This window comes from Pseudomonas grimontii (assembly GCF_007858185.1).
Lineage (GTDB): Bacteria > Pseudomonadota > Gammaproteobacteria > Pseudomonadales > Pseudomonadaceae > Aquipseudomonas > Aquipseudomonas grimontii.
Window position 1 is genome coordinate 1 of record NZ_VFES01000035.1, and the last position, 49,560, is coordinate 49,560.

Sequence of the window (49,560 nt, forward strand, 5' to 3'; positions counted from 1 at the left end):
AACGAGGTCGGCAGCCTCGCGTTTGAATTCAGGGGAAAAGGTACGGCGTTGTTTGGTCATCTGACACCTCGTTCTGGCGAGCATTCTCGCCTAAATGGGTGTCCGGTTTCATTAGACCACTACATATACTTCTAAAACTGGTTCCCGTTAGCCGATCAAGAATTGGGATTCACTAATGAGTTACCTGGAAGAAGAAATAGATGATGCTTTCAGGAGCTTAGAAATAAGCTCTAGAAAACTTCAGACATACGAAACCACAGCATTAATAAATAACCTGACAAAAAAGTTCTTCACGTTCGAGAGCAGCTTCCTTGACCCCGTCGAACTAAACGAGAAAAATTCAGAGCACAACCCCAATTTCTGGAAGGAAATACAGTACCGCATTAACCAAAAAGACCTGATTTTGTTGGTACTTGATTCAACATACTCGGGCTGGGAAATCGACAATGCGCAGGATATAGCCTCTATCTTAGGTGAAACGACCGGATATCCGTTCTGGGTGACGGATAGCAAACTCACGTTTCTGGTACACATGGATGATCATGACTGCGTTATTTGGGCTTGAAGATGGTTTGCCACAACTGGCCTTCTATCACCGTCATAGCCAACCCCAATTCGCCCACCCGCCCACCCCCACCTAAACTCTCCCCATGTTATTTCAACGGACAGAGGGTTCACCATCATGGGCAAACGTCATCCCAATCTCCCCGCCTGGCAATGGCGTAACTACCCGCAAAACCATCAGCACCCGACCAACCTGGCGTTGCACCTGATTGCCGTGCCGCTGTTTATCATCGGGTTTCTGTTGATTGTGTCCGGAGTGTTCAGCCTGAGCCTGGCCAGTTTCGCCATTGGCGTAGTCGGCATCCTCGCCGGCCTGGCGTTGCAGCGTCATGGCCATAGCCTGGAAGCCGAGGCCGGTGAGCCGTTCAGTGATCGTAAAGACGCAGTACAGCGCCTGGTGGTCGAGCAGTTCCTGACATTCCCGCGCTTTGTGTTGAGCGGTGGCTGGTGGCGTGCCTGGCGGCTGCGCCACCGTCACTGACGATCAGGCGAAGACCACCACGGTCTGGCGGCTGAGGGCGATCAATGCGCCGGTTGGGCTCCACAGCGCGGCGGCGGCGTGACCGTAGCCGTCGCGCGCATGTTCAATGCTGACGTGGTACTGGCACCAGTCCAGGGTCGTCAGATTCTGCAACGGCTGGATAAATTCGATGGTCCAGGTCAGGGTGCTGCCCGGTGCGGGCTTTTTCAGGTGCGGCAGCAGCGCAGGTGGCCAGGCGTCGACCAGGGCGAGGATGTGCGCTTCGGTCAGCGGTTCCTCCTTCACATCCCCGCGCAAGCGAACCCAACCGCCCATCTCGCGGGATTTATTCCCGGTAAACGGCAAACCGCCAACGCTCCAGCGCATCGCCAAGTGGCGCATGAATTCAGGCGTGACGCCTTTGATATAGGGCAGTTCCTGGCATTCATCCCAGTGCTTGAACGTCGGCGGCGGTTCGCTCGCCACATCGATTTCCGACTCTCGGGATGCGCCAAAACTTGCCTGGACCAGCGTCGCCACTTCGCCGTTCTGCACGACGCGACCGAGCAACTGGCTGACCGCCTTGCCTTCACGCAACACTTCGACTTGATAACTGGCGGGTACATCGGGCGCGACCGGGCCAACGAAGGTGATCGCCAGCGAACGCAATGGGCGGTCCGTCGGCACCTCGGCGCGCAAGGCTTCGTATTGCAACGCAGCGACCAGGCCACCAAAGGACGCTCGGCCCTGAGCCCACTCGGCGGGAATGGTGATCTCCAGCGGGTTGCTACGGGCAGCGTCGAGTAAATCACTAAAGCGCATGGCGACCTCACATCAAAAAAAACGGATGTGCGATCTTAACCAGCGCGCAGCCAAGGTACAGCGCTTATTCCGGCCAAAAGCCGGACCGATTTAGAAACAATCCGCGCTGAGTTTGTCCAGCACGCGATCCGCCTGCCCTTCGGCGTTGGCCATGGTGCGATGCCATATCGCAACACAGGGCTGCAGATCGGCTTGATGTTCGGCCTGGGCCAACCATTGCCAGCAGTCATGCCAATCACCCAATGCCGCTTGGGCCTTTTTCAGGCGCGACATGGCCTTGGCGGGCAACTTATCCAACTGGGGGTAAGCCTCGGCGGCGTAGCGCACACGCTTGATCAGCAAGCGCAGACGGTGGCGGTCGTGGCTGGGATCCTTCAACGCCTGATCAAGTTTTTGCCATTGCTTGGCCAAGCGTTTCTCGATGCGCGTTCGCAAGCCGTGGAGCAATTTCTGGTGTTCAGAGGCACGGATAAAACGCGGGAATGCGTCAAGAATCAGCAGCAAATGCACGACTTCCGGGCTCTGCGCTACCTGGCGATAGGCTTCGGGTTGCAGGCGTAGACGCCGGTCAGCGGCCTCGTGATAACCATGCTGATGCAAATACGCCGCCAGCACCTCTCGGTCACGCAGCGGCGTCGTTAACTGGCCGACCGTGCTGGCGGCCAATTCGAGCTGTTCGACACCTGGCAGTCCGCGCAACGGGCGCAACAGGCTGCGCAGACGGCGCACAGTGGTGCGCAGGTCATGCAGGGCTTCATCGTCGGTGACGGCGGCAAGGCGAGCCTGGCAGCTCAGTAACCCTACTTCCAGGCCAATGACCTGAGCGACTAACTGATCGACCAAAGCTGACATTCCGCCCTCACTTTTCGATGAAAAATCCTACTCGACGCGAGGGATCAACGCCCGGCGCGCGACTCACGAATATAGAACCGTGCCTTCTCGGCTTTGTTGGAGCAGCCTTCAAACGCTTCAAACTGCTGCTGGGTCTTGGCGCCCGTCAATAAAGACAAAGCCTTGGAGTAGCTGACGGTGCCGGCAAAGCCTTCGGCCTTGGCCAGGTCGAGCTCTTTCCAGGCGGCATCCAATTGCGAGCCACAGCTGTCGCGGTATGCGGTTTTCCCGGCGCAACCCGCCAGGGCCAACATGATCACAGGCACACACATCCAGGCTTTCATCGATGACACCTCAAAATAAAGAAAAACAGTCGTACGGTGTAGACGTTGCCTACAAGAAAAAGTGCCTCTCCTTAGCCTGAAATCGGTAGTACCTATTGCCAGAGCATACCCGAGCCTGGGCGCTATTCTTGAAAAATATTACCAGGCACAACGAAGATTGAAGCCGCCCCTAAAATAGGTGCATTGTGGGCACCCGTTTATGAAGGACATCGACCATGAAGAAACGTGTTGCCTTGGTGTTGGGATCCGGCGGGGCCCGGGGCTACGCGCATATTGGGGTGATTGAGGAAATCGAACGGCGCGGTTACGACATCGCCTGTATCGCCGGTTGCTCCATGGGTGCCGTGGTGGGTGGGATCTACGCCGCGGGCAAACTGGACGAGTATCGAAACTGGATTGAAAGCCTCGACTACCTCGACGTGCTGCGCCTGGTGGACGTGAGTTTCCGCCTTGGGGCGATTCGCGGCGAAAAGGTCTTCGGGCAAATCCGCAAGATCGTCGGCGAGATCAATATCGAAGAGCTGCGCATCCCCTACACCGCCGTCGCCACCGACCTGACCAACCAACAGGAAATCTGGTTCCAGGAAGGCTGCCTGCACCAGGCCATGCGCGCCTCGGCGGCGATTCCCAGCCTGTTCACCCCGGTGATGCAAGGCAACCGCATGCTGGTGGACGGCGGCCTGCTCAACCCGCTGCCCATCGTGCCGGTGGTGTCGAGCCACTGTGACCTGATCATCGCGGTCAACCTCAACGCCACCAACCAGAAACACTACCATTTGCCAGTGATCCAGCGCCCGCCGGCGTTCAAGAGCCGCTTCAACAGCCTGGCGAAATCACTGGGTTCGCACCTGCCGTTTCGCCGCAAGCAGGCCGAGCAGCTAATGAAACTTGAGCAGGAAGCCTTGCAGGCCCAGGCGGCCGAGATCAATCCGTGGCTGGAGTCGGCCGAACCCGAATCCCAGCAGCCCGCCGCCGCCCCGGAAAAGCCTGGGGCACCGAAGTCGGCCACCGGCTCATTCATCATCGATAACGTCGGCCCGGCGTCATTGCTGGACCTGATCAACCAGAGCTTCGAGGTAATGCAGACCTCGCTGGCGCAGTACAAGATCGCGGGCTACCCGCCGGATGTGCTGATCAACGTGCCGAAGCGGGTGTGCCGGTTTTTCGAGTTCTATAAGGCGCCAGAGTTGATCGCGCTGGGCCGGGAAATAGCCAGCGACACACTGGATCGCTATGAGAGTGAGCAGCGCTGACAGCTGTCAGGCACTCAACAACCGATAACCCACCCCCGCCTCGGTCATGATAAAGCGTGGCTGGGTCGGATCATCCGCCAGCTTCTGGCGCAGATGCCCCACCACAATCCGCAGGTAGTGACTGTCTTCGGTGTGAGTCGGCCCCCAGATGTCCTTGAGCAGTTGCTGCTGGGTGATCACCCGTCCCGGATGCCGCGCCAGTTGTGCCAGCACCGCGTATTCCTTGCGGGTCAGCGCCACTTCGGCGCCGTCCAGCAGCACGCGGCGGTAGGCCAGGTCCACGGTCAACGAGCCAAACTGCAACGCCGCTTCCTGGGCTTCGCCCACCGGCGCCTGGCGCAACAAGGCACGCACGCGGGCCAGGAACTCCTGGATGCCGAAGGGCTTGGTGACATAATCATTGGCGCCACCGTCGAGGGCTTCGACCTTCTGCCCTTCGCTGGCCCGCACCGACAGCACCAGCACCGGCACCGTCGACCACTCACGAAACTCGCGCAATACCTGCTGGCCGTCCATGTCCGGCAGGCCGAGGTCGAGCACCAGCAAGTCGGGCTTGCTCAACGCCGCCTGGGCCAGGCCTTCGTTGCCGGTACCGGCCTCGATCACTTTGTAGCCCTGGGAGGCCAGGCTGATGCGCAGGAATTTGCGGATTTGCGGTTCGTCATCAATGACTAAAATCGTCGCGGTCTGGCTCATGGCGTCCAATCAACATCCGTAGAGAAAACAGGGTAGCTCACGCCTCGCCTTCCAGGCCAGGCTGTGTCGGCAATGGCAGGAACAAGGTGATACAGGTACCGCGCCCATCAATGCCATCGGTCACGCTGATATGCCCACCGTGGGCGCCAACCATGCCCTGGCAGATCGCCAGGCCCAGGCCGGTGCCCTGCCCGCCTCGATCACCGCGTGCGGCGGTGTAGAACATATCGAAGATCTTCGCCCGCTCATCCTCAGGAATGCCCGGCCCCTCATCCGCCACGGCGAAAAACAATTGGTTATCCGACACGCCGGCGCTCAGTTGCAATCGACCGTGGGGCGGTGAAAAGCGCGCGGCATTTTCCAGGACATTGACCAGAGCCTGTTCGATCAACGCGGCATGCACATAGAGCAACGGCAACTCCGTCGGCACGTCGGTGCTCACCTGCAGCGGCGACAGCACCGCGCGCAGACGCCCGAGCGCACTGCCGACGATGTCGCCAGGCGACACCCAGTCCCGCGCGAGCTTCAGCGCGCCATGGCCCAGTCGAGTCATGTCCAGCAGGTTCTGAATATAGCGATCCAGACGCTCGGCTTCATCGCGAGTGCCTTCGAGCAACTCGCGGCGATCCTCCAGAGGAATGGCTTCGCCGAGCGCCAGCAGGCTGTCGATACTGCCGCGCATGGAGGTCAACGGTGTGCGCAAATCGTGAGACACCGACGCAAGCAAGGCGCTGCGCAGTTGCTCGGTTTCGCCATACAAACGCGCGGACTCCAGCTCCTGGGCCAGCTGCGCGCGCGCCAGGGCCTGGGCCAGAGGCTGGCTCAAGGCGGTCAGCAGGCGACGCCGTTGGCCGCTCAATTCCAGGCCGGGTTTGGCACTGACGCCGAGCAACCCCAGCGGGCCTTCTTCACCCGACAACGGCCACCACCACCAGCGCCCAAACGGCAAGGTGCCGGTGCCCATGCCTGCCGGCTGGTCATGCTGCCAGGCCCAATCGGCCGCAGCTCGCTCGGCTTCGGTGAAGGTCAGCGGGCCGCCAGTCTCGACCTTCCAGCCGCCCTGGCCGTCGCGATTGACCAGGCACAGATCCAGGTCGCTCCAGCCTTCCAAGTGGTGGGCGGCGGCACTGATCACCGCCTGGCGGTCGGTGGCGGCGGTGAGTTTGCGCGACAGGTCGAGCAGCTCGCTGGTTTCTTCCTGGGTGTCGCGCAACGCCTGCAACTGGCGCCGCTGGCGCGCGGCAAGGTTGCCGGTCAGTGCCGCCATCAGCAGGAAGAACAACAGGGTCAGCACGTCTTCTTCACGCTGGATGGCAAAGGAAAATTTCGGCGGAATGAACAGAAAGTCATACGTCAGGAACGACAACGCCGCACACACCAGGGACGGACCCAAGCTGCTGCGCACCGCCACCAGCAACACGGCGGCGAGAAACACCAGCGAGATATTCGGCAACGGCAATACGCTGGACACGGCCCAGGCTACGCCGGCGGCGATGATGGTCGCCACCACGGCCAAGGCGTAATCGAACCACACCAACCCACGCACATCCGGCAAGCGTGGTGCCGTGGGAACGTCGTCACTGTCGAGGACATTGATTTCCAAGCCACGCGCATTACGCAACAAACGCGCCGCCAAGCCGCCACCGAACAAGCGACGCCGCCAGCCCATTCGCGACTGCCCTACCAACAGCAGGCTGGCGCGGCGTTCGGCGGCGTGCTGGATTAACGTCTTGGCCACCTCCCCCGCCCGCAGCAGCACCACTTCCCCACCCAGACGCTCGGCCAGTTGCTGGGCATTTTGCAGGCGCAGGCGTGCTTGCTCATCCCGCGCGCCGCCGTTATCGATATGCACCAGGCTCCACGGCAAGTGCCGGCGCTGGGCGACGCGACTGGCATGGCGCACCAGGCGCTCGGCTTGCGCGTCGCCACCCACGCCCACCAACAATCGACCGCGCACCGCCGGAGCCGCCTGGCCGAGCTGGCGATAGCCCTGGGCCAAATCGTCGTCAACATGGGCGGCGGCGGTCTGCATCGCCAGCTCGCGCAGGGCCATCAGGTTGGTCTGGGTAAAGAACGCATCGATGGCTGCGCGGGCCTGCTCCGGCACATACACCTTACCGTCGCGCAGGCGTTCGAGCAGTTCACGGGACGGCAGGTCGATCAGCAGCAGTTCGTCGGCTTCTTGCAGCACCCAATCCGGCAGGGTTTCGCGGACCTGCACCCCGGTGATGCCGCGGACCTGGTCATTCAGACTTTCCAGGTGCTGGACGTTGACCGTGGTAAACACGTTGATGCCGGCGGCGAGCAGTTCCTGGATGTCTTGCCAGCGCTTTTCGTGGCGGCTGCCGGGGGCGTTGCTGTGGGCCAGTTCGTCCACCAGCACCAGCTTGGGCTTGGCGGCGAGCAAGCCGTCGAGGTCCATTTCTTCGAGCATCACGCCACGGTATTCGCTGCGCAACAGCGGTTGTTGCGGCAAACCGCTGAGCAAGGCTTCGGTCTCGGCGCGGCCGTGGGTTTCGACCACCCCGGCGATCAGTTTGACGCCCTGGCGCAGTTGGGTGTGGGCAGCCTGGAGCATGGCGTAGGTCTTGCCCACACCCGGCGCGGCGCCGAGGAAAACTTTGAGCCGGCCACGGCCGTCCCGGGGTAGATCGGCTAACAGGGCATCGGCGCGGCCGGAGTCGCTCATGCAGGGGTTTCCTTCAATTGTTCAGACCCAGAGAAAATCCAATGTGGGAGGGGTCTTGCCCCCGATAGCGGTGGTTCAGTCGATACCTGTGTTGACTGACACTCTGCTATCGGGGGCAAGCCCCCTCCCACAGGGTTCAGAGTTTTTCCAGGGCCATGTTCAGCGCCAGCACATTCACCACAGGCGGCCCCACCAGCGGGCTTTCGATATGTTCATCCATCAACCGTTGCAGGGTCGACACCGGCACATTTCGCGCAGCAGCCACCCGTGCCAGTTGATAGGCAATCGCCTGGGGTGGCAAGTGTGGATCAAGACCGCTGCCGGAGGTAGTCAACGACGCCAAAGGCACCGGCCCCTGGCTGGGCACCAATTGCTTGTTCGCATCATCGAACACGCGGGTGGCCAAGGTCGGGTTGCTTGGAGCAAGGTTACTGGCGCTGCTGGAAACCGTCGCAAAGGCACCCGCCGAAGGGCGCGGATGGAACCAGCTGTCACCGGTAAAATCCTGGGCGATCAGACTGGAGCCACGCACCTTGCCGCTGGCATCGCGCACCAGGCTGCCGTTGGCCTGATCCGGGAAGGCGACTTGGGCGACACCGGTTACCACCAGTGGGTAGGCGACGCCGGTGATCAGAGTCATGAGCACCAGCAGGCTCAAGGCCGGGCGGATTATGTTGGACATTTCAAACTCCTCAATTCGGTCTTTGCAACCTGTGGGCACGGGGATGGTGCCCACAGGCATCGGGTCAAACCAGATGCAGCGCTGTCAGCAGCATGTCGATCGCCTTGATGCCCGCGAACGGCACCAGCAGCCCGCCCAGGCCATAGATCAACAGGTTGCGCCGCAGCAACGCCGCCGCACTCGCGGCCTGTACGCGTACACCGCGCAGCGCCAGGGGGATCAGCACGACGATGATCAGCGCGTTGAACACAATGGCCGAGAGAATCGCGCTCTGCGGGCTCTGCAAATGCATCACGTTGAGCACGCCCAACTGCGGGTAGATCGAGGCGAACAGCGCCGGCAGGATCGCGAAGTACTTGGCCACGTCGTTGGCGATGGAAAAGGTGGTCAACGCGCCGCGAGTCACCAGCAACTCCTTGCCGATCTGCACCACGTCCAGCAGCTTGGTGGGGTCGCTGTCGAGGTCGACCATGTTGGCGGCCTCGCGGGCGGCCTGGGTGCCGTCGTTCATCGCCATGCCGACGTCCGCCTGAGCCAGTGCCGGGGCGTCGTTGGCACCGTCGCCGCACATCGCCACCAAGCGGCCGTCGTTTTGCTCATGACGGATGCGCGCGAGTTTTTTCTCCGGGGTCGCTTCGGCCAGCACGTCATCCACACCGGCTTCGGCAGCAATCGCAGCGGCTGTCAGCGGGTTGTCACCGGTGACCATCACGGTGCGAATGCCCAGTTTGCGCAACTCGGCGAAACGTTCGCGGATACCGGGCTTGACCACGTCCTTCAAGTGGATTGCACCGAGCAATTTGCCGTCGGCACACACCAGTAATGGCGTGCCGCCGCTCTGGGCGATCTTGTCGATTTCCCGTGACAATGCCGGTTGCAGGTCGCCGCGTGGCTGGCCGATAAACGCCAGCAGCGAATCCACCGCGCCTTTGCGGAACACGCGGCCCTGGTAGTCGACACCGGACAAACGGGTTTCGGCACTGAATGGTACGGCGGTCAGCTCATCCAGGGATGGCTCGGCCTGCGGGTGCAGAGCCCGCAGGTATTCGACGATGGATTTGCCTTCTGCCGTGTCGTCCGCCAGGGACGCCAGCAGCGCGCCTTCGGCCAGGTCCTTGCCGCTGACACCCGGTGCCGCCACTACCGCCGAGCAGCGACGGTTACCAAAGGTGATGGTGCCGGTTTTGTCCAGCAGCAACACGTGCACGTCACCGGCCGCTTCCACGGCACGGCCGGATTTGGCGATCACATTGAGGCGCACTAGGCGGTCCATGCCGGCAATACCGATGGCCGACAACAAGCCGCCGATGGTAGTAGGAATCAGCGTCACCAGCAGTGCGACCAAAAACACCAGCGGCAAGCTGCCATTGGCGAAGTGGGCGAATGGTTGCAAGGTCACGACCACCAGCAGGAAGATCAGGGTCAGGCCGATCAGCAGAATATCCAGCGCGACTTCGTTGGGGGTTTTCTGACGCTTGGCGCCTTCGACCAGGGCAATCATGCGGTCCAGGGTGGACTCGCCGGGGTTGGCGGTGATGCGGATCATCAGCCAGTCCGACACCAGCCGCGTGTTGCCGGTGACGGCCGAGCGGTCGCCGCCGGACTCGCGGATCACCGGTGCGGATTCACCGGTGATCGCCGCTTCGTTGACCGCTGCGATGCCTTCGATGACCTCGCCGTCACCAGGGATCATTTCCCCGGCGGCGACACGTACCACATCACCTTTGCGCAGACTGGTGGCCGGCACGACCTTGAAGCTGCCATCGGCTTCCTTACGGCGCGCGCTCAGGCCTTCGCTGCCGGCCTTGAGGCTATCGGCGCGGGCCTTACCGCGCCCTTCGGCCAAGGCTTCGGCAAAGTTGGCGAACAGTACGGTGAACCACAGCCACATGGCGATTTGCACAGCCACATACGTCGGCACGGCGGTGTCGGGCACAAAACACAACACGGTGGTGAGGATGGCGGTCAGCTCGACCACCAGCATCACCGGCGAACGTTGCAGCTGGCGCGGGTCCAGCTTGACGAACGCCTGAACCAGCGCCGGGCGCCACAAGGCGGAGATGGCGGTTTTGGCGGGTTCCTGGGTTTTGACCGGGGCCGCGTTTTTTGCAGGCATATTCATTTTCATATCCCCTTTTTAGAAACCCATGCTCAAGTGTTCAGCGATAGGCCCCAGCGCCAGCGTCGGCAGGAAAGTCAGGCCGCCCACCAGCAAAATGGTCACGGTCAACAGGGTCACGAACAGCGGACCATGGGTCGGGAAGCTGTTCTGACCAATCGGTGCGGTCTTCTTCATCGCCAGGCTGCCGGCCAGGGCCAGTATCGGGAGGATGTAGCCGAAACGGCCGATCAACATGCCCAGGCCGAGCATCAGGTTATGGAACGGTGTGTTGGCACTGAGGCCCGCAAACGCCGAGCCGTTGTTGGCACCCGCCGAGGTGTAGGCATAGAGCAACTGGCTAAACCCGTGGGGGCCTGGGTTGCTGATGGCGCTGGCCGGCCCCGGCAGGCTGGCGGCGATGGCGCTGAGAACGAGCACGCCGACAGGCATCACCAACAGGGTCACGACCAGCAATTGCACTTCCTTGGCCTGTAGCTTCTTGCCCAAGTACTCCGGAGTGCGGCCGATCATCAGGCCGGCAAGGAACACCGCGATCAACACGTTGAGCAACATGCCGTACATACCGGCGCCGACACCGCCGAAGATCACTTCGCCCACCATCATGTTGACCAGCGCCACCATGCCACTAAGAGGGCTGAGGCTGTCTTGCATGCCGTTGACCGAACCGTTGGACGCCGCCGTAGTCGTGACCGACCACAACACCGTGCCGGTGGTACCGAAGCGCGCCTCCTTACCTTCCAGCGGTGCGGTTTGCTCCACGGCGGGGTTGTTCAGGGTCGGGTTGGGCTGGTATTCGGACCACAGCGAAGTCGCGCCGCCGATCAGGAACAGCGCCAGCATGCACCCCAGGATGGCGCGGCTCTGACGCAGGTCTTTCACGTAGTGGCCAAAGGTGAATACCAATGCCGCCGGGATCAGGATGATCGATGCCACTTCAAACAGGTTGGCCCAGGCCGTCGGGTCTTCGAACGGATGCGCCGAGTTGACCCCGAAGAAGCCCCCGCCGTTGGTGCCCAACTGCTTGATCGCAATCTGGCTGGCCGCCGGGCCCAGGGGGATGACTTGGTCCACACCCTGCATCGTCACGGCATCGACGTAGTGCGCGAAGGTTTGTGGCACGCCCTGCCACACCAGGAACAACGCCAGCACCAGGCACAACGGCAACAGGCCGTAGAGGGTGGCGCGGGTCATGTCGACCCAGAAGTTACCCAGCGTCTTGGTGGATTTGCGACCGATCCCACGGCACAGCGCGACCAGGACGGCCAAGCCGGTAGCCGCACTGACGAAGTTCTGCACCGTCAGGCCGGCCATCTGGCTGAGGTAGCTCAGGGACGCCTCACCGCTGTAGGACTGCCAGTTGGTGTTGGTCATGAAGCTGACCGCCGTATTGAAGGCCAACGTCCATTCCTGCCCCGGCAATTTCTGCGGGTTCAGTGGGAGATAGTCCTGGAACAGCAGGATCGCGAACAACAGCAAAAAACCCGCGAGGTTGAACGCGAGCAAGGCCAGCATGTATTTCTGCCAGCTTTGCTCCTGCTCCTGATCCACCCCGGCGACGCGATAACACACGCGCTCGACCGGGCCCAGCACCGGGCTGAGCCAGGTACGCTGGCCTTCCATTACCTTGTAATAGAACCGCCCCAGGAACGGCGCCGGTACCAGTACCACGGCAAAGAAGGCAATGATCAGCCAATAGTCATAACTGTGCATGGCCAGCTCCTAGTTCCGATCCGCGCGTAACAGCGCAACCAGCAGATAAATGAACAGCGCCACGGCCAATAGCAGTGACACCCCGTCCAGAACGCTCATGGAAGTCTCTCCGTTTAGCGGCGAGTGCCGCGTGTGGGGCAATTGTCGGCAGGAGTGGCGTAAAGGAACGAGAGCGACGGGGTGGGCGGGGCGTAAAGATGGCGTAAAGAGTGGGTTTATGCGGGGTTTACACTGCGGGTTTCCAGCGTCTGGGCGGGCGCTATCGGGAGCAAGCCCCCTCCCACACTTGACCGAGTTGTCATGCCGAGCGCCAGTCAACCTGTGGGAGGGGGCTTGCTCCCGATAGCGTCGGCACCGTCACCGCCGCACCTATCTGGTGCGACGCCGGCAAATTTCAAACGCCAAACCGTCCCCCACACGACAGTTGCGCCGCTTTACGACAATGATTCTCAGGCTGGCATGGCCGCTGCAACACCTTGAATCATTCCAAACCGTTCAGGGAGCGCAGCACGATGAACACACAACTCAAACCCACCTTGGGCACCCTGCATTTATGGGGCATTGCCGTCGGGCTGGTGATTTCCGGGGAATACTTCGGCTGGAGCTACGGCTGGGGCGTGGCCGGGACCTTGGGCTTCCTGGTGACCTCGTTGATGGTCGCCGCGATGTACACCTGCTTTATCTTCAGTTTCACCGAGCTGACTACCGCCATTCCTCACGCAGGCGGGCCGTTTGCGTACAGTCGTCGCGCCTTTGGTGAGAAAGGCGGCTTGATCGCGGGCCTCGCCACACTGATTGAGTTTGTCTTCGCTCCGCCTGCCATCGCCTTGGCTATCGGCGCCTATCTGAATGTGCAGTTCCCGGCCCTGGACCCCAAACACGCGGCCGTCGGTGCCTACATCGTCTTCATGGGCCTGAACATTCTTGGCGTGAAACTCGCCGCCACCTTCGAATTGGTGGTGTGCGTGCTCGCCGTCGCTGAATTGCTGGTGTTCATGGGGGTGGTCGCGCCCGCGTTCAGCTTCAGCAACTTTGCCTTGAATGGCTGGGCCGGTTCCGACACCTTCGGCGCCCCGGCGATTGCCGGGATGTTCGCGGCGATTCCGTTTGCCATCTGGTTCTTCCTGGCCATCGAAGGCGCGGCCATGGCGGCCGAAGAAGCGAAAGATCCGAAACGCACCATTCCAAAGGCCTACATCAGCGGCATCCTGACCCTGGTGATCCTGGCCATGGGCGTGATGTTCTTCGCCGGTGGCGTCGGCGACTGGCGCACCCTGTCGAACATCAACGATCCGCTGCCGCAGGCGATGAAAACCGTGGTGGGCGACAGCTCCGGCTGGCTGCACATGCTGGTATGGATCGGCCTGTTCGGCCTGGTGGCGAGCTTCCACGGCATTATCCTGGGCTATTCGCGCCAGTTCTTCGCCCTGGCCCGCGCTGGTTACCTGCCATCTTTCCTCGCCAAATTGTCGCGCTTTCAGACACCACACCGGGCAATCATCGCTGGCGGCGTGGTCGGCATCGCCGCCATTTACAGCGACGGCCTGATCAACCTCGGTGGGATGACCCTGACCGCGGCGATGATCACCATGGCGGTGTTCGGCGCCATCGTGATGTACATCATGAGCATGCTCAGCCTGTTCAAACTGCGTAAGACCGAACCGCTGCTGGAACGTACCTTCCGCGCGCCGGGTTATCCGATCGTGCCCGGCATTGCGTTGGTGCTGGCTGTGGTGTGCCTGGTGGCCATGGCGTGGTTCAACACGCTGATCGGGCTGATCTTCCTCGGCTTTATGGCAGTAGGTTTCATCTACTTCCAAATGACCGCGCAGGACCGTGCCGATGCACCGGCAGATGCAATGTTGACCGGGCTCTAAGGTTTCGAGGCAGAACGGGCCTACACTGAACTACTCAGAAAGCCCGTAACTCAAAGTAGTTATTACCGTGGGAAAATTCTCCCACGGCAATCTGCCTCAAGGAGAGCGTTATGCCGTGGTATGCGTGGTTGATTATGGTAGTTGCGATCGGGTCGATCGTCGGAGGGCTGATGATGCTGCGTGACAGCGCCAACAAGGTGGAGCTCACCGACGAACAACTCAAACGCGTGGCCGAGCGCAACGCCCAGGCGGACTCCAAGGACGCGCAGGACCGCTAGGACCGTTTACTCCCAATCCGCCTTGGCAATCTGCAAACCGTGCTGCCCCTTATAGGCAGCACGCTGCGGCTGGCTCCAGCCGTTCAGCAACTCATCTTCCAACCGGTAAATCTCCACTCCCAGCGGACGGCACACCGTCAGCGGGTCCTGTGCATCCGGCCCCCACATCGGCAGCGACAAATCCCCGCCCGGGCACGTCGACAGCGCGCAGAGCAAATCAATCTCGGCAAAGAACTCCAGGTAATCGCCCTTCTGCGCCGGGCAGGCTTTCATGAAGTACATGCCGTCATGATTGAGCCCGGTGCACTGGAAAATATTCAGCACGTCATGCACGTCGAATTCCGTCAGACCGTGGGGTAAAACCGCGCGGGTCAGGTTCGAGTGGCAATGGTGGTGGAAGTCCTCGCCCGTGAGCATGCGGTTCACATAAGGATCGCAGCGCGTGCCGAGCAGATCGTGCAGGCGGCCACCGTGCTCATCAATGCCGTAACTGGCCAGGCTGTCATCAGTGATGGTCACAAGAGGGCGCAGAAACGGCAGGTTCGACCACAGCCGATCATGGGTGCTCACATGGGCGCCCTGCAGTTGGCGCGTGCGCGCCGCCCACAGGCGTTCACGGGGATCGTTGGCGTTCCACACGTTAAAGTCCCCCACCTGCGGGCCCACCGGCGTGGTGACACGAAACACATGCCCGGCGGGCACCTTCCACGCCCTGCCCGTACGAATCGGCACTTCAAACTGCTCGATCAGCGTGCGTTGATCCGTGTTGTTGCGAATCCGTTCATAGAACGCTGTGTCGACCTGCAGCGCCGAGCCTTTGCTGACCTGATAAGCGGCCGGATAGTCTTTGTACATGATGCAGATCCTCGATTAGGGATGATTAAACAGGGCCAACGACAGGCGTTCCGAATCATCCAGGTACAGGCTCATCGCCTCCCCTGCCGCCGGTTTGTCCTGCTTGACCAGCAATTGATAAAGCTCACGATCACGCTCCAACCAGGGCGACTGGAACCGTTGTTCATCGGGCGCGGCACAGAACACCAGACGCAGTTGGGCGATGACCTGGGCGAAAAACTCATCGAACAAAGGGCTGCGCATCAACCCGACAATGTGCTGATGAAACAGCAAACTGTGGGTGGCCACGGCGCGCCAATCCTCGCGCTCACGGGCCAGGGTGGTGGCGTCGATAGCGTTTTGCATGCGTTCGGATTGATCGTGCGTCAAGGCGCTGCTTTGGGCGATGGCCTGCAGCTCCAGAGTGCGGCGGACTACAAACAGGTCACAGACTTCCTCCCGCTCCAACCGCCGGACCATAACGCCCTTGTTGCGCACATAACGGGTCAACCCCTCCTGCCCCAGACGGTGCAACGCTTCGCGAATCGTATTACGCGACGCACTGTAGGCCCTGACCAGATCCACCTCGACCAATGCCATGCCCGGCAATAACCGCCCGCCAATAATGTCGGCACGCAGTTCCAGGGCAATCTGATCGGCTAAAGACAAACTGAGCGTCATGACCACCTCACGATTGTTGAACAATCCTCCGTCTAGACGTAATCACATTTCATGCCAACGCCCTAAACGCCGACGAAAGTGTAAAAAAGCTCAAGTTGGTTAAAATGCCAGCCTGCAACCGAGGCTGCCCTATGCGTTATTCACAAAACCACAAAGCCCAGACCCACCAACGCATCATCAAGGAAGCGTCTGCACGCTTTCGCCGCGACGGCATCGACGCCACCGGCCTGCAGCCACTGATGAAAGCACTGAACCTGACCCACGGCGGCTTTTACGCGCATTTTAAATCCAAGGGCGAATTGGTCGAGACAGCCCTACAGGCGGCGGCTGCAGACCTGAATGCCCATTGCGACATGCTGTTCAGCCAGGAGCAGCCGCTGGGCGCGTTTATCGACAGTTACCTGTCGGAATGGCACCTGACCTCCCCGGACCAGGGCTGCCCGTTGCCAACGATGTGTTCAGAACTGGGGCTGAGAGGCCAACCCAGTGCGACAACGGACCAAGTGCTCGACGCAAGGCTCAAGCAAATAGAAACGGCATTGGGAGAGGGGCGTTGCGATGCAGACAGCCTGGTGATGATGTCGACACTGGTGGGCGCCCTGGTGCTGGCCAGGAGTGTTGAAGACCCTCAATCGGCGAGACGGATCATGGACGTCGTGCGCGAAAGCCTGAAAACGCAAAACCCGGAGGATAAAAAGGCCGATCAATGACCGGCCTCTCGGGTGGATCAGTTGATGGCCAGCCTATCGCGATTCTTCTCCAGCAACGCCTTGCCGATACCCTTCACTTCCAACAACTCATCCACCGCCGTGAACGGACCATTGCTTTCGCGATAAGCGACGATCGCCTTGGCTTTAGCGGCACCGATACCGAACAAGTCACGACGCAGGGTTTCGGCGTCGGCGGCGTTCAGGTTGACCTTGGCGGATTGCTCGGCCTGGGTCATCTGGGCGGTGATAGGGGTTGGGGCTTCAGGTTTGATGGAGGGAGCTGCGGTGGTGGTGACGGAGAGGGTGGTGAGGAAGGCGAAGATTAGGGAGGTGAGGTAGGTGTTTTGCATTGTGACGCTCCATGACATCGTTGAGAGAAAAGCAGCTTTTCCGAAGCTGCTTTTCAAACTTAGGTGATGTTGGGAGTTCGTCAAAAATGCTTGAGTAACAGAGTGTTAAATCATGGCTCCAGACGACGCTGCTGGTAGATCCAGTCGACGATTTCGCCGTCTGGGGTGTAGCCACTGACGGTGTCGCGCAGAAGTTGGCGAACGCGGGTGTAGTCGTCTTGGTCCACGGCGGCCAGCAGTTCTTTCAGCTTGGCCTTGAGAGGCTCCCAAGCGAGGTGATCTTCATTGGCACTCATGATCATCGGGTGTTGGGTGCCGACGACGTTGTCACCAATCAGTAGCTCCTCGTAAAGTTTTTCACCGGGGCGCAGGCCAGAGAACTCTATTGCGATGTCACCCTGCGGGTTACTGTCCGAACGAAGGCTCAAACCCGAGAGATGAATCATCTTTTCCGCGAGCTCGACAATCTTCACTGGCTCGCCCATGTCCAGGACGAAAACGTCCCCCCCAAGGCCCATTGAGCCAGCCTGGATGACCAACTGAGCCGCTTCCGGGATCGTCATGAAATAGCGAGTGATCTTAGGGTGTGTAACCGTCAGCGGACCGCCAGATTTGATCTGTTTGTGAAACAGAGGAATTACTGACCCGGAGGATCCCAGCACATTACCGAAGCGGACCATAGTGAAGCGTGTTTTGTTAACGTGCGAAACATTGGACCTGTCGCCAAACAGGACCGGTGCTACTTCACGACTGAGTGCCTGCAGAGTCAACTCTGCCAGGCGCTTAGTACTCCCCATAACATTGGTCGGCCGTACCGCCTTGTCGGTGGAGATCAGCACAAAGTTTGCAACACCGGATTGAAGCGCTGCCTGGGCAGTATTCAACGTGCCTAAGACATTATTCAGGACACCTTCGGCAATGTTGTGTTCGACCATGGGCACATGTTTGTAGGCCGCGGCGTGATAGAGCGTATTGACTTTCCAAGTTTTCATTACATCCAACAGCTTTCCGGGGTCACGTACCGATCCCAGGATTGGCAGCAGCTTTATTGGTAAAGACTCACGAGTAACACGTTGCTCCAGTTCCGAGAGAATACTGTAAAGGTTGAATTCACTGTGATCGAACAGGATCAGCGAGGTTGGACGCAGCAATAATATCTGCCGGCACAACTCGGACCCGATGGAGCCTCCCGCCCCCGTGACAAGAACGCTTTGGCCCTTGATACAGTGCTCCAGCAACTCATCCTGAGCCGGAACCGCGTCACGTCCAAGCAAGTCTGCAATATCGACCTCTTGAATATCGTCCACCTTGACTCGCCCGCTGGCCAAGTCCATGAACCCAGGGACGCTGCGCACATGAAGCGGAAAACCCTCCAGGAAGCTGAGGATTTCGCGCCGACGCCCACGATTGGAGGAGGGGATTGCCAGAAGTATCTCTTGGGCCCCCGTGGCCTCGATCATCCGTTGGATATTTCTGGGCTTATAGACCTGCAGTCCTGAAATAACACGATCAGTAATACTCGAATCGTCATCGATAAACGCAACCGGGCGCATGACACGGCCCATGCGCAGCGCGGCGACCAATTGATTACCTGCGGAGCCTGCTCCATAGATGGCAACACGCAGCAAACCATCTTCCCGGTTGGCAAATGGCATGTGCTGAGATGCTGAAAACCAGTCTCCCAGAAAAAATTGACGCATGGCCAAGCGCAAGCCGCCGACCATGATCATGCTGAGCCACCAGTAGTTAAAGATAATTGAACGCGGCACTACATGCTGATGATTGCTGTACCAATACACCAGGACTCCCAAAACCAGAGACGAGAGGCTGGCTGCCTTAATGATGGCTATCAATGCGTCGTTACCAAAATAACGCATTACTGCACGGTACATGCCGAAGCGGATGAACAAAGGAATGGCAACCACAGGCGCTGCCAGGAATAGCCAGAAGTGATAGATCAACGGATTGATCATGTCTTCTGTTCCCAATCTCACGATGAAAGCCAGCCAAAGCGCAGCCCAAAGAACTACGACGTCAGCAGCTACCTGAATCAGTCGTTTCTTTCGTCTAGGCAACCCCAGCAGCATTGCCCGAAACTTGTCCATCACCCCTTCGTCCACTCAAACCGCTCCTGATGTCATCATGCCAACTATCATTCTAAGTCCCTAAGTCGATCCTGGCTCAAAAATCTTCCTGGGTCGCCTTGATTTCCCTTTCAGGTTTCCCCGCACCCAGCTTGATGGCCAGCAGCACGAGTGGCGCATATGCGAGCGCTACACAAGAAAAACCGTCCAGCTGAAACAGCACGATTGACAACGCAATGGGCAGCAGCCAAAACACATTGATAGCTACTACCGCCAGTGTCACGGGAAGATGTTTGCCAAAGTGGCGGGATGCATACTGATAGGCGTGGGTTCTATGCGCCACATAGAACTTCTCGCCCAGCGAAACTCGCCGAATCAGCGTGAAGGTCGCATCGACCACAAATACACCCAACAATACCAGCCATGCCCATAACAGATTGGAGGACGCCCAACCTGCCTGAACGGAGAGAACCCCCAGCGTCATGCCAAGAAAGCCACTACCTGCGTCTCCCATGAAAATCCGGGCCGGCGGGAAATTCCAAAATAAAAACCCTGAAACAGCCATTGACAATACTAGCGGCAACCAAATCAGTTGCTCAAACCCCATTACCCAATACAGCAGAATTGCGCCAAGACAGGCGCAAATCGCTTCGACGCTCGCAATTCCATCAACACCGTCCATGAAATTGTATAAGTTGAGCATCCATACCAAATATACGGCGCCCACTACATAACCGACCCACTCACTGCCAACGGGCATGCCAAAGATATGAAGCGGTGGTAAACCACCGAGCCAGAACAATGCCCAGGCAGCGGCGGAAAAATGTCCGGCTAGGCGGCAGCGTACGGAAACCGGATGGTGGTCATCAAAAAAACCAACAATGGCCACCAGGATACCTGCCCCCCCTATTCCCATGAGGTCCGCAGTCGATATCAACTGCGCATAGGCCAAACTAGGCAAAGCCAAGAGGAAGGCAAGCACAATGGCAACACCGCCAGCCCTGGGAGTCGGAATGATGTGTGAGCTTCTGGCACCAGGCACATCAATGAGAGATCGCGAGACAGCATAGCGGCGCATTATCCCTGTAAACATGAATGAGATCACTGCAACGACGAGAGTAAGACACCAGAACATCATCTGTTTCCATATAAAAATAGAGAAGTACTACCATCGCTTGTTATCGAGCCAACTCACCAATAGTAGAAAGACACTCCAATATCACCTCCAGTTCCCCCTAATGTCCTATAGAAAGTATTGCGGTGGTGAAATAAAAAACCACCATAGAGATATTTACCCACTGCACCATCCAGAAGTTCGTGTTTCATCAGGCGTTTCGAGAAAAAATGAGCATTAAACGCAAATTTTTCATCGCATTGACCCAGTGGCGGCCATATGCATGTACTTGCGTTACTCTCAGATTTAGATGAAACGTAGGGGGGATTCGCATTATCCAACAGTTGATCCGCTTTGCAGGGGCTCAGCAAACTACGTAACCCCAAGAATACGCCCATGCCGAGCAGACCATTCAGGAAACGGACTGGTCAGCGATCTCCTGCACGCTTTTTAACAGATCAAACGCCTTGTGCCTCAAGCATGACTTCGGCCAATACCTGGCAGGTCTTGTCGATCTCCTGGGGTGTGAGCGCCGGATGCACCATGAACATCAAGCTCGTATCTCCCAACTGTCTTGCAATCGGTAGACGCTCCGAAGGGCGCCATGGCGTACCATCGAAAGCCTTTTCCAGATAGACCTCCGAACAGGAACCAGAGAAACAAGGAACGCCACGAGCAACAATCTCGTTAAGAATACGGTCACGCGACCAATCGGGCTTGAGCAATTGAGGCTCGACAAATACGTAGCATTTATAGGCCGCATGCACGTATGCCTGCGTGATATCTGGAACTCTCACCCCCCTCAACTGCTCAGCCGCAGACCAGATTCTATGAGCATTGCTTAATCGAGCCTCATGCCAGCCCGGCATCCGCCGCAATTGAATACGGCCCAGTGCGCCTTGGACTTCCAACATGCGCCAGTTTGTCCCGAAACTGTCGTGCACCCAACGAAAACCGGGGGCGTGCTGGCGTTCATAGACGGCCTCCCAGCTTTTGCCATGATCTTTGTAAGCCCACATATCCAACCACAAATTGCGATCATTGGTCGTTACCATTCCACCTTCACCCCCGGTGGTCATTATCTTGTCCTGGCAAAAGGACCATGCACCGACATGGCCAATGGAACCGACCGAACGGCCCTTGTACTGCGCACCATGGGCCTGGGCACAATCCTCGATCACCTTGAGGTCATGCTCCTGCGCCAGAGCCATGATTGGATCCATATCACAGGCCAATCCTGCAAGGTGGACACAAACAATCGCTCGGGTGCGCGGCGTCAATACTGCGGCGATCGTCTGAGCTGTAATATTCTGCGAATCGGGGTCTACGTCCGCAAACACGGGGGCAGCACCGGCATTGATAATGCTGGACACCGAGGCAAGGAACGTCCGAGGGGTCACGATGACTTCATCCCCCGCACCGATCCTCAATGCCTTGAAAGCCAGGTCCAAAGCTACGGTTCCGTTCGCCAGCGCGATAGCGTGTTGGGTGCCGATCCAGGCAGCAAACTCTTTCTCGAATTCGCGACACTCTTGCCCGGTCCAATAATTGACTTTGTTGGACAAAATGACGTCGCGTACCGCGTTGGCCTCTTCTTCGGAAAAAGAAGGCCAAGGAGAAAAAGGGGAGTTCAACACAGTCCAGACCCTACCAATTTAAAAATCTTATAAAAATAAATGTCTGCATAGATGTCACTACTTACCAGCAGCTCACCCGCGAACACGCTACAGATACAGCTAATCGCAGCTACCCCTGCGACGAGACCGACGTCAGTGCTGAAATCAATCTCTTCAGTGAATACACCCTCTGATAAAGCTCTCCTCAGCTGTTATTCCCGGTAAATTTAGACATTGTGGCCTCCCCCTCCGCGCTGATGCCCTCTTTGACGACCACTTTCTTCATCGTCATGAGAATAATCTTCAGGTCCAGACGAAAGGAACGGTTATCGACATACCAGACGTCCAGCTTGAATTTCTCATCCCAACTGAGCGCATTTCGCCCATTAACCTGCGCCCAGCCAGTCACCCCTGGGCGAGTATGATGGCGACGGTTTTGTTCTGCGCTATAAAGTGGAAGATATTCCACCAGTAAAGGCCGCGGCCCTACCAGACTCATATCCCCCTTAAGCACATTCCATAGCTCCGGAAGCTCATCCAGGCTGCTTGCCCGAAGGAAGCTGCCGAACGCTGTCATTCGCTCCGAGTCAGCCAAAGGATTACCCTCACCATCGAGCGCGTCACGCATCGTTCGAAATTTGATCATCTCAAAAGGCCTGCCGGCCAGGCCCGGGCGGATTTGTCTAAACAGAACCGGTGAGCCAAGTTTTTTCCGAATGTTCCAAGCGACTACGGCAATGACCGGGGCGAGGAGAATGAGGGCGCACAAAGAAGCCATGATATCGAAGAACCGTTTAAACATTTGCTGACCTAAATGTTGACTATAAAACGCGTGAACTCATTGCCGCTATGGGACCTGCGCCAGAGGCGACTGCTAGGGATCAAGGCCTGCGCATTAATGAACTACTGACGACTGTAGACGGCGACACCGCCAGCTAAACGCACAGAGTCCCCGAAAGACAACATCATCCCGAAGAAAAAGTCCAGCTCATGGTGCCTGCAATGATAAAATTAGATTCGATCCCAAAATTTTCATTTTACCAACGCGACCTCAAACAGAGCGCTTGCCAAGTACGGACGTAGTTATACCACCCCTTCAGGCATCGCCTCAGACAAAAGATCTGAAAATGGACTCACAAAAGAGACGAAACCTTGACAATCATAATTTTGCCAACCAAGCAATGAATGGAGTTCCCAAACATACATATTATGCCCGTAAGTATGCAATCAACTCGTTTTACTTGCCAGAAACGCTCCATCCAGTATCATTCTCCCCTCTGCGAATCAGACTGATTTAACAGCACGTCCATCCAAGTGCGCCGTAGCCTAGGCCTGCATTGGGTACGGGCAGGTAACTGAGAAAAAGATTTTTCGGTGCGCCAGAGACCAAGACACGCTTCTCGATCCAGACCATTGCCCCATGCAAACCGGTACGTTGAGAAAATTCCGTATACGGTACGGGGAGTCCGAATTGAATAGCTTGCTAAAGAAATCCCTCGCACTGTACTCAGCCAACGGCCTGAACTTTTTACTTAATATCCTGATCATTCCGATCCTTGTTCATTTTATTGGCTTTCGAGGCTACGGTTTTTATTCGGTTTACATCATCCTCTCCAGCACACTGCTGTTTCTAGATTCAGCACTCTCTAAATCCGCTGTTGCCGCTATCTATTCTGGCGGGCAAGATCAACGTGCCCAGTTCGTCAGCGCTTGCAGGGTCGGCTATATTGCGACAGGGGTCCTACTATTGCTGGCAATACCTATGATAGCCAAGGGCACCTCCATCCTGTTTCCACTGCAGACCGATCACCTCAACTTAGCGTACTGGATTGGCGTCGCGGCAGTCGCTGAATACGTATTTGCCCTGCCTGGCCAGTATTTCCAAATGCTGAATGTGTTGCAAGCCCGGCATTTTGCTTACGCACAATACCAACTGTGCATCCAACTGAGTCGTTTTGTCACAGTTGCTGCTGTCGCTGCAACCACCCAACAGATCGAGTGGGTGCTTGCCGCCGTTGTATTGAGGAAAATTCCTGACTACTTGATCCTATGGCTGTTCTGGCGCAATCAAATGTCGGAGCAGCGCACGCCAGTCGAGTGGCCCCTTGTGGCTATGCTTTATCGTCACGCGTCACCAATCATCGGAGTGGCACTTCTGCAGGTGCTCGCGACCGAGTTCATTTCTATCTATATCAGCCATGCCTATGGAGCCGAAACGCTGGGCAAGTACAGGTCCGTTTACGATGTACTGAACAAGATCTGGTTCGTTGCCACACTCTATCCCGTGTTGGTATACCCGAAAATATGCGAATGGCTGGCCGATAACGAAAAAAGAGCATGGCTCAGCAAAAAGATCTCCAGCCTGAACCTGACAAGCGCACTGATTTACGGTGCCGTCACGGCCGCTGGGCTTGCACTCTACCCGCTGCTGAGCCAGTGGTTACCGGCCTTGAGTGCGGCAGCGCCGTTTGCTGCAGGGCTGCTTGCCGGAATTTGTATGTCCGGTCATGTCCGGCTCGGTTATGAGTTTTTGCAAGCACAGAAGGATGCAGGCACGGCATTACTCATTAACCTGGTCTCACTGGGCGCTGGTGCCGCTACACTGCTCGCGTTTGACACAAATAACGCAAGAGAAATAGGGTGGGCGTGGTTCATATCTCAACTGCTAGCCGTGTTTTTTGTCGACATTCGCAACGGGATACTATTGTCGTCCCCACTTCGAAAATCACTTATCGGATTATTGCCATGGTTAGGAGTAGGCGCGGCAGTTTTAATCACCACCTCCACCGATAGAATGGCAGGCGTAACCACCTCACTGGTCCTACTGGCTATTTTCATGAGCAGCCTAGCTTTTTTGGCAAGGCGTTTGCGTGACCCGAGGCAGTAAAAATGCTCAAGTTGAATCTCATATCCGTCGGCGCAGCACTTATAGTCTTTGCCTCTGTAGCTACGGCGCTGCGCTTCGCAAACCTACCCTTTGGCGTTGGCGAGATCGCCGTAGCGCTGTTATTTTTGTGGTCGCTGCGTTACAGACAAGCACTGCAGTATCTCACGCACCCAATCATGCTCTTCTGGATTGCCTTCATCGTGATCGCTGGGTTAGCGGCATGGATTAGCCCCCTTAAAGGCGGCAGCTCCGTCCATACAGCCATAGCGTATGTGTATGCGGCTTGCTGCTCACTCGTTGCGCTGGCCTGTATCGGACAAGCTTCGCAGTCGGACCTCAACCGGTTAATCAAGGCCCTGATCATAGTACCGATCGCATTACTCGCTTTTCCGTTCTTTTGTTTTGTAACCCAAGCTAGCGGCCTCGCAGAAACCCTCGGGATCGTCTCCTACTCCGTGCCACGTCTTTCCGGATGGTCCGTAAACCCCAATCAACTCGCCATGTTTCTGCTGCCGCTTCCTATCTGGCTCATGGCGATCAACCGTGAAGCTGACTGGAGAGGCGCAAGCCTGCTTGGCAACTTCCTGCTTCTGTGGGTCATTTTTCTCTTTGGAATAAGCGTACGCAGCGACGCACTGTTAATCTCCTGGTGCGCGGGCTTGCTTACCCTCACACTCATCGCTTACGTCTGGCAGAAACCCTTCAAGTGGAAGATGTTCGCCGCGCTGGTTGCAGCTTTTTTCCTGGCATTCGGTACATTCAAATTCATGGCCGACGGACCCGGCCGGGAGTACTTGTCGGGCACCGCGAAGTCGGACTCCGTATTCGGTGTCGGCTTTGACAAAAACAAGGCCGGCGTCCGCAAGACATTGCGCAACAATGCCACTGTCGCTTGGCTCGAATCACCAATTATAGGGAATGGCCCAGGTGCCTACTCCTATCTGGATGATCCGGAAGTCAAGCAAGAAGCACACAACCTCGCTCTCGACATACTGACCCAGACCGGACTTGCAGGTGCACTACTGTTCGGCGCGCTGTATCTGTGGCTGATCATCAGGGCGTACCAAGCCAGAGACCCTTACTCGCTCGTCATACTGATTGTTTTAATGATTTTTTCGGGAGCCCACTTCATGCTCCGGCAACCGACATTCAGCCTCTACATGATCATTTGCGCGATGGCCGTCAGGAACGGCTGCTTCACGACGCCGCGCGAGAAAAATCAACCCATTTGATTACAACGAGATTGCTCCATGTGCGGCATCGCTGGGTTCTGGCACCCTAATAGCCAAGGCAGGTATGACGGCTCATCAGCCCTGACCCGCATGACCAACGCCATTCTTCGCCGCGGCCCCGATGACGCGGGAGCTTGGGACAATAACGCCGGCTTGTTCTTGGGGCATCGCCGCCTTGCAATTGTTGACCTCACATCGGCCGGGCATCAGCCAATGGAGTCTCCACAAGGGCGCTACGTTATTATTTTCAACGGCGAGATCTACAACTTCGAGGCACTGCGTCGAGAAATTGATGCCGCACGCTCGACTCCTGTGTCTTGGCGTGGCCACTCAGACACCGAAGTCATATTGGCGGCATTCGAGCAGTGGGGCATTCAGGCCTCCCTGCGCAAACTGGTTGGTATGTTCTCGATAGCAGTATGGGACCAGCCCCAAGAAACCCTCACACTGGCGCGCGATCGAATCGGTGAAAAACCTCTCTATTACGGGCTGAGCCAAGGCGCGCTGCTCTTCGGCTCAGAACTACAGGCGCTTGAAGCGCATCCGAACTTTGATGCAGTTGTTTCACGGGATAGCCTCGCGCTACTCCTTAAATATGCATACGTGCCTGCACCACACTCCATTTACGAAGGGATTTTCAAACTGCCAGCAGGGACTTATCTGGAGCTCAAGTCAATTGACCTTGAAAATGGCAGCGCCAGCACACCACAAGCTTATTGGGAGCTCCCGAGCGCACAAACCGAAAGCGGTTTCTCTCTTTCCGATACAGAAGCAGTTGACCAACTTCAAGAATTGATGGGTGCAACAATACGTGACCAGATGGTTGCCGATGTCCCGCTGGGGGCGTTCTTGTCTGGCGGCATCGACTCAACCCTGATTGTCAGCCTGATGCAGTCGCTGTCCTCCCAGCAGGTCAAGACCTACACGATCGGTTTCGATAACCCGAGATACAACGAAGCTGAGCACGCGAAAGCAGTCGCTCGCCACCTGGGCACCGACCACACCGAGCTCTACGTGTCCGGAGCGGACGCACTGGCCGTCATATCAAAGCTGCCTGAGATTTACAGCGAACCTTTTGCCGATTCGTCGCAGATTCCGACTTACCTGGTTTCTCAATTGGCACGCAACCATGTCACGGTCAGCCTGTCCGGCGATGCGGGCGACGAATTGTTCGGCGGGTACAATCGCTACCAATACTTACCTGGCGTGTGGAAAAAATTGGGCCGCGTCCCGGGCCCCGCACGCAGACTGGCAGCCCGAATGATAGAGTCCACTTCTCCGGATCGCTGGAACTCCATTGCCACCGCATTAAGCCCATTCACTCCGGCCCGCCTGCGTGTAAGGCTACCCGGAGACAAGCTCCACAAGCTGGCCAACGTCATGCAGCATGACTCGCCCAGCCAAATGTATGACCGAGTCGTATCGCAATGGCAAAATGCATCTGAAGCCGTGATAGGTGCCTCCCAGCTTCGCGGCCCGGCGTCTGTCGGAGACAGCGACTTTGCATCCTGGATGATGCGCCAGGACACGATGACTTATCTGCCAGATGACATTCTTACCAAGGTGGACCGAGCCGCGATGGCGGTGAGCCTAGAAACCCGCGTGCCCTTTCTGGATCATCGGATCGTCGAATTTGCTTCGTCGCTGCCAATGTCGCTGAAAATCCGTAATGGCAGCACCAAATGGATATTGCGCCAGTTACTTTATCGCTATGTGCCGCGAGAAATGATTGAACGCCCGAAAATGGGCTTTGGTATTCCACTGCACGAATGGCTTCGAGGCCCCTTGCGCGAATGGGCTGACGCTTTGCTGGATCCGCAAAGACTGGCCAGTGAAGGCTATTTTGTACCGGGAATGATCCAAACCGTGTGGGAAAAACACTTACGAGGCCAAGGAAACTACCAGCACCAGCTGTGGCCGGTGCTCATGTTCCAGGCGTGGCTCGATCAAAAACAAGCTATCTGAAAACAGATTTCATTTATTAAAGGAAACCCCATGTATCCGAGAAAGGTATCAGTGGTCGGACTGGGCTATGTAGGCCTACCTGTGGCCGTAGCGTTCGGCAAACACGGCCCGGTAATCGGTTTCGATATCAACGAAAGTCGGCTGGAAGAGCTTCGCGCCGGGAATGATCGTACCAATGAAGTGAGCCACAACGAATTGGGTGAGGCGCAAATCGAATTCACCAGCAAGCCAGGTGTTCTCGCCCAAGCGGATTTCCATATCGTTGCCGTACCTACACCGATAGACGACGCTCATCAACCGGACTTGACGCCGATAGTAAAAGCCTCGGAAAGCGTAGGCAAAGCACTCAAGCAGGGCGACATCGTCGTCTATGAATCTACCGTCTACCCAGGTGTGACCGAAGATATCTGCGTACCAATTCTTGAGCGCATATCAGGCTTGAAGTGCGGTACCGATTTCACCGTGGGCTACAGCCCAGAACGAATCAATCCGGGCGATAAAGAGCACACATTCACCAAGATTAAAAAAGTGGTATCCGGGCAAGACGCGGCCACCCTTGAAATTGTCGCTGACGTATACAGCTCCGTAGTGACCGCCGGCGTTTACAAAGCGGCCTCTATCAAAGTGGCCGAAGCAGCCAAAGTGATCGAAAACACTCAGCGCGACCTTAACATCGCACTGATGAACGAGCTGGCGTTGATTTTCGACCGCATGGGTATCGATACTCTGGATGTCCTGGAAGCCGCCGGTACCAAGTGGAACTTCCTGAAATTCAAGCCAGGCCTGGTCGGCGGTCACTGCATCGGCGTCGACCCTTACTACCTGACGCACAAGGCTGAAAAACTTGGCTACATCCCACAAGTTATTCTGGCGGGTCGTCGTATCAACGATAGTATGGGCGCCTTTATTGCACAACAAGCCATCAAGCAGATGATTCATGCTGGTCATCCAATTGCAGGCGCCGTCGTCACAGTACTTGGCCTGACCTTCAAAGAAAACTGCCCTGATCTACGTAACTCTCGGGTCATCGACATCATTCGTGAACTGGAAGAGTTCGACGTCAAGGTACAAGTCTTCGATCCTCAGGCCGATCCAGTAGAAGCACTGCATGAATATGGTGTCACGCTGCTTCCCCTCAACGAACTCAAGCCAGCCGCGGCCGTCGTGGTTGCTGTTGCGCATGACGCATATGCCAAATGGGCATCTGAAGACTACTTGAAGCTGATGCACAACGCGCCTGTTGTCATTGATGTGAAAGGCATTTGCGACGGCCCCGCCCTAGAAAGCGCCGGTGCACGCTTCTGGCGTCTGTAATGGAGAATGATATGAATGCGTACGAGACACTGCGCCAAGAATTGGCAGCTTCGCCACGCAGTTGGCTTATCACCGGCGTCGCGGGCTTCATCGGCTCAAACTTGCTGGAAACCCTCCTCAAACTGAATCAACGCGTAATCGGCCTGGACAACTTCGAAACGGGTCATCAACGTAATCTCGATTTGGTTCAAAATACGGTTTCCGACTCTGCATGGGCCAGGTTCCAGTTTGTAGAAGGCGATATACGCAAGCTGGAACACTGCCAGCGAGCTTTGGAACACGGTGCCGACTTCGTCCTTCACCAAGCGGCATTAGGCAGCGTGCCTCGCTCACTTGAAGACCCCATTCGAACCAATGGCACCAACATTGACGGTTTCCTGAACATGCTGGTAGCAAGCCGAGACGCCAAGGTAAAGCGTTTCGTATACGCCGCATCGAGCTCAACCTATGGCGACCACCCTGCCCTGCCCAAGGTTGAGGAGCATATTGGTCGTCCACTCTCCCCTTACGCTGTCACCAAATACGTCAACGAGCTGTATGCGGATGTATTTGCACGCTGCTATGGACTGCAAACTATAGGTCTACGGTACTTCAACGTGTTTGGCCCTAGGCAGGACCCTGACGGCGCATACGCAGCCGTGATCCCGAAATGGTTTGGAGCGTTACTGCGCGGTGAGTCTATTCACATCAATGGTGACGGCGAAACCAGCCGTGACTTTTGCTACATCGCCAATACCGTCCAGGCCAATTTGCTCGCGGCTACGACGCAAAATACCGACGCCGTTAATCAGGTTTTCAACGTTGCCGTGGGCGACCGCACTACGCTGAATGACCTCTTCGTCCATATCCGGGAGCTGGCTGGCGCAATCCAACCAGCACTCAACAGTGCGATGCCTGTCTACGGTGATTTCAGGGCGGCCGATGTACGCCATTCCCAGGCAGACATCAGCAAAGCCAAAAACCTGTTAGGTTATGCGCCGACGCATCGTATTGCCGCTGGCCTACAGGACTCTGCCACCTATTACACGGCGCACGTAGGTAAGTATGTCTAAAATTGTCGTAATCGCCGGTTTTGCCGAATCACTGATCCGGTTTCGCGGTGATCTTCTGGACGCGATGCGAGCGAACGGTCATGAAGTTGCCGCCATCGCACCGGAAAACGATGACTCCGTACGCAAACGACTCGCCGAAAAAGGGGTGGAGTACTACGTGGTACCGATGTCCCGTGCGGGACTGAATCCCTTTGCCGACTTGCGCTACTTGCTGCAACTCAGCCAATGCCTGCGTAAGATAAAGCCTGATGTGGTGCTAGCCTATACAATCAAACCAGTGGTTTACGGCCTGCCTGCGGCTCGCTTGGCAGGCATAAAGCGCCGTTATGCACTGATTACAGGTCTGGGATACGCATTCACCGATGCCGAAGTAAGCCTCAGTCGCAACCTCGTCAAACGGGTCGCCTCTGGCCTGTATAAATTTGGGTTGCGCTTTGCGACAGGTTTATTCTTCCAAAATCCGGATGACCAAAAACTGTTCAAGGAGCGAGGACTATCCAGCGAAAACATTCCAACTTTGGTTGTTAATGGTTCGGGAGTGGATACTGACAGCTTTCCGGTAGCACCACTGCCGGAGCAACCAAGCTTTCTGTTTGTAGGCCGAGTACTACGGGATAAAGGGGTGGTCGAGTACGCAGAAGCAGCACGGTTGCTCAAACCCATCTATCCGCACGCTACTTTTCACTTGGTCGGGCCGATGGACTCAAATCCATCCGGTATAAGCGAAGAGATGATTTCATCTTGGGAGAAAGAGGGCCTTATTCAATACCACGGCGCTGTCAGTGACGTGAAGCCCCATATTGCCGCCTGCAGCGTGTTTGTACTGCCATCCTACCGTGAGGGGACACCACGCTCGGTATTGGAGGCTATGTCCTGTGCACGAGCGATTGTCACTACCGATGCACCTGGATGCCGTGAAACTGTAATAGATGGTGAAAACGGCTATCTCGTTAAACCTCGCGACTCGGCCGATCTTGCCAAAGCAATGGGACACCTGGCAAGCTCAAGGGAATTGCGCGAACGAATGGGCAGAACGAGCCGTGAACTTGCGGAGCAGAAGTATGATGTCCATCGCGTAAACGCAATCATGATTGCAGCAATGGAACTGCACGGTTAGACAACGTCAATTCTAGAATCAGCCTTTGCAAGTAGGCGAACTACTTGCGAGGGCGTTTATTATTACGACGAACAATCATAACGCCCCACAAAGGCCCTAACAGCAACCCCAGCAAGAAGGCCACCACAACATAAAATGATACGGGCAATGACGGCGCAGACCACCCTGTAAACGTTAAAGAAACAGACTGCTGATTCTCAAGTGAGAATAACAGGGTAACCACCAGCACTGCCAAAACGACCAGTAGCAGAGATAAGTTCTTAACTAAACGCACAAGATAACTCCTCATCCAGCTCTATTAAATCGGGTCCTCATCCTCATTGACTCGATCCCGCAGCTCCTTGCCAGGCTTGAAGTGAGGCACAAACTTGCCATCGAGACTAACGGACTGACCTGTCTTAGGATTACGCCCCACACGGGGTGCCCGATAATGCAGCGAAAAGCTACCAAACCCGCGAATCTCAATCCGATCCCCAGTAGCCAAACACTGAGACATTTGTTCAAGCATAGTCTTGATAGCCAGCTCTACATCCTTGGATGAAAGCAGCCCTTGATGGGTGACAATTCGTTCGATCAACTCCGACTTCGTCATATTTTTCCCTTCTTTTTCAAGCAGCTAGGAAAAGCGCTTTGACGGTTTTAGCATGACCCGCAGATTTTGAACAGTCCAAAAACTCACTAATCTTTCATAAGCCTGCCTTCAAGCCCCACGACACGCGAGCAGTTGAATCAAAACCTCTTCAAAGATACTTGTCGGCCTTCCGCCTTGACCTGATTTTTTTTGCCGGTACCCCATAGGCAACCACAAAAGGATCAATGTCGCTCAAAACCATCGAGTTACCGCCGACCACTGCGTGCTCACCAACAGTGACCCCATGACGCAAATTCGCACCGATGCCAATAGCTGAGTGACTTCCTATTCGGCAGTTCCCCCCTGTTGTTACGGCTGGAGCCAAGCTAGAAAAATCCTCCATCACCGAGTCGTGATCCAGTGAGGCCTTGGTGTTAACAATACAAAACCGTCCCACCTCACAGCAGGGATTCACCACCGCACCAGCCATAACGACAGTTCCAACCCCAATGGTCACGCCCTTGCCAATACTGGCGCCTGGATGAATAGCACAAACAAAGGGTAATTTCGGGCACAACTCCAAGAGAGATTTATATACCTTCTCACGAACGCTATTATCACCAATAGCAATAATGGCTCCCTCAACGGAGTGCTCAACCAGAAGCCTTGGAAGGTCTGATTCGCACCCGATAACAGGATAGCCAAGGCTCTCTTCACCCACTCCCCTGAAAGAATCAATCAGCCCCACCACCAAGTACAGTGCCTGCTTTTCAACTATGTCCAAAATGACCTTAGCATGACCCGAAGAACCTATTATCACAATCTTTTGCATACTAGCTCACCTAACACTCGACCCCATTACCAAGTACACCTTATCACTAAGTCTGGTGCTTCCCGAGAGCGATTAGTACTCCTGTCCACTCTCCAATTACCGTCATTGACCAAGCATTAAAATCTTACTCAATTACAAATCACCAACATCGTCCTAGTCACCGCACCCGCCGGATTCCAACCAAACAGGTAGCCACCATCCTCTTCCTTGGCATCACTGGACTTTGTCACTACTTTGTAGCCTTGCATCCTGCACTCACGATCCGCACGCTTCTCGCACTTCTCCCAGCTCGAGCCTAGCCCTGAGCAGTCTACTTCGACGCCACTGACGCCATGCCGTGCGTGTGTTTTGGCGCTGGCAGCACACCCTGCAAGCATCGCCAATGTGAGCATTAGAAAAAGCCTGTTCATTCAAATCCTTACTAAATCAGCAACGCGGGAACGATCTCCCAAAGACTATAGTCAGTTCTGACCTTGAGCTATACACCTTGGTTCTTAGCTGCTGACTCAACAGGCAAAAAAAAAGGGCGACCGAAGTCGCCCTTTTTTACAGCCTTACAGAACTTAGTTCTGCTTAGCCATTGCTTCGCGCAGCAGGGAGGCCATGGTGGTCTCGCCAGTTGCAGCTTCCGGAGCCGATTTCAGGCTCTGGATTGCTTCTTTCTCTTCAACTTCGTCTTTCGACTTAATGGAGAGCTGGATCACGCGGCTCTTACGATCAACGCTGATGATCTTGGCTTCTACTTCCTGGCCTTCTTTCAGAACGTTGCGCGCGTCTTCAACGCGGTCACGGCTGATTTCGGAGGCTTTCAGAGTCGCTTCGATATCGTCGGCCAGAACGATGATGGCGCCTTTGGCGTCAACTTCTTTCACAGTGCCTTTAACGATTGCGCCTTTGTCGTTCTCTTGAACGTACTCGGAGAACGGATCGCTTTCCAGTTGCTTGATACCCAGGGAGATGCGCTCGCGCTCTGGGTCAACCGACAGGATAACGGTGTCCAGCTCGTCGCCCTTCTTGAAACGACGAACAGCTTCTTCGCCAACTTCGTTCCAGGAGATGTCGGACAGGTGAACCAGGCCGTCGATGCCGCCGTCCAGACCAATGAAGATACCGAAATCGGTGATCGACTTGATGGTGCCGGAGATTTTATCGCCCTTGTTGAACTGGCCAGAGAAATCTTCCCATGGGTTAGATTTGCACTGCTTGATGCCCAGGGAGATACGACGACGCTCTTCGTCGATGTCCAGAACCATAACTTCCACTTCGTCGCCGACTTGTACGACTTTCGAAGGGTGGATGTTCTTGTTGGTCCAGTCCATTTCGGAAACGTGTACCAGGCCTTCAACGCCTTCTTCCAGCTCAGCGAAGCAGCCGTAGTCGGTCAGGTTGGTAACACGCGCGGTTACGCGAGTGCTTTCTGGGTAACGGGCCTTGATAGCGACCCATGGATCTTCACCCAGTTGCTTCAGGCCCAGGGAAACACGGTTGCGCTCGCGATCGTATTTCAGAACCTTGACATCGATCTCGTCGCCAACATTGACGATTTCGGAAGGATGCTTGATACGCTTCCAAGCCATGTCGGTAATGTGCAGCAGGCCATCGACGCCACCCAGATCGACGAATGCGCCGTAATCGGTGAGGTTCTTGACGATACCTTTGACTTGTTGGCCTTCCTGCAGGGATTCCAGCAGAGCTTCACGCTCGGCGGAGTTCTCTGCTTCCAGGACGCTGCGACGGGAAACGACAACGTTGTTGCGCTTCTGGTCGAGTTTGATGACCTTGAATTCGAGTTCTTTGCCTTCCAGGTGCGTGGTGTCGCGCACAGGACGAACGTCGACCAAAGAACCTGGCAGGAACGCACGGATGCCGTTAACGTCGACAGTGAAGCCGCCTTTAACCTTACCGTTGATAACGCCCTTGACCACTTCTTCAGCTGCGAAGGCTGCTTCGAGAACAATCCAGCATTCAGCGCGCTTGGCTTTTTCACGGGACAGCTTGGTTTCACCGAAACCGTCTTCAACCGAGTCCAGAGCAACGTGAACTTCGTCACCGACATTGATTGTCAGATCACCAGCATCGTTGTAGAACTGTTCCAGCGGGATCAGAGCTTCAGACTTCAGACCAGCGTGAACGGTTACCCAGCGAGCTTGGTAATCGATATCAACGATAACACCGGTGATGATGGAGCCTGCCTGAAGGTTCAGGGTTTTTAGGCTTTCTTCAAAGAGTTCCGCAAAGCTTTCGCTCATTTTAATTCCTGTTGATAAGGGCGAAGAATACGCCCATCTCCACACCCCAGACGGTGTGGGTCAGTTTCAGTTAAAAGAAGCCACCGCAGGACTATGACTGGTCCCCTGCGGCCTTCTTGATCACCCGGCGATATCGCGAATGGCGATTTCACTCAAGATGCGTTCCAGCACCTGCTCGATGGACAACTCCGTGGAATCCAGCTGTATAGCATCAGCCGCCGGTTTTAGCGGGGCTACTGCGCGCTGGGTATCACGCTCATCGCGTGCACGGATCTCATCTAGCAGACTCGACAGACTAACACCATCGACTTTGCCCTTCAACTGCAAGTAGCGGCGGCGAGCCCGCTCCTCGGCGCTGGCGGTCAGGAAAATCTTCAGCGGCGCCTCGGGAAACACGACCGTGCCCATGTCACGGCCATCGGCCACCAGGCCCGGCGGCTCCTGGAAAGCCCGCTGACGCTGCAACAGCGCATCACGCACAGCCGGCAGCGCGGCAACCTGGGAAGCCCAGGAACCGACCTGCTCGTTACGCAAATCATCGGTCACATCGTCCCCTTCCAGGATGATGCGCTGGGGATGACCTTCCGTCGCGCCGACGAACTGCACATCGAGGTGCGCGGCCAGCAGCTTCAGGGATTCTTCGTTGGTCAGGTCGACGCCATGGTTGCGTGCGGCAAACGCCAGCAGGCGGTACAGCGCGCCGGAATCCAGCAGGCACCAGCCCAGGCGCTTGGCCAGGATGCCGGCGATCGTGCCTTTGCCCGAGCCGCTTGGCCCGTCGATGGTAATCACCGGTGCTTTGATATTCACAATTGAGCCTCTTGGGCAACACGGATGCCGACTTGGGCACACAGTGTAAGAAAGTTCGGAAAAGACGTAGCAACATTGGCACAGTCATGGATACGAATCGGCGCAGCCGCCCGCAGGGAAGCCACACTGAAGGCCATGGCAATCCGGTGATCACCATGGGCATGGACTTCACCACCGCCCATCAGGCCACCGTCAATGATAATCCCATCGGGGGTCGGTTCACACTTCACCCCCAACGCCAGCAGACCGTCGGCCATGACCTGGATACGGTCGGACTCCTTCACACGCAACTCTTGCGCCCCCCGCAACACGGTTCGCCCTTCAGCACAGGCCGCCGCGACGAACAGCACCGGGAACTCGTCGATCGCCAACGGCACCAGCGCCTCAGGGATCTCGATCCCTTTCAACGCAGCTGCCCGCACCCGCAGGTCAGCGACAGGCTCGCCACCCACTTCGCGCGGGTTCTCCAAGGTGATATCTGCCCCCATCAATCGCAGGATATCGATCACCCCGGTGCGGGTCGGGTTGACGCCGACATGCTCCAGCAGCAACTCGGAACCCTCGGCAATCGAAGCCGCCACCAGGAAGAAGGCCGAAGAGGAGATGTCCCCCGGCACTTCAATATGGGTCGCCGTCAGTACATGACCCGACTCCACCGACGCAGTAGCACCTTCCACCGCAACCGGGTAACCAAACCCGCGCAACATACGCTCGGTATGGTCTCGGGTCGGCGCAGGCTCGGTCACCGCGGTTTTACCTTCGGCATACAACCCTGCCAGCAGCAGGCAGGATTTGACCTGGGCGCTGGCCATCGGCATTGCATAGCTCATGCCTTTCAGCGCCTGGCCACCACGAATGGTCAGCGGCGGACGCCCTTCCGGCCCGGTCTCGATCACCGCGCCCATGTCTCGCAATGGCTTGGCCACGCGGTTCATCGGGCGCTTGGACAGGGAAGCATCGCCGGTCAACACGCTGTCAAAGCGTTGCGCCGCCAACAACCCGGATAGCAGGCGCATGGACGTACCGGAATTACCCAGGTAGATCGGCCCCGGCGCCGGCTTCAAGCCGTGCAAGCCCACGCCATGAATGGTCACGCGCCCATGGTGCGGCCCCTCAATCACCACGCCCATGTCGCGAAACGCCTGCAGGGTCGCCAGGGCGTCTTCACCCTCAAGGAACCCTTCCACCTCCGTCACACCCTCGGCCAACGAGCCGAGCATGATCGAGCGATGGGAGATCGACTTGTCACCCGGCACCCGGATACGCCCGCTCAAGCGGCCGCCTGGGTTGGCGAGGAAGGTCAGGTCATCGGCGTTCACAGCGGTTTCCATATAGGCCCGGCGAGCCAGAATCTTGCTGAAATGCTCACGCGCCACCCGCGCACGGGTGAACACGCCCAATAATTGATGGCCATCCCCGGCATCGACCGCATCGCGCAAGGCGTCGAGGTCACTGCGGAAGGTGTCCAGGGTGCGCAACACCGCTTCGCGATTGGCGAGAAAGATGTCGTGCCACATCACCGGATCGCTGCCGGCAATCCGCGTGAAATCGCGGAAGCCGCCGGCGGCGTAACGGAAAATCTCGAGGTTTTCGTTGCGCTTGGCCAGGGAGTCCACCAGGCCGAATGCCAGCAGATGCGGCAAATGGCTGGTCGCCGCCAGCACTTCGTCGTGGCGTTCGACCTGCATATGCTCCACGTCCGCCCCCAGCTCACGCCAGAGACGATCCACCACGGCCAGCGCGGCCGGATCGGTTTGTTCCAGTGGCGTCAGGATCACTTTATGGCGGCGGAACAGCTGCGCATTGGACGCCTCCACCCCGCTCTGTTCGGAACCGGCAATCGGATGGCCCGGCACAAAACGCGACGGCATGCCGCCAAAGGCCTGTTGCGCCGCACGCACCACATTGCCCTTGGCACTGCCGACGTCCGTCAGGATCGCCTGGCCCAGGTGCATGCCGGCCAGTACCGCCAGCAGTTTCTCCATCGCCAGGATCGGCACAGCGAGCTGGATGACGTCAGCACCCTGACACGCCAGCGCCAGGTCCGCCTCACAGCGATCCACTACGCCCAACTCCACCGCCAGCTTGCGTGATTGCGGGTCCAGGTCCACCCCGACCACTTCCCTACATAGCCCGCTCTCGCGCAGGCCTTTGGCAAAGGAGCCGCCGATCAATCCCAGCCCCACTACCACCAGGCGACCGATCATAGGCACAGCAGGTTGCAATGCAGTGACATCAACCACGAGCCAGGACCTTGGCCAACGCCTCCAGGAAGCGGCTGTTTTCAGCCGGTAACCCGATGGTGATCCGCAGGTGGTTCGGCATGCCGTAGTTGGCCACCGGCCGCACGATCACACCTTCGCGCAGCAGCCCCTGGAATACCGGGGCAGCCACTTGGCCAAGGTCGACACAGATGAAGTTGCCCTTGGAGGGAATCCAGCCCAGGCCCAGTTCCCGGAAGCCATCCTGCAACTGCAGCATGCCGCTTGCGTTGATGCGGCGACCCTCTTCCAGGTATTCGGCATCCTTCACCGCCGCACAGGCGGCTGCCAGGGCAAGGCTGTTAACGTTGAATGGTTGGCGCACGCGGTTCAGCACATCGGCAACCACCGCCGTCGACAAGCCGTAGCCAACCCGCAACGACGCCAGCCCATAGGCCTTGGAGAAGGTTCGCGACACCAGCAGGTTCGGGTAGGCCGCCAGGAAATCCAGGCCGTCCGGCAGGTCGCTGCCTTCGGCGTACTCGATGTAGGCTTCGTCCAACACCACCAGCACATGCTCAGGCACGTCTTGCAGGAAGTCGTTGAGCGCTTGCGCATCGAACCAGGTGCCGGTCGGGTTGTTCGGGTTCGCGACAAACACGACGCGGGTCTGGGCGTCGATGGCGGCCAGCATGGCCGGCAGGTCATGGCCCCAGTCCTTGGCAGGAATCACGCGGGCGTCGGCACCGACTGCCTGGGTGACGATCGGGTAAACCGCAAACGCGTGCTCGCTGAACACGGCGTTCAGCCCCGGCGCCAGGTAGGCACGGCCGACCAGCTCGAGGATGTCGTTGGAGCCATTACCCAGGGTTACCTGGTTCAGCTCGACCCGGCATGTTTCTGCCAGCAGCGACTTGAGGGCGAAGCCATTGCCGTCCGGGTAACGGGTCAGCTCGGCCAACTCTTCGCGAATCGCCGCCAATACCTTGGGGCTTGGACCCAGTGGATTCTCGTTACTCGCCAGCTTGACGATTTTGGAAGGATCCAGGTTCAACTCACGCGCCAGCTCGTCCACAGGCTTGCCCGGAACGTAAGGCGACAGTTGTTGCACGCCCGGCTGAGCCAGGGCGAGGAAGTTGCCACTCATGTTAAAGCCTCACAAAACCGCTTTCGGGTAAGAGCCCAGCACCTTGAGCGCCACGGCTTCCTGACTGATCTTCTCCAGCACGCCCTTGACCAGCGGGTCGCGGTGGTGGCCGATGAAGTCGATAAAGAACACGTAAGTCCATTTACCGCTGCGCGAAGGACGCGTCTCGATACGCGTCAGGTCAATCCCGTTGTCGTGGAACGGCACCAGCAGCTCATGCAGCGCGCCGGGCTTGTTGCTCATGGAGACGATGATCGAGGTCTTGTCGTCGCCGGTCGGCGGCACTTCCTGGCTGCCGATCATCAGGAAGCGCGTGGAGTTGTCCGGGCGATCCTCGATTTTCTCGGCCAGGCGCGTCAGGCCATACAAGCCAGCCGCCATATCACCGGCGATCGCCGCCGAATTCCACTCACCCTTCACGCGCTTGGCCGCTTCGGCGTTGCTGGACACCGCCACGCGCTCGACATTCGGGTAATGGGCGTCCAGCCACTTGCGGCACTGGGCCAGGGACTGGGCGTGGGAATAGATGCGGCTGATGCTGTCGGTCTTGGTGCTCTCACCCACCAGCAAGTGATGGTGGATGCGCAGCTCGACTTCGCCGCAGATCACCATGTCGTGCTCGAGGAAGCTGTCCAGCGTGTGGTTGACCGCGCCTTCGGTGGAATTTTCCACCGGCACCACGCCAAAGTTCACCGCACCGGCCGCCACTTCACGAAACACTTCGTCGATGGCCGCCATTGGCTTGCTGATCACCGCGTGGCCGAAGTGCTTCATGGCCGCCGCTTGGGTGAAGGTGCCTTCCGGGCCTAGGTAAGCCACTTTCAGCGGCTGCTCGAGCGCCAGGCACGACGACATGATTTCACGGAACAACCGCGCCATCTCTTCGTTGCCCAGCGGGCCCTTGTTACGCTCCATGACGCGCTTGAGCACCTGGGCTTCACGCTCCGGTCGGTAGAACACCGGCACTTCGCCTTCAGCCAGGGACGCCATCTTCACCCGTGCCACTTCCTGGGCGCAGCGCGCACGCTCGCTGATCAGCTCCAGGACCTTTTCGTCCAGGCTGTCAATGCGTACCCGCAGGGCCTTGAGTTCTTGTTCAGACATTAGCCGTGTTCCTTTTCGAACTCTGCCATGTAGGCAACCAGCGCGTTGATCGCGTGGATGTCGACAGCGTTGTAGATGGAGGCGCGCATGCCACCTACCGAACGGTGGCCCTTGAGGTTCAGCAGGCCGCGTGCGTCGGCACCAGCCAGGAATGGCTTGTCCAGGCGGTCGTCAGCCAGGCGGAACGGCACGTTCATCCACGAGCGGTCAGTCAGGTTGATCGGGTTGCTGTACAGGCCGCTGGCGTCGATGAAGTCGTACAGGGTACGCTTCTTCTCTTCGTTGAGCTTACCCATGGCGGCGACACCGCCTTGCTCTTTCAACCACTCGAACACCAGGCCCGACAGGTACCAGGCGAAGGCCGGCGGGGTGTTGTACATCGAGCCATTGTCGGCTGCGACCTTGAAGTTGAGCATGGTCGGGCACAGCGAGCGGGCGCGACCCAGCAGGTCTTCACGGACGATGTTGACCAGGATGCCGCTCGGGCCGATGTTCTTCTGCGCGCCGGCGTAGATCATGCCGTAGCGCGACACGTCGATAGGCCGCGAGAGGATGTCCGAGGACATGTCGCACACCAGCGGGACGTCACCGACTTCCGGCACCCAGTCGAACTCCAGGCCGCCAATGGTTTCGTTCGCGACGTAGTGCACGTAGGCCGCATCCTTCGACAGCTTCCATTCGTTCTGACCTGGAATGGCGAAGTAGTCGTAGGGCTTGGCGGTGCCGGCGACATTGACGTGACCGTAGCGCGAGGCCTCTTCAATAGCCTTCTGCCCCCAGATACCGGTGTCGATGTAGTCGGCAGTGCCGTCTTCCGGCAGCAGGTTCAGCGGGATCTGGGCGAACTGTTGGCTCGCGCCCCCCTGCAGGAACAGCACTTTGTAATTGGATGGGATGTCCAGCAAGTCGCGCAGATCCTGCTCGGCCTTGGTGGCAATGGACACGAACTCATCGCTGCGATGGCTCATTTCCATCACGGAGAGGCCTTTTCCATGCCAGTCGAGGAGTTCACCCTGCGCACGCTGCAGGACTGCTTCAGGAAGCGCCGCGGGACCGGCACAGAAGTTATAGGCTCTCTTGCTCACATCCAATCTCTCTGATCTGGTGGGACTGAAATCAAACACTGCAGGAGCGAGCTTGCTCGCGAAAAACCCGAGAGCGCAAGGGCGCATCAGGCACCTCGCGTTATCGTTGACGATTTTCGCGAGCAAGCTCGCTCCTACAGGGGGCGGCGTTGTTCTTTCAAAGGGGACAAACAACAAGGGGGCGAATCTTCATCCGCCCCCTGTGTGTCCGCTTATTCCTGCGGTTCTTCTTCGTCTGCGGCAGCATCGAGGGTTGGCTCGTCGACGTTGTCATCGCCCGTTGCGATCACCTCGCCTTCAAACTCCTCACCTTCCAGCTCTTCGCCTTCCACTTCCGACGGTTCCTGGACACGCTCCAGGCCGACCAGTTTTTCGTCCTTGGCCAGCTTGATCAGGGTCACACCCTGGGTGTTACGGCCCAGGCTCGACACTTCAGCCACACGGGTACGTACGAGGGTGCCCTGGTCGGAAATCAGCATGATTTCCTCGCCGTCGAGCACCTGGACCGCGCCGACCAGACGGCCGTTGCGGTCGTTGCTGACCATGGCGATAACGCCCTGGCCGCCACGCTTGTACTCCGGGAACTCGCTGATGGCGGTGCGTTTGCCATAACCACGCTCGGAAGCGGTGAGGATCTGGCTGCCTTCTTCCGGGATCAGCATCGAAATCAGCTTCTGCCCTTCCGGCAGGCGCATGCCGCGCACACCGCGGGCGGTACGGCCCATGGCACGGACGTCGGATTCCTTGAAGCGTGTCACTTTACCGCCGTCGGAGAACAGCATGACTTCACGCTCGCCATCGGTGATGGCCGCGCTGATCAGTACGTCGCCTTCGTCCAGCTCCAGGGCGATCAGGCCCACGCTGCGCTGGCGGCTGAAGGATTCCAGCGGGGTCTTTTTCACGGTGCCTTTGGCGGTGGCCATGAAGATGAAGTGACCTTCGGTGTATTCCTCGACCGGCAGCATGGTGGTGATGTATTCATCACTGTCCAGCGGCAGCAGGTTGACCAACGGACGACCACGGGCAGCACGGGAGGCTTCCGGGATTTCGTAGGTCTTGAGCCAGTACACCTTGCCCTTGCTGGAGAACAGCAGCAGCGTGGTGTGGCTGTTGGCGACCAGCAGGTGAGCAATGTAGTCCTCATCCTTCACGCCGGTAGCCGATTTACCTTTACCACCACGACGCTGGGCCTGGTACGCAGCCAATGGCTGGGTCTTGGCATAACCACCGTGGGAGATGGTCACCACGCGCTCTTCTTCCGGGATCATGTCACCCAGGGTCAGGTCGAGGCGAGCATCGAGGATTTCGGTGCGGCGCACGTCGCCGTATTCGGCGCGGATCACTTCCAGCTCTTCGCGGATCACTTCCATCAGGCGCACGGCGCTGTTGAGGATGCGGATCAGCTCGCCGATCTGGTTGAGGATCTCCTGGTACTCGGCCAGCAGCTTCTCGTGCTCCAGGCCGGTCAGGCGGTGCAGGCGCAGTTCCAGGATAGCCTGGGCCTGTTCCGGCGACAGGAAGTACTTGCCGTCACGCAGGCCGTATTGCGGGTCCAGTGTCTCCGGGCGGCACGAGTCGGCACCGGCACGTTCAACCATCGCCACGACGGCGCTGGATTCCCACGGCATCTTGATCAGCGCTTCCTTGGCTTCCGACGGCGTCGGCGAAGCCTTGATCAGGGCGATGACCGGGTCGATGTTCGACAGTGCTACAGCCTGGCCTTCCAGGATGTGGCCGCGCTCGCGGGCCTTACGCAGTTCGAACACGGTACGGCGGGTAACGACTTCGCGACGGTGACGTACGAAGGCTTCCAGCAGATCCTTGAGGTTCAGGATGCGCGGACGGCCGTCGATCAGTGCAACCACGTTGATACCAAACACGCTTTGCAGTTGGGTCTGGGCGTAGAGGTTGTTGAGGATCACCTCAGGCACTTCGCCACGACGCAGCTCGATCACCACGCGCATACCGTCTTTGTCGGATTCGTCGCGCAGCTCGGTGATGCCTTCGAGCTTCTTCTCTTTAACCAGCTCGGCGATCTTCTCGATCAGACGCGCCTTGTTCAACTGGTACGGGAGTTCGGTGATGACGATCTGCTGACGGCCACCGACCTTGTCGATGTCTTCGATCATCGAGCGGGCGCGCATGTAAATGCGGCCGCGACCGGTGCGGTAGGCTTCGATGATGCCGGCACGACCGTTGATGATCGCGGCGGTCGGGAAGTCTGGACCGGGAATGTATTGCATCAACTCATCGACGGTCAGCTCAGGGTTGTCGATAAGCGCCAGGCAACCGTCGATGACTTCACCGAGGTTGTGCGGCGGGATGTTGGTGGCCATGCCCACGGCGATACCGCTGGAACCGTTGACCAGCAGGTTGGGGATCCGGGTCGGCATGATCGCCGGGATCATTTCGGTGCCGTCGTAGTTCGGCACCCAGTCCACGGTTTCTTTATGCAGGTCAGCCAGCAGCTCGTGCGCCAGCTTGGTCATGCGCACTTCGGTGTATCGCATGGCTGCGGCGTTGTCGCCGTCGACCGAACCGAAGTTGCCCTGGCCGTCTACCAGCAGGTAGCGCAGGGAAAACGGCTGGGCCATCCGAACGATGGTGTCGTACACCGCAGTGTCGCCGTGAGGGTGATACTTACCGATCACGTCACCGACAACACGGGCAGATTTCTTGTACGGCTTGTTCCAGTCGTTACCCAGCTCGCTCATTGCGAACAGCACACGCCGGTGCACGGGCTTCAAGCCATCGCGCGCATCAGGCAGTGCCCGACCGACAATTACGCTCATCGCGTAGTCGAGGTAGGACTGTTTCAGCTCGTCTTCGATATTGACCGGGAGGATTTCTTTGGCCAGTTCGCCCATGAGAAGCCTGATTCCTTTTTCGGGTGAAACCTCGTCGCATCCATATGGGACGAACGAAGCTCGCCGTTGCCGGCACACTGCCTGACAACGACTTACGACAAATCAACGAGTTATGACACGGATCTGCACGTTATGGGCAACCCCTGGGGGCAGCCCTGGAAACCGCCGGATGTTATCACAATCGCCGCCACGCACCTATCCCCCTGATGCGCATGGAGACTAGTAATTTGACGGATGACAGGCTTGAGGGCGACGAGAGGGGCTCAGAGATGGGGTGGTGCTTTTTTTTGAGGGCGGATCCGTGGGTTTTATTGACTTTCAGGGCCAATCGGGGGCAAGCCCCCTCCCACATTTCGACTGTGTTCACCCTTCAAGTGTGGGAACGGGCTTGCCCCCCGACAGCCGTTTCACCCACATCACAGCCCTCAATGCAGCCGCTTACGGCACATTAACTTGGCCAATTTCGCCGTATCCGGCCGCTCAACCACGCCCTTCTCGGTCACAATCACATCAATCAAGTCGGCCGGAGTCACATCAAATACCGGATTAAACGCATTAACCTCCAAGTGCTGCCCCATAACCTCCAGCAGCTCGCCGGGATCGCGCTCTTCCAACGCAACATCCTCCCCCGTGGCCATCATCAGATCCAGGGTCGAACTCGGCGCCACCACCATGAAACGCACGCCGTGGTGCATGGCGCACACCGCCAATTGATAGGTGCCGATCTTGCCGATCACATCGCCGTTAGCGGCAATGCAATCGGCGCCGACGATCACCCAGGTGATGCCCTTGGTCTTGAGGATATGCGCGCCGGCCGAGTCGGCATTCACTGTGACCGGGATACCCTCGCCCGCCAGCTCCCAGGCGGTCAGCCGCGAGCCTTGCAACCATGGACGGGTTTCATTGACATAGACGTGCTCGATCAAACCCTCCAGGAAGGCGGCGCGAATCACCCCGAGGGCCGTGCCGACACCGCCTGTCGCCAAGGCGCCGGCGTTACCATGGGTCAAAATCGCCTGAGCGTTGCCCTGATGCTTGCGAATTCGCTCAACGCCCAACTGGGCCATGACGAAGTTGGCTTCCCGGTCGCTTTCATGGATAGCGATAGCTTCGGCTTCCAGCACCGCCAACGGATCGGCGTGCTTCCTGACGCGGTCCAGGCGATCGCGCATGCGCTTGAGCGCCCAGAACAGGTTCGAAGCGGTCGGACGGGTATCGGCCAGTAGCGCGTAGTCGTCTTCCCATGCGGCCTGCCAGTCACCGCCCTCGGCGATGCGCTCGCGAGCGGCGAGCACCAGGCCATAGGCCGCGCTGATGCCGATGGCCGGTGCACCACGCACCACCATGGCGCGAATGGCCGCAGCCACTTCATCGACCGTGGAGCAAGCCACCCAGCGCTCCTGGGATGGCAAGGCACGTTGATCGAGCAGGTGCAGCGTGCCATCACGCCAATCGATGGCCTTCACTTTCTCCGCTGCCAACAGTCGATCGCGCATCCCTCACCCCGTACTCATCAACAAAAGCCGCCGATTATAGCGATCCGCCAGCCAGGACGCTCGGGTATACTTCGCGCTTCTTTTATAGCTGCCCGGGAAGAAGCCTGCGATGACCTCCACTGCTGCCCCGCTCGACTTATTGCTACTGCCAACCTGGCTGGTACCTGTCGAACCCGCCGGCGTGGTGCTCAAGCAACACGGCGTGGGCATTCGCGATGGGCGGATTGCCTTTATCGGGCCACGGGCTGCGGCGTTGAAGCTTTCGGCCAGTGAAGTGCGCGAACTGCCGGGCATGCTGCTCAGCCCCGGCCTGATCAACGCCCACGGCCATGCGGCGATGAGCCTGTTTCGCGGCCTGGCCGATGACCTGCCCTTGATGACCTGGCTGGAAAAACACATCTGGCCCGCCGAAGCCAAGTGGGTCGACGAGGCCTTCGTGCGTGACGGCACCGACCTGGCCATTGCCGAGCAGCTCAAGGGCGGCATTACCTGCTTCTCGGACATGTACTTCTACCCCAAGGTCGCCAGCGATTGCGTGCACAACAGCGGCATGCGTGCACAGATCGCGATTCCGATCCTCGACTTCCCGATTCCCGGCGCCGGCACCGCCGATGAGGCTATCCGCCAGGGCATCGAGCTGTTCGGCGACCTCAAGCACCACCCGCGCATCAAGATCACCTTCGGCCCCCACGCGCCCTACACCGTGTGCGATGCCAACCTGGAAAAAATCCGGGTAATCGCCGAAGAGCTGGACGCCGCGATCCATATGCATGTGCATGAAACCGCTTTCGAGGTACAACAGGCAGTCGAACAAACCGGTGAACGGCCATTGGCGCGCCTGGGACGCCTCGGCCTGCTGGGCCCGCGCTTCCAGGCCGTTCATATGACCCAAATCAGCGAGGACGACCTGGCTTTGCTGGTAGAAAGCAACACCAGCGTCATCCATTGCCCGGAATCGAACCTGAAACTGGCCAGTGGCTTCTGCCCGGTGGAGCGTCTGTGGCAGGCGGGCGTCAATGTGGCCATCGGCACCGACGGCGCCGCCAGCAACAACGACCTGGACCTGCTGGGTGAAACCCGTACCGCCGCGATGCTGGCCAAGGCCGTCGCCGGCTCGGCCACCGCCTTGGACGCCCACCGTGCACTGCGCATGGCTACGCTCAACGGTGCGCGTGCCATGGGCCTGGAAAGCGAAATCGGTTCCCTGGAAGTGGGCAAGGCGGCGGATATGGTCGCTTTCGATCTGACGGGGCTGGCGCAACAACCGATCTACGATCCGGTCTCACAGCTTATATATGCCACCGGACGCGATTGCGTGAAACACCTTTGGGTCGCCGGCAAGCAGTTGCTCGACGACCGGCAACTCACCCGCATGGATGAACAACAGTTGACCGCCACGGCCATTGCCTGGGGAAAACGCATCAGCGGGCACGCCGAATAACGCTGGCTCTGAACCCGCGTGTTCAGGACCGACAAACCGATTTATCAGATTTAGAGGATTCACCATGAGCAACGTCGACCACGCCGAAATCGCCAAGTTTGAAGCCCTGGCCCACCGCTGGTGGGACCGCGAAAGCGAGTTCAAACCCCTGCACGACATCAACCCGCTGCGGGTCAACTGGATTGACGAACGCGTCAACCTGGCCGGCAAGAAGGTGCTGGACGTCGGTTGCGGCGGCGGCATCCTCAGCGAAGCCATGGCCCAGCGCGGCGCGACCGTGATGGGCATCGACATGGGCGAAGCGCCGTTGGCCGTGGCCCAACTGCACCAGCTGGAATCCGGCGTCAACGTGGAATACCGCCAGATCACCGCCGAAGCCCTGGCTGAAGAAATGCCCGAGCAGTTCGACGTGGTCACCTGCCTGGAAATGCTGGAGCACGTGCCAGACCCGTCCTCGGTGATCCGCGCCTGCTTCCGCATGGTCAAGCCGGGCGGCCAGGTGTTCTTCTCCACCATCAACCGCAACCCCAAGGCGTACCTGTTCGCGATCATCGGCGCCGAATACATCATGAAGCTGCTGCCGCGCGGCACCCACGACTTCAAGAAATTCATCCGCCCGTCCGAACTGGGCGCGTGGAGCCGCCAGGCCGGGCTGACCGTCAAGGACATCATCGGCCTGACCTACAACCCGCTGACCAAGCACTACAAACTGGCCAGCGACGTTGACGTCAACTACATGATCCAGACCCTGCGCGAGGAGTAAGCCTGTGAAGTTGCGAGCGGTTCTCTTCGACATGGACGGTACCCTGCTGGACACCGCGCCGGACTTTATCGCCATCTGCCAGGCCATGCGCGCGGACCGTGGCCTGCCACCGATGAATCCCGAGCACATCCGCGACGAAATCTCCGGTGGTGCGCGGGCGATGGTCGCCGTGACCTTCTCGATGGACCCTGAAACGCCTGGTTTTGAAGAACTGCGCGAAGAATTCCTCGAGCGTTACCTGAAAGGCTGCGCCGTCCACAGCAAATTGTTCGACGGCATGGCCGAGCTTCTGGAAGACATCGAGAAGGCCAAGCTGATCTGGGGCGTCGTCACCAACAAGCCACTGCGCTTCGCCGAGCCGATCATGCAGCAGTTGGGCCTGGCCGAGCGTTCAGCCCTGCTGATCTGCCCGGACCACGTGAAAAACAGCAAGCCGGATCCGGAGCCCATGATCCTGGCGTGCAAGATGCTCGACCTGGACCCGGCCAGCGTGCTGTTCGTGGGCGACGACCTGCGTGACATCGAGTCTGGCCGCGATGCCGGAACGCGCACGGCGGCGGTCACCTACGGCTATATCCACCCGGACGACAACCCACGCCACTGGGGCGCGGATGTGGTGGTGGATCATCCGCTGGAACTGCGCAAGGTGTTGGATAACGCACTGTGCAGTTGCTGATCGCTCACTCGCTCTACTGACTAAGGAAGATCCAATGTGGGAGGGGGCAAGTCGAATCGTCGCACCGCCCCTCCCACATTTGGATCTTCACTGCGCTCAAGATAGGTGTTTGTAACCCGCTGAATTCTGTCGAGGCTTTTTATGTTTGATTACTCTGCACGTCCAGAACTGCTCAAAGGCCGGGTCATCCTGGTGACGGGCGCCGGTCGCGGGATTGGCGCGGCGGCGGCGAAAACCTACGCAGCCCATGGCGCGACCGTGCTGTTGTTGGGCAAGACCGAAGCCAACCTGGCCCAGGTGTATGACGAGATCGAAGCGGCCGGCCATGCGCAGCCGGTGGTGATCCCCTTCAACCTGGAGACCGCCCTGCCCCATCAATACGATGAGCTGGCAGCGATGATCGAAAAAGAATTCGGCCACCTCGACGGCCTCCTGCACAACGCCTCGATCATTGGCCCACGTACTCCGATCGAGCAGCTGTCCGGTGAGAACTTCATGCGGGTGATGCACATCAACGTCAATGCGATGTTCATGCTCACCAGCACATTGTTGCCGCTGCTCAAGCTGTCCCAGGATGCGTCCGTGGTGTTCACCTCCAGCAGCGTCGGGCGTAAGGGCCGGGCGTATTGGGGTGCTTATGGTGTGTCGAAATTTGCCACTGAAGGCTTGATGCAAACCCTGGCGGATGAGCTCGACACGGTCGCACCGGTACGCGCCAACAGCATCAACCCCGGCGCCACGCGTACCAGCATGCGGGCCCAGGCGTATCCAGGGGAAAACCCGAGCGACAACCCGACGCCGGAAGAAATCATGCCGGTGTACCTGTACCTGATGGGGCCGGACAGTACCGGCATCAATGGACAGGCGTTTGACGCGCAGTAAGGCACACCGTTGAACCCAGTGTGGAAGGGGGCTTGCCCCATATGCGCTAACCAAATCTCCCACTCCATAGCTCATCTTGCTGGTATCCCCGTTTTCGCGGGGATTCACGCAGTTTCCGACTTATCGTTCCCCACTCTTCAAGGCAAGTAAAT

At 58.1% G+C, this 49,560-nt stretch carries 44 protein-coding genes; 16 read left to right on the forward strand and 28 right to left on the reverse strand.

Features of this window, described 5'->3' with window-relative positions:
* Positions 1-175: 175 nt before the first annotated feature.
* Positions 176-565 carry a hypothetical protein gene (locus tag FIV39_RS31020; RefSeq protein WP_090407360.1) on the forward strand — a complete coding sequence of 130 codons (390 nt, stop codon included), beginning with the start codon at positions 176-178 and terminating at the stop codon, positions 563-565.
* A gap of 117 nt (positions 566-682) precedes the next feature.
* Positions 683-1,045, forward strand: a complete 363-nt coding sequence (locus FIV39_RS31025; RefSeq protein ID WP_027604139.1) for an Mpo1-like protein — start codon at positions 683-685, stop codon at positions 1,043-1,045.
* A 3-nt stretch (positions 1,046-1,048) separates the two neighbouring features.
* On the opposite strand, the gene FIV39_RS31030 is transcribed toward FIV39_RS31025, so the two are convergent.
* The 3 genes from FIV39_RS31030 to FIV39_RS31040 all read right to left on the reverse strand — a co-directional run bounded on the left by FIV39_RS31030 (position 1,049) and on the right by FIV39_RS31040 (position 3,021).
* Positions 1,049-1,846 carry an acyl-CoA thioesterase gene (locus FIV39_RS31030; protein WP_090407363.1) on the reverse strand — a complete coding sequence of 266 codons (798 nt, stop codon included), beginning with the start codon at positions 1,844-1,846 and terminating at the stop codon, positions 1,049-1,051.
* A 90-nt stretch (positions 1,847-1,936) separates the two neighbouring features.
* Positions 1,937-2,698 (reverse strand): CHAD domain-containing protein, encoded by a 762-nt coding sequence (locus FIV39_RS31035; RefSeq protein WP_090407365.1) that lies wholly within the window; start codon positions 2,696-2,698, stop codon positions 1,937-1,939.
* 44 nt (positions 2,699-2,742) lie between these two features.
* Entirely contained in the window at positions 2,743-3,021 is a 279-nt protein-coding gene (locus FIV39_RS31040) for a hypothetical protein (protein ID WP_003172685.1), read from the reverse strand.
* 215 nt (positions 3,022-3,236) lie between these two features.
* Between FIV39_RS31040 and FIV39_RS31045 the strand changes: the two genes are divergently transcribed.
* Complete coding sequence (locus FIV39_RS31045) at positions 3,237-4,274, forward strand: patatin-like phospholipase family protein (RefSeq protein WP_003172684.1); 1,038 nt, start codon at positions 3,237-3,239, stop codon at positions 4,272-4,274.
* Positions 4,275-4,280: 6 nt separating this feature from the next.
* Here the strand turns inward: FIV39_RS31045 and FIV39_RS31050 are convergent, their stop codons facing one another.
* The 6 genes from FIV39_RS31050 to kdpF all read right to left on the reverse strand — a co-directional run bounded on the left by FIV39_RS31050 (position 4,281) and on the right by kdpF (position 12,272).
* A complete protein-coding gene (locus FIV39_RS31050) occupies positions 4,281-4,970 on the reverse strand; it encodes a response regulator (protein WP_090410100.1) in 690 nt (229 codons plus the stop codon).
* A gap of 37 nt (positions 4,971-5,007) precedes the next feature.
* The gene (locus FIV39_RS31055; protein ID WP_146371685.1) at positions 5,008-7,659 is read right to left on the reverse strand and encodes a sensor histidine kinase; all 2,652 of its coding nucleotides are present in this window, start codon (positions 7,657-7,659) and stop codon (positions 5,008-5,010) included.
* A gap of 136 nt (positions 7,660-7,795) precedes the next feature.
* Complete coding sequence (gene kdpC / locus FIV39_RS31060) at positions 7,796-8,341, reverse strand: potassium-transporting ATPase subunit KdpC (RefSeq protein WP_090407371.1); 546 nt, start codon at positions 8,339-8,341, stop codon at positions 7,796-7,798.
* Between the two features lie 64 nt (positions 8,342-8,405).
* Positions 8,406-10,463 (reverse strand): potassium-transporting ATPase subunit KdpB, encoded by a 2,058-nt coding sequence (gene kdpB, locus FIV39_RS31065; protein WP_186731572.1) that lies wholly within the window; start codon positions 10,461-10,463, stop codon positions 8,406-8,408.
* Between the two features lie 15 nt (positions 10,464-10,478).
* Positions 10,479-12,173 carry a potassium-transporting ATPase subunit KdpA gene (kdpA, locus tag FIV39_RS31070; protein WP_090407377.1) on the reverse strand — a complete coding sequence of 565 codons (1,695 nt, stop codon included), beginning with the start codon at positions 12,171-12,173 and terminating at the stop codon, positions 10,479-10,481.
* Positions 12,174-12,182: 9 nt separating this feature from the next.
* Complete coding sequence (kdpF, locus tag FIV39_RS31075) at positions 12,183-12,272, reverse strand: K(+)-transporting ATPase subunit F (RefSeq protein ID WP_003218754.1); 90 nt, start codon at positions 12,270-12,272, stop codon at positions 12,183-12,185.
* A gap of 413 nt (positions 12,273-12,685) precedes the next feature.
* On the opposite strand from kdpF, the gene eat reads away from it, so the two are divergent.
* Both eat and FIV39_RS31085 read left to right on the forward strand, forming a co-directional pair.
* Complete coding sequence (gene eat / locus FIV39_RS31080) at positions 12,686-14,050, forward strand: ethanolamine permease (RefSeq protein ID WP_053132546.1); 1,365 nt, start codon at positions 12,686-12,688, stop codon at positions 14,048-14,050.
* Positions 14,051-14,160: 110 nt separating this feature from the next.
* Positions 14,161-14,328, forward strand: coding sequence for a DUF2897 family protein (locus FIV39_RS31085; RefSeq protein ID WP_090407380.1), 168 nt, complete (start codon positions 14,161-14,163; stop codon positions 14,326-14,328).
* A 6-nt stretch (positions 14,329-14,334) separates the two neighbouring features.
* Here FIV39_RS31085 and FIV39_RS31090 read toward each other — a convergent pair whose 3' ends face one another.
* Both FIV39_RS31090 and FIV39_RS31095 read right to left on the reverse strand, forming a co-directional pair.
* On the reverse strand, positions 14,335-15,183 hold the full coding sequence (locus FIV39_RS31090) for an urea carboxylase-associated family protein (protein ID WP_090407383.1): 849 nt from the start codon (positions 15,181-15,183) through the stop codon (positions 14,335-14,337).
* Between the two features lie 15 nt (positions 15,184-15,198).
* Positions 15,199-15,843, reverse strand: coding sequence for a GntR family transcriptional regulator (locus FIV39_RS31095; RefSeq protein ID WP_090410102.1), 645 nt, complete (start codon positions 15,841-15,843; stop codon positions 15,199-15,201).
* Positions 15,844-15,974: 131 nt separating this feature from the next.
* On the opposite strand from FIV39_RS31095, the gene FIV39_RS31100 reads away from it, so the two are divergent.
* The gene (locus FIV39_RS31100; protein ID WP_090407386.1) at positions 15,975-16,553 is read left to right on the forward strand and encodes a TetR/AcrR family transcriptional regulator; all 579 of its coding nucleotides are present in this window, start codon (positions 15,975-15,977) and stop codon (positions 16,551-16,553) included.
* 17 nt (positions 16,554-16,570) lie between these two features.
* On the opposite strand, the gene FIV39_RS31105 is transcribed toward FIV39_RS31100, so the two are convergent.
* From FIV39_RS31105 to FIV39_RS31125, 5 genes are all read right to left on the reverse strand, one after another.
* Positions 16,571-16,903 carry a ComEA family DNA-binding protein gene (locus FIV39_RS31105; RefSeq protein WP_090407389.1) on the reverse strand — a complete coding sequence of 111 codons (333 nt, stop codon included), beginning with the start codon at positions 16,901-16,903 and terminating at the stop codon, positions 16,571-16,573.
* 110 nt (positions 16,904-17,013) lie between these two features.
* Positions 17,014-19,008 carry a polysaccharide biosynthesis protein gene (locus FIV39_RS31110; RefSeq protein ID WP_090410104.1) on the reverse strand — a complete coding sequence of 665 codons (1,995 nt, stop codon included), beginning with the start codon at positions 19,006-19,008 and terminating at the stop codon, positions 17,014-17,016.
* Between the two features lie 76 nt (positions 19,009-19,084).
* Positions 19,085-20,125 carry an MraY family glycosyltransferase gene (locus tag FIV39_RS31115; protein WP_090407392.1) on the reverse strand — a complete coding sequence of 347 codons (1,041 nt, stop codon included), beginning with the start codon at positions 20,123-20,125 and terminating at the stop codon, positions 19,085-19,087.
* Between the two features lie 434 nt (positions 20,126-20,559).
* On the reverse strand, positions 20,560-21,738 hold the full coding sequence (locus tag FIV39_RS31120; protein ID WP_090407395.1) for a DegT/DnrJ/EryC1/StrS family aminotransferase: 1,179 nt from the start codon (positions 21,736-21,738) through the stop codon (positions 20,560-20,562).
* A gap of 184 nt (positions 21,739-21,922) precedes the next feature.
* Positions 21,923-22,519, reverse strand: coding sequence for a sugar transferase (locus FIV39_RS31125; protein ID WP_090407398.1), 597 nt, complete (start codon positions 22,517-22,519; stop codon positions 21,923-21,925).
* 669 nt (positions 22,520-23,188) lie between these two features.
* On the opposite strand from FIV39_RS31125, the gene FIV39_RS31130 reads away from it, so the two are divergent.
* The 6 genes from FIV39_RS31130 to FIV39_RS31155 are packed head-to-tail and all read left to right on the forward strand — an operon-like array spanning position 23,189 to position 31,284.
* A complete protein-coding gene (locus FIV39_RS31130; protein WP_159440135.1) occupies positions 23,189-24,604 on the forward strand; it encodes an oligosaccharide flippase family protein in 1,416 nt (471 codons plus the stop codon).
* A gap of 2 nt (positions 24,605-24,606) precedes the next feature.
* Positions 24,607-25,836, forward strand: a complete 1,230-nt coding sequence (locus FIV39_RS31135; protein WP_090407404.1) for an O-antigen ligase family protein — start codon at positions 24,607-24,609, stop codon at positions 25,834-25,836.
* An 18-nt stretch (positions 25,837-25,854) separates the two neighbouring features.
* On the forward strand, positions 25,855-27,801 hold the full coding sequence (asnB, locus tag FIV39_RS31140; RefSeq protein ID WP_090407407.1) for an asparagine synthase (glutamine-hydrolyzing): 1,947 nt from the start codon (positions 25,855-25,857) through the stop codon (positions 27,799-27,801).
* 30 nt (positions 27,802-27,831) lie between these two features.
* The gene (locus tag FIV39_RS31145; protein WP_090407410.1) at positions 27,832-29,115 is read left to right on the forward strand and encodes a nucleotide sugar dehydrogenase; all 1,284 of its coding nucleotides are present in this window, start codon (positions 27,832-27,834) and stop codon (positions 29,113-29,115) included.
* 11 nt (positions 29,116-29,126) lie between these two features.
* Complete coding sequence (locus tag FIV39_RS31150) at positions 29,127-30,167, forward strand: NAD-dependent epimerase/dehydratase family protein (protein ID WP_090410106.1); 1,041 nt, start codon at positions 29,127-29,129, stop codon at positions 30,165-30,167.
* Complete coding sequence (locus FIV39_RS31155; RefSeq protein ID WP_090407413.1) at positions 30,160-31,284, forward strand: glycosyltransferase family 4 protein; 1,125 nt, start codon at positions 30,160-30,162, stop codon at positions 31,282-31,284. The genes FIV39_RS31150 and FIV39_RS31155 overlap by 8 nt, the downstream gene beginning before the upstream one ends.
* Positions 31,285-31,324: 40 nt before the next feature.
* Here FIV39_RS31155 and FIV39_RS31160 read toward each other — a convergent pair whose 3' ends face one another.
* The 12 genes from FIV39_RS31160 to mtnA all read right to left on the reverse strand — a co-directional run bounded on the left by FIV39_RS31160 (position 31,325) and on the right by mtnA (position 45,646).
* Positions 31,325-31,573 carry a lipopolysaccharide assembly protein LapA domain-containing protein gene (locus FIV39_RS31160; RefSeq protein WP_276544442.1) on the reverse strand — a complete coding sequence of 83 codons (249 nt, stop codon included), beginning with the start codon at positions 31,571-31,573 and terminating at the stop codon, positions 31,325-31,327.
* A gap of 9 nt (positions 31,574-31,582) precedes the next feature.
* Positions 31,583-31,876: an integration host factor subunit beta gene (gene ihfB, locus FIV39_RS31165; protein ID WP_090407416.1), complete on the reverse strand. Its 294-nt coding sequence runs from the start codon at positions 31,874-31,876 to the stop codon at positions 31,583-31,585.
* A 148-nt stretch (positions 31,877-32,024) separates the two neighbouring features.
* Positions 32,025-32,687, reverse strand: coding sequence for an acetyltransferase (locus FIV39_RS31170; protein WP_090407419.1), 663 nt, complete (start codon positions 32,685-32,687; stop codon positions 32,025-32,027).
* Between the two features lie 128 nt (positions 32,688-32,815).
* Positions 32,816-33,097 carry a hypothetical protein gene (locus FIV39_RS33650; protein ID WP_090407422.1) on the reverse strand — a complete coding sequence of 94 codons (282 nt, stop codon included), beginning with the start codon at positions 33,095-33,097 and terminating at the stop codon, positions 32,816-32,818.
* Between the two features lie 153 nt (positions 33,098-33,250).
* The gene (gene rpsA, locus FIV39_RS31180) at positions 33,251-34,936 is read right to left on the reverse strand and encodes a 30S ribosomal protein S1 (RefSeq protein WP_027604177.1); all 1,686 of its coding nucleotides are present in this window, start codon (positions 34,934-34,936) and stop codon (positions 33,251-33,253) included.
* 120 nt (positions 34,937-35,056) lie between these two features.
* Positions 35,057-35,746 carry a (d)CMP kinase gene (gene cmk, locus FIV39_RS31185; protein ID WP_003172653.1) on the reverse strand — a complete coding sequence of 230 codons (690 nt, stop codon included), beginning with the start codon at positions 35,744-35,746 and terminating at the stop codon, positions 35,057-35,059.
* Positions 35,743-37,953, reverse strand: a complete 2,211-nt coding sequence (locus tag FIV39_RS31190) for a bifunctional prephenate dehydrogenase/3-phosphoshikimate 1-carboxyvinyltransferase (protein ID WP_244176494.1) — start codon at positions 37,951-37,953, stop codon at positions 35,743-35,745. The genes cmk and FIV39_RS31190 overlap by 4 nt, the downstream gene beginning before the upstream one ends.
* 28 nt (positions 37,954-37,981) lie before the next feature.
* The gene (hisC, locus tag FIV39_RS31195; protein ID WP_090407431.1) at positions 37,982-39,094 is read right to left on the reverse strand and encodes a histidinol-phosphate transaminase; all 1,113 of its coding nucleotides are present in this window, start codon (positions 39,092-39,094) and stop codon (positions 37,982-37,984) included.
* Positions 39,095-39,103: 9 nt separating this feature from the next.
* A complete protein-coding gene (gene pheA, locus FIV39_RS31200; protein WP_053132458.1) occupies positions 39,104-40,198 on the reverse strand; it encodes a prephenate dehydratase in 1,095 nt (364 codons plus the stop codon).
* Positions 40,198-41,283: a 3-phosphoserine/phosphohydroxythreonine transaminase gene (serC, locus tag FIV39_RS31205; RefSeq protein ID WP_053132455.1), complete on the reverse strand. Its 1,086-nt coding sequence runs from the start codon at positions 41,281-41,283 to the stop codon at positions 40,198-40,200. Before serC ends, pheA begins: the two co-directional genes overlap by 1 nt.
* A 212-nt stretch (positions 41,284-41,495) precedes the next feature.
* Entirely contained in the window at positions 41,496-44,150 is a 2,655-nt protein-coding gene (gyrA, locus tag FIV39_RS31210) for a DNA gyrase subunit A (protein ID WP_146371687.1), read from the reverse strand.
* Between the two features lie 425 nt (positions 44,151-44,575).
* Positions 44,576-45,646, reverse strand: a complete 1,071-nt coding sequence (mtnA, locus tag FIV39_RS31215) for an S-methyl-5-thioribose-1-phosphate isomerase (RefSeq protein WP_090407436.1) — start codon at positions 45,644-45,646, stop codon at positions 44,576-44,578.
* Positions 45,647-45,755: 109 nt separating this feature from the next.
* Here mtnA and FIV39_RS31220 point away from each other — a divergent pair, with 109 nt between their 5' ends.
* From FIV39_RS31220 to FIV39_RS31235, 4 genes are all read left to right on the forward strand, one after another.
* Complete coding sequence (locus tag FIV39_RS31220; protein ID WP_090407439.1) at positions 45,756-47,087, forward strand: TRZ/ATZ family hydrolase; 1,332 nt, start codon at positions 45,756-45,758, stop codon at positions 47,085-47,087.
* Between the two features lie 64 nt (positions 47,088-47,151).
* Positions 47,152-47,850, forward strand: coding sequence for a bifunctional 2-polyprenyl-6-hydroxyphenol methylase/3-demethylubiquinol 3-O-methyltransferase UbiG (gene ubiG / locus FIV39_RS31225; protein ID WP_090407441.1), 699 nt, complete (start codon positions 47,152-47,154; stop codon positions 47,848-47,850).
* A gap of 4 nt (positions 47,851-47,854) precedes the next feature.
* A complete protein-coding gene (gene mupP, locus FIV39_RS31230) occupies positions 47,855-48,526 on the forward strand; it encodes an N-acetylmuramic acid 6-phosphate phosphatase MupP (RefSeq protein WP_090407444.1) in 672 nt (223 codons plus the stop codon).
* A 141-nt stretch (positions 48,527-48,667) separates the two neighbouring features.
* Entirely contained in the window at positions 48,668-49,408 is a 741-nt protein-coding gene (locus FIV39_RS31235; protein ID WP_090407446.1) for a YciK family oxidoreductase, read from the forward strand.
* Positions 49,409-49,560 lie beyond the last annotated feature (152 nt).

What these genes read in the sequence shown, in the direction of transcription:
- FIV39_RS31115 (WP_090407392.1), bottom strand. Translation starts at nt 20,125, where the DNA reads ATGATGTTCTGGTGTCTTACTCTCGTCGTTGCAGTGATCTCATTCATG.
- FIV39_RS31040 (WP_003172685.1), bottom strand. Translation starts at nt 3,021, where the DNA reads ATGAAAGCCTGGATGTGTGTGCCTGTGATCATGTTGGCCCTGGCGGGT.
- FIV39_RS31030 (WP_090407363.1), bottom strand. Translation starts at nt 1,846, where the DNA reads ATGCGCTTTAGTGATTTACTCGACGCTGCCCGTAGCAACCCGCTGGAG.
- pheA (WP_053132458.1), bottom strand. Translation starts at nt 40,198, where the DNA reads ATGTCTGAACAAGAACTCAAGGCCCTGCGGGTACGCATTGACAGCCTG.
- FIV39_RS31145 (WP_090407410.1), top strand. Translation starts at nt 27,832, where the DNA reads ATGTATCCGAGAAAGGTATCAGTGGTCGGACTGGGCTATGTAGGCCTA.
- rpsA (WP_027604177.1), bottom strand. Translation starts at nt 34,936, where the DNA reads ATGAGCGAAAGCTTTGCGGAACTCTTTGAAGAAAGCCTAAAAACCCTG.
- kdpF (WP_003218754.1), bottom strand. Translation starts at nt 12,272, where the DNA reads ATGAGCGTTCTGGACGGGGTGTCACTGCTATTGGCCGTGGCGCTGTTC.
- hisC (WP_090407431.1), bottom strand. Translation starts at nt 39,094, where the DNA reads ATGAGTGGCAACTTCCTCGCCCTGGCTCAGCCGGGCGTGCAACAACTG.
- FIV39_RS31220 (WP_090407439.1), top strand. Translation starts at nt 45,756, where the DNA reads ATGACCTCCACTGCTGCCCCGCTCGACTTATTGCTACTGCCAACCTGG.
- gyrA (WP_146371687.1), bottom strand. Translation starts at nt 44,150, where the DNA reads ATGGGCGAACTGGCCAAAGAAATCCTCCCGGTCAATATCGAAGACGAG.
- FIV39_RS31105 (WP_090407389.1), bottom strand. Translation starts at nt 16,903, where the DNA reads ATGCAAAACACCTACCTCACCTCCCTAATCTTCGCCTTCCTCACCACC.
- kdpB (WP_186731572.1), bottom strand. Translation starts at nt 10,463, where the DNA reads ATGAATATGCCTGCAAAAAACGCGGCCCCGGTCAAAACCCAGGAACCC.
- FIV39_RS31150 (WP_090410106.1), top strand. Translation starts at nt 29,127, where the DNA reads ATGAATGCGTACGAGACACTGCGCCAAGAATTGGCAGCTTCGCCACGC.
- asnB (WP_090407407.1), top strand. Translation starts at nt 25,855, where the DNA reads ATGTGCGGCATCGCTGGGTTCTGGCACCCTAATAGCCAAGGCAGGTAT.
- FIV39_RS31055 (WP_146371685.1), bottom strand. Translation starts at nt 7,659, where the DNA reads ATGAGCGACTCCGGCCGCGCCGATGCCCTGTTAGCCGATCTACCCCGG.
- FIV39_RS33650 (WP_090407422.1), bottom strand. Translation starts at nt 33,097, where the DNA reads ATGAACAGGCTTTTTCTAATGCTCACATTGGCGATGCTTGCAGGGTGT.
- FIV39_RS31020 (WP_090407360.1), top strand. Translation starts at nt 176, where the DNA reads ATGAGTTACCTGGAAGAAGAAATAGATGATGCTTTCAGGAGCTTAGAA.
- ubiG (WP_090407441.1), top strand. Translation starts at nt 47,152, where the DNA reads ATGAGCAACGTCGACCACGCCGAAATCGCCAAGTTTGAAGCCCTGGCC.
- FIV39_RS31155 (WP_090407413.1), top strand. Translation starts at nt 30,160, where the DNA reads ATGTCTAAAATTGTCGTAATCGCCGGTTTTGCCGAATCACTGATCCGG.
- FIV39_RS31235 (WP_090407446.1), top strand. Translation starts at nt 48,668, where the DNA reads ATGTTTGATTACTCTGCACGTCCAGAACTGCTCAAAGGCCGGGTCATC.
- FIV39_RS31170 (WP_090407419.1), bottom strand. Translation starts at nt 32,687, where the DNA reads ATGCAAAAGATTGTGATAATAGGTTCTTCGGGTCATGCTAAGGTCATT.
- FIV39_RS31025 (WP_027604139.1), top strand. Translation starts at nt 683, where the DNA reads ATGGGCAAACGTCATCCCAATCTCCCCGCCTGGCAATGGCGTAACTAC.
- ihfB (WP_090407416.1), bottom strand. Translation starts at nt 31,876, where the DNA reads ATGACGAAGTCGGAGTTGATCGAACGAATTGTCACCCATCAAGGGCTG.
- FIV39_RS31085 (WP_090407380.1), top strand. Translation starts at nt 14,161, where the DNA reads ATGCCGTGGTATGCGTGGTTGATTATGGTAGTTGCGATCGGGTCGATC.
- FIV39_RS31095 (WP_090410102.1), bottom strand. Translation starts at nt 15,843, where the DNA reads ATGACGCTCAGTTTGTCTTTAGCCGATCAGATTGCCCTGGAACTGCGT.
- FIV39_RS31100 (WP_090407386.1), top strand. Translation starts at nt 15,975, where the DNA reads ATGCGTTATTCACAAAACCACAAAGCCCAGACCCACCAACGCATCATC.
- FIV39_RS31050 (WP_090410100.1), bottom strand. Translation starts at nt 4,970, where the DNA reads ATGAGCCAGACCGCGACGATTTTAGTCATTGATGACGAACCGCAAATC.
- kdpA (WP_090407377.1), bottom strand. Translation starts at nt 12,173, where the DNA reads ATGCACAGTTATGACTATTGGCTGATCATTGCCTTCTTTGCCGTGGTA.
- FIV39_RS31110 (WP_090410104.1), bottom strand. Translation starts at nt 19,008, where the DNA reads ATGGACAAGTTTCGGGCAATGCTGCTGGGGTTGCCTAGACGAAAGAAA.
- FIV39_RS31090 (WP_090407383.1), bottom strand. Translation starts at nt 15,183, where the DNA reads ATGTACAAAGACTATCCGGCCGCTTATCAGGTCAGCAAAGGCTCGGCG.
- FIV39_RS31045 (WP_003172684.1), top strand. Translation starts at nt 3,237, where the DNA reads ATGAAGAAACGTGTTGCCTTGGTGTTGGGATCCGGCGGGGCCCGGGGC.
- FIV39_RS31125 (WP_090407398.1), bottom strand. Translation starts at nt 22,519, where the DNA reads ATGTTTAAACGGTTCTTCGATATCATGGCTTCTTTGTGCGCCCTCATT.
- mtnA (WP_090407436.1), bottom strand. Translation starts at nt 45,646, where the DNA reads ATGCGCGATCGACTGTTGGCAGCGGAGAAAGTGAAGGCCATCGATTGG.
- FIV39_RS31035 (WP_090407365.1), bottom strand. Translation starts at nt 2,698, where the DNA reads ATGTCAGCTTTGGTCGATCAGTTAGTCGCTCAGGTCATTGGCCTGGAA.
- FIV39_RS31135 (WP_090407404.1), top strand. Translation starts at nt 24,607, where the DNA reads ATGCTCAAGTTGAATCTCATATCCGTCGGCGCAGCACTTATAGTCTTT.
- eat (WP_053132546.1), top strand. Translation starts at nt 12,686, where the DNA reads ATGAACACACAACTCAAACCCACCTTGGGCACCCTGCATTTATGGGGC.
- kdpC (WP_090407371.1), bottom strand. Translation starts at nt 8,341, where the DNA reads ATGTCCAACATAATCCGCCCGGCCTTGAGCCTGCTGGTGCTCATGACT.
- FIV39_RS31160 (WP_276544442.1), bottom strand. Translation starts at nt 31,573, where the DNA reads ATGAGGAGTTATCTTGTGCGTTTAGTTAAGAACTTATCTCTGCTACTG.
- FIV39_RS31190 (WP_244176494.1), bottom strand. Translation starts at nt 37,953, where the DNA reads ATGATCGGTCGCCTGGTGGTAGTGGGGCTGGGATTGATCGGCGGCTCC.